This is a genomic window from Aridibaculum aurantiacum, assembly GCF_017355875.1.
Lineage (GTDB): Bacteria > Bacteroidota > Bacteroidia > Chitinophagales > Chitinophagaceae > Segetibacter > Segetibacter aurantiacus.
In genome coordinates this window covers 2,767,612-2,824,832 of the sequence record NZ_JAFEWC010000001.1, presented here as the reverse complement: position 1 = coordinate 2,824,832, position 57,221 = coordinate 2,767,612, and the positions used below count along the sequence as shown (strand labels likewise).

Here is a 57,221-nt window from a genome sequence, read left to right as displayed (position 1 = left end):
CTTCAATCTCCTGGACAACCATTAGCTTAAAGCTATTACTGTACCGGATGACTGTTCTCTCTACTTTTTGTGACATATTGATTGAGTTTAATTACTTCAATATGTCAACCAGTTTCAGGACGTGACACTACCTTTCAACATCCAACATCCAACTTCCAACATCCAGCATCTAGCATCTACCATCTAGCATCCATCATCTAGCTTCCAGCTCCTCTCTCCTCACGCCTCATACCTCATGCCTTATGCCTCGAGCCTTGCATCTACCATCTAGCATCCAGCATCAGCTTCCAGCTCCTCCCTCCTCACACCCCATTCCCCATACCTCATACCCAACCTCCCTTCTTGCATTTTCAAAACCTGTTGTTTAGATTCACAGTCCCCCGCCAATGTTTATGAAGTACTCAAGGTAAGTTTTCATCAAAACGACTATACATGGAAAAATTTAATGGTAACAACGGAGGCCGCAGGAAGTACAACAAATCGCGCAGGAGCCAGCGCCACGAACCCTCCAACAGCATGTACTGGCTTGACCCGGCTGATGTAGAGCGGGAGCTGAACATCAGCAGGAGTACCCTCAGGAAGTGGGAGGGTGCCGATTTGATCAAGTCGGCGAAGCTTGGCAGAAAACGCTGGTACAGGCGCATTGACATTGATAAGATGCTGGAAGATCATATGTCATAATCTGCAATGAGCCAAGGCTGAAAATAGTAACAGAACAGTCACTGTAGTATGACTGGCTGCGCCCTGCTGCCCTATTGTTTCTTCATTTTCAAATTGGTCAGCAATTATCAATTGGCTTTCTATTTTCATTGCCTCATTTTCAAATTTTCAAATTATCTTACAGCCCTCTTCCCGTCTACATCCCCCACCCGGTAGCTAAGGAAGTTTTACACAGTAATACACTGTGAGAGAAACTTGTTGATATAACTAACGTGCTAAACCCTTTCTATGTCCAAACTGCTGCATGATGCTATTTCTGATGTACTTGTTACGTACGCAAAGCCTCTTTCAACACGGGAAATCACCCAGATTATCAAAGAAAAAAAATTGTGGGTGCGCCCTAAAGACGGTAAACATCCTGCGCAAAGTCAAATAAATGCAAGGGTTAACAACTATGGTCACCTCTTCACGCTTGAAGATGGACTCGTTAGGTTGAATAACGACCAGGTCATTGATAGTTTCAGAATAGCAAGGCTATGTTGGAACAATAAAGGATGGCAATTGCCTTCTGGGCGTACAGGAAAAAGCACACATAAAGATTCTCATGAAGCCGTTCATGGTTATGGACATGAAGAATGGCTGTTTGACATATCTAAAACAGTTGGCGGTTATCATTATGCATTCCTTGAACCTGTACGAAAGCAACAACAAGCATATGAAGGAAAAGCTTTTAGTGTTTGGTTATACAGTGTAGATGGGAATTCAAAGCTTCGCTACTTCAATGGGATTATCCACAATCTTATTGCTATAGGGGAAGATGAAGCAAACGAAGTAACAGAAATTTATGAGGCTAATGGCTGGCTTGCTGAAATGAAAGATCAGCTGGGATTAGTAGAGATTGAAGACTTCTCGGGGTTCAAAGGCGTAAACATGTTTAATGTAAAGTTCAAGCCAGAGGACATGGATTACCAGGACTACATCGAACTTGATCCGGAGCATTCAGCTTATAGGATTAACCGCTATTCTTTTGCTCATTATGATGAGAGTTTTGCTATTAGCGAACAGAAGCAAGAGTTTTCCTTTGATGCAGCAAGCACTCAAAAACATGCTCCTACTAAAACGGCAGTTGCCATATCACGCTTTTGGCGGAAACCACAGGCCATTGAAATTGAGCTTCATCACCAATTGTTATCTACTAAATTATTAGAGTATCTACGCAAGGAGCATGGTAACAAAAATGTAGTAGGAGAGCATAAAGTAAACGGGAACAGCCGTATCGATATAGTTGTGAAGAAAGGTTCAGGTTATACTTTTTATGAGATAAAAACCTATGCGGATGTTCGGGTTTCAATACGTGAAGCAATAGGGCAGATAATGGAATATTGCTTCTATACAAAAGCAAATCGCGCAGACGAATTGATCATTGTGACACCTAAGCCTGCCAGAACAGAAGATGCTATTGCTTACATGTGTCATTTACGCCAGGTTACTAAACTGAACCTGTATTACCAGTACTTTGATCTTTCGACCAATACTTTATCAGATCAATTTTAAAAACAACAGCCCCATGCCCAAAGTACAAAAGAAACAATGAAAACATCTATTTGTATAAACGATACCCTTTTAAATGTGAACACATGAAGCGGCAGATTTAACAGAAAGCCGCTTGAAGATATCCAAGACCCAATAACTTTAGGAAAACCCAGAACCTGCGAATGAAGTCGATCGCTTTTTTTGATCTTGAAACGGGAGAGAATACGCAAGCCATCAATGATATAGGGTGCGTCAGGAGTGACGGCGCAGTATATCATGGTAAATCTGTTCACGAGCTTGAAAAATTCTTATCTGCAGTTGATTTTATTGCCGGTCATAATATTATTCAGCACGATTTACCTGTTCTTCAAAAACAAACCACAGCAAGCTTCTTAAAGCAGCCAAAAGCAATAGACACTTTATTTCTGTCGCCGCTGTTATTTCCCCAAAGGCCTTACCATAATTTGTTGAAAGACGACAAGCTGCAGGTAGACGAACTGAATAATCCTGTTAACGATGCAATTAAATCCAGGAACTTATTCTACGATGAAATCAATGCTTTCAAAAACCTTCACCCTGCTTTACAAGTTATACTGTTCAATCTTACAAAGGGAAAGCGTGCATTCAAATACTTCTACGAATATGTAGAATACAACGAAAGCTTAGGACCAGGTGAATTGGCTGATCAAATACTTGCAAGGTTTGATGGTAAGATTTGTACATCTATAGATCTTCAACCACTCATCCAGGCTAATCCAGTTGCTATAGCATATGCATTGGCTTTAATCAATGTCAACGACAAGTATTCGATCACTCCACCTTGGGTGGCGCACACTATTCCTGCCACTGAGCAAATGCTTTATGTACTCCGAGGCAGGCAATGTGTAGAAGGATGCAATTATTGCAAAGAAGCACTCAATCCATACAAGGCATTGTACAGGCACTTCGGTTACGAACAATTCAGATCGTATGGTGGTGAACCGCTGCAGGAAAATGCAGTCAAAGCAGCCATTTCAGGGAAATCTTTACTAGCTATCTTTCCCACCGGGGGTGGTAAATCCATCACCTTCCAGGTGCCTGCATTGATGGATGGCGAGAACACGAAAGGATTAACCGTTGTCATTTCACCGCTGCAGTCGCTGATGAAAGACCAGGTAGATAACCTGGAGAAGCGAGGTATAACAGATGCTGTTGCTATCAATGGTTTATTGGATCCCATTGAAAAAAGCAAAGCAATTGAAAGGGTGCAGGAGGGTAGTGCACATCTGCTGTATATTTCGCCTGAGTCATTAAGATCTGTTGTTATTGAACGCTTATTATTAGGTAGGAAAATCGCAAGATTTGTAATAGATGAAGCCCACTGCTTTTCATCATGGGGGCAAGACTTTAGGGTTGACTATTTATACATTGGCGACTTCATCAAAAACCTGCAGGAGAAAAAAGGCTTAACAGAAAAAATTCAGGTTTCTTGTTTTACGGCTACAGCCAAGCAAAAGGTGATAGAGGATATCCTCACGTATTTTAAAGAAAAGCTTAATCTACATCTTGAAGTATTTAGGTCAGATGCTTCCAGGACTAATCTTCATTATAAAGTATACAATCAGGATGATGATGAAGGGAAGTATGGTGAACTACGGAGATTACTGGAAACAAAGCCATGTCCTACAATTGTATATGTATCCAGGACGAGGCGTGCCAACAAACTAGCAGACCGATTAGTAAAAGATGGCTTTAATGCCCTGGCTTATCACGGTAAAATGGATAAGGATGATAAAACGCAACATCAGAATGCTTTTATTTCAGGCGACGTCAGCATCATGGTGGCCACCTCCGCATTTGGTATGGGTGTAGATAAAGATGATGTGGGAATGGTCATCCATTACGATATCTCTGATTCTTTGGAAAATTATGTGCAGGAGGCAGGCCGTGCCGGCAGAAACGAAAGTCTTACTGCCGATTGTTATGTCCTGTTCAACGAAGAAGACCTGAACAAGCACTTCGTATTGCTCAACCAAACAAAGCTCGATCTGAAAGAGATCAACCAGGTTTGGAGAGCCATAAAGGATCTGACCAAAACCAAATTGTCCGTATCTCATTCTGCATTAGAAATTGCTCGCAAAGCTGGATGGGATGAAAATATAAACGATATAGAAACCCGGGTAACAGCTGCCATTGCTGCCCTGGAAGATGCTAGATATCTAAAGCGAGGCCAAAACAATCCACAGGTTTTCGCAAGTAGCATCTTATCTAAAACAGCCCAGGAGGCGATAGACAAAATTAATGGTTCACCTAAGTTCAATGAACGGCAGCGTGGCCATGCAGTACGCATTATCAAAAAACTATTTTCCAGCAAGAGTAAGAGATTGGCTACTGAGGAAGATGCAGAATCAAGAGTGGATTATATAGCCGATCATCTTGGTATTGTAAAAAATGAAGTGCTGCAGGTTATTCAATTACTACGAGACGAAAAAATACTGGCGCAGACGAAAGACCTTACTGCATTTATCAAGAAAGGAGATAATAGCAACAGGTCATTGCAGATCGTTTTTAAATATCGTCAGTTAGAGGCATTTCTCCTATCTGCACTATCGCAGGAAGAGAAAGTGTACAACATAAAGGAGCTGAATGAACATGCTGTAGAAGCAGGCTGCAACGATGCCACACCCAATAAACTGACTACCATCCTCAATTTTTGGAAGATCAGGAACTGGGTTCGAAAGCAGAATGCTGATCTATCTAAAAATCACAGTAAGCTGGTTTTATTGCAGCCACAACACGAGCTGGAGAATAAGATGACCCGACGGCACCAGCTTTGCCAGCTTATAGTAGAATACCTGTATAATAAAGCGGTTGAAGGCTCCTCCGACACAGCCAATGAAGTATTGATAGAGTTTTCGATTGGAGAGCTAAAAGAGGAGATAGAACGATCGGTAGGCATGTTCGCTATGAATGCGGATAATGAAGAGATAGAAGACACCCTATTTTACCTGTCGAGGATAGAAGCCATCAAAATAGAAGGTGGCTTTATGGTATTGTACAATCGTCTTCGAATTGAGCGACTGGAAGCAAACAACAAAATCAAATACAAGCAGGAAGATTATCAAAAGCTGGCGTCCTTTTACCAAAATAAAATACAGCAGATACACATAGTAGGGGAGTATGCCAATAAGATGGTGCGGAATTATAAAGAAGCCTTATTGTTTGTGGACGATTACTTCAGGCTCAACTACGATTCCTTCCTGCGTAAATATTTCCCGGGCAGCCGGCAGGACGAGATAAAGCGAACACTTACCCCGACCAAGTTTGCACAACTGTTTGGCGCACTTTCACCGGCTCAGCTCGAAATCATTAAAGACTCCGCCAACCAGCACATCGTAGTAGCAGCAGGGCCGGGTAGTGGCAAAACAAGGGTGTTGGTGCACAAACTCGCTTCTTTGCTGCTGGCCGAAGATGTAAAGCACGAGCAGTTGCTGATGCTAACGTTCTCAAGGGCTGCCGCTACCGAGTTTAAGAAGCGTTTGCTGGAACTGATCGGCAATGCTGCCAATTTTATAGAGATCAGAACCTTTCACTCTTACTGCTTTGATTTGCTGGGTAAAGTGGGCAGCCTATCGCATTCAGAAACTATACTGGAGATGGCTGTCAGCAAGATTAAGGCGGGTGATGTGGAACCGGGCAGGATTACAAAAGCAGTATTGGTAGTAGATGAGGCACAGGACATGAATGCCAATGAGTGTGCCCTGGTAAAGGCATTGATGGAGCACAACGACGGCATGCGGGTGTTACTGGTAGGAGATGATGATCAGAATATTTATGAGTTTAGGGGTGCAGATTCACAATACATGGCTTCGTTGGTTACTACGCATCGTGCTAAGTTGTACGAGCTGGTAGCCAACTACCGCAGCAAGGCCAATATCGTTGCACTGGCTAATCAATGGTCAGGTAAAATAACCAACAGGCTAAAACAAACGCCGATTATGCCCGAAGCTGCAGCCAATGGCCAGGTAACTATAACAAGGTATGATACAAACAACCTGGTAGTACCACTGGTAAATAGTTTGCAGCAAACCGACCTGTCTGGCTCTACCTGTATATTGACAAAAACGAATGACGAGGCAGTACAAGTGGCGGGGTTGCTCAACAGGAATGGTTTTAAAACGAAATTGATACAAACCAATGATGGATTTAACTTGTACGACCTAAAGGAGCTCCGGTACTTTAGTGAGCTTGTTCAGCAGAATGATTCTGCTACAGTAGAAGACGAGATTTGGGAAAGTGCCAAGCGATCTTTAAAACAGGAATTTGCCGGCAGCAGTAAGTTAGACTGGTGCCAAGTTATCATTGCCGATTTTGAAGCAGTAAACCCATACCGGAAGTATAAGAGTGATTGGAAAACATTCTTATGTGAATCAAAGTTTGAAGACTTCATCCGCATAACCAGCGAAACCATCTTTGTTTCTACCATTCATAAAGCTAAGGGCCGAGAGTTCGACAACGTTTTCCTCCTATTGAGTAATACCGATGTAACAACAGACGAAGCCAAACGGCAGGTATATGTTGCTATGACCAGGGCCAAAAACAACCTGCATATACATTATAACGGAACTTACCTGGAGGGTATAGTGGAAGACGCAGTTGTGCATCAACAGGATAACAACAACTATCTGCCCCCGGACAGGATTGCACTGCTTCTTAATCACAGGGATGTATACCTTGGATATTTTGAATATGTGCAGCATCGTCTGCAACATGTTCAAAGTGGTAACCGTTTGTTGGTGGCAGAAGAAGGTTTAACGAAAGAAAACGGTGAGCTTGTCTTAAGATTCTCTAAAGACTGTGAACAAAAGCTGGCTCGTTTAAAGAGTAAGGGGTATTATATTGAAGAAGCAAGGACAAACTTTGTAGTGATTTGGAAGAATCAGGATAGTGGAAAAGAGTTGCAGATTATCTTGCCGGAAATAACATTTAAAACTGGGATGTATAAGTGACAAGACAAGTAAAATCGAAGCAACGAGTGGCCGACCATGGAGAAGTATTCACTTCTGAGCGGGAGGTTAATGCTCTGTTGGATTTGGTAAAGCAAGAAACAGAAAGAATTGAATCAAGATTTTTGGAGCCTGCGTGTGGTGATGGTAACTTTTTAGCAGAGGTACTTCGAAGAAAGCTAGCGGTGGTGGATAGGCGCTACATGAAAATGCAAAATGAATGGGAGCGGAATGCTTTCATTGCGGCGGGGAGCATATATGGGGTGGATATTTTACAGGATAATGCCATAGAATGTCAAGACCGGTTGTTTTCAATACTTTCAAAGGTCTATATCAAGAATTTTGGTGCTGCGGGGAAATTGGCATTTTTAGAGACCATAAAGTTTGTACTGGAACGAAACGTTCTATGGTGCGATGCCCTGGATTTTACCAACCCGGTATCAAAAAAGCCCATTGTGTTTTCTGAATGGAGCATCGCCGTAGGTAATATGGTGAAACGAAGAGATTACATATTCAGGTTCTTGGTGGAAAAGACACACCAGTTTGTACTCCCATTTAACGATGAAGGTATGCCAGCGGCTATAGATGAACCTGTAAAAGAACATCCCTTAACCGACATGTACAAAATAGCTGAATGATAGAAACCCAATACAACCCTGACGTACTATCGTGCTTGGCCAACCTTAGCAATGATGAAGTGTTTACGCCACCATCGTTGGTCAACGAGATTTTAGATTTGTTGCCGCCAGAACTTTGGAAAAGCCCAAATGCAAAGTTTTTAGACCCCGGTTGTAAAAGCGGGGTATTTCTAAGAGAAATGGCAAAGCGGCTGATGAAAGGCTTAGAGAAGAAGATTCCGAACAAACAGGAGCGTATCAACCACATTTTTAGTAAACAACTTTACGGAATTGCGATAACAGAATTAACCGCTCTGCTTTGCCGGCGAAGCGTGTATTGCTCTAAAACTGCCAATGGCAAATACTCCATTTGTGAAGATTTTAAAAGTGAGCAAGGCAACATTTATTTTAAAAGAATATATCACACATGGAATGATGGCAAATGCATTTACTGTGGTGCAAGTCAGGAAGCGTATGACAGAGAGGATGCGCTTGAAACCCATGCTTATAATTTCATCCATACAGAAGAACCTGAAAAAATATTCGATATGAAGTTCGATGTGATAGTAGGAAACCCACCTTATCAATTAGGCTCAGATGGAGGTACACGAGATATTCCTATCTACAACAAGTTTGTTGAGCAAGCTAAAAAATTAAACCCACGGTTTCTTTGTATGATTATCCCATCTCGGTGGATGGCGAGTGGTCTTGGTCTTTCAGAGTTTCGTAAAAATATGCTTGAAGACAAAAGGATAAGGAAACTTGTAGATTACCCTGTCGCTAATGAGGTTTTCGCAGGAGTGGAAATCAAGGGTGGAGTGTGCTACTTTCTATGGAGTAGAGACAGTAAAGGAACTTGCGAAGTCATCAGTATTCGAGGTGGCGAAGTCTTTGGTCCTGTTGAAAGAAACCTGAATGAGTTTGATGTATTTGTAAGAGATAGTCGTGCTGTTGAGATTTTAAGAAAGATTCTTTCTTTTAATGAAACGTCGATTACGGAAATACTTTCTGTTGATAAAGAATTTGGATGGACTTCAAACTTTTCTGGTTTCCATCAAAAAGAGAAGAAAGGCGATGTTCCCTTGTACTACATCAAGAAAGGTAAACGAGATATAGGGTGGATTGGACGTAGTGAAGTGACAAAAAGCATTGAACTTATTGATAAATGGAAAGTGATGATTCCACAAGCAGGTTCCGATGGAGGAAAGAAAATCCCAGATTCTGTTTTAGGCAAACCTCTAATTGCACCTTCGCCTTCAGTTTGCACCCAATCTTACTTATTTTTCTTTGTTGACACAGAAAGTCAAGCGAAAAGCATCGAAAGTTACTTGCGTACCCGATTTTTCCGTTTTTTAGTTTCTCTTCGGAAAATAACACAACACGCTACACGGTCAACGTATACTTGGGTGCCCAAACAGAAATGGTCAGGTACTTGGACAGATGAAAAACTCTATAAGAAATACGAATTGACTCAGGAGGAAATCACCTTTATTGAAAAAATGATTACTCCGATGAGCTTTTCATTGAAAGAAAATAACAATGAGTAAAAAAGAATTCTTTCCACCACGACCTGCAGTCAATCCAATTATTTATGCTTATGAGTTGATTGGGGTTGAAACACACAAAGGACTACTCAAAATCGGGTTTACTGACCGTGCTGCACAGGTTCGTATTAAAGAACAATTAGGCACAGCAGCAATTCAACACAAGATTGTTTTTGAAGAATCTGCCATGAAGCGGGATGGCAGTTCCTTTACCGACCGTGACGTTCACCGACTTTTAAGAAAAAAGAAAATTCCAAACCCTGAAGGCGAATGGTTTAAGTGCACATTGAATGAATTGCGGCATACAATTCACGAGATAAAGACAGGTGAGAAAACAGAAGAAAACAGAGTGTTTACGTTCGGTATGCGACCCGAACAAGAAGAAGCTGTAAACAAAACAATAGCGTACTTCAAAAGTTTTAAAAAGGAAAACCGGGACAAAACGCCTCATTTTTTATGGAACGCAAAAATGCGTTTCGGGAAAACGTTTGCCAGCTATCAGTTAGCAAAAAAAATGGGATGGAAAAAAGTGCTTGTGCTGACATTTAAGCCAGCCGTGGAAGATGCATGGAAAGAAGATTTGGAGTCGCATGTTGATTTTAAAGGCTGGCAATTCATTTCTCAGAATGCTGCAGAATTAACCGGCGAAGATGTCGATACTAAAAAGCCGTTGGTGTGTTTCGGCTCTTTCCAGGACTTTTTAGGAAGAAACAGCACTACCGGTGGCATCAAAGCTAAGAACGAATGGGTGCATGCGATGCATTGGGACTGTATCATTTTCGACGAGTATCATTTTGGAGCCTGGCGGGAAACTGCAAAAGATTTGTTTGGCAAAGACATCGAGGCTGAAAAAGAAGTGGAGGAATATAAAAAAGTCGAGAAAGAGGGACTTAAAGAAGAAGACACTGTAGAGCACTTGGAAAACATAATACCAATTACCACCAGTCACTACCTGTATTTATCGGGTACACCGTTTAGAGCTATTAGTTCTGGAGAGTTTATTGAGGAGCAGATATTCAACTGGACTTATTCTGATGAGCAAAGGGCAAAGGAAAACTGGAAAGGGAAGAACAACCCTTATGCTTCTTTGCCGAGGATGGTTATGCTAACCTACCAACTCCCGGAGTCTATTCGGCAAATAGCTTTGCAGGGAGAGTTTGATGGTTTCGATTTGAATATCTTTTTTAAGGCAGAGGGCGAAGGCCATAAAGCACACTTTAAGTATGAAGATGAAGTACAAAAATGGCTCGACCTGATAAGAGGTTCTTTTACCGAGACTACAGTTGACAATCTTAAGATAGGTACAAAGAAGCCACCTTTACCTTTTTCACATGCGCCTTTGTTAAAAGTATTAAACCACACGTTTTGGTTTTTGCCTTCAGTGGCTTCCTGCTATGCCATGTCAAATCTTCTGAAACAGCGTCAGAATAAATTCTATCATGATTACGCAGTTGTAGTGGCAGCAGGTACGCAGGCAGGGATAGGCGTTCAAGCACTACAACCGGTTTTGAATGCGATGACCGACAATCCACTTGAGTCTAAAACTATAACCTTATCGTGCGGCAAGCTAACTACCGGTGTTTCGGTGAAGCCATGGACAGGCATTTTTATGCTTCGAAATTCTTCGAGTCCTGAAACTTATTTCCAGGCAGCTTTTCGTGTACAGACGCCTTGGGTTATCACAAATCCGGACAATAAGTCGCCCAATAGAGAAGAGATACTAAAAGAAGAATGTTACGTTTTTGATTTTGCGCCTGATCGTGCACTAAGACAAATAGCAGATTATAGTTGCAGGCTTAATGTAGACGAATCAAATCCAGAAACGAAAGTTGCCGAATTTATCAACTTCTTACCAGTTTTAGCTTATGATGGCAGTTATATGGAACAAATTAATGCTGCCAAAGTTCTGGATATGGCGATGAGTGGTACAACTGCTACGCTTTTGGCGAGGCGCTGGGAAAGTGCACTGTTAGTAAACGTTGACAATAATACACTTGCTCGGCTAATGGCTAATACCGAGGCGATGCAGGCGCTGGAGAGCATTGAAGGCTTTAGAAATCTGAACCAGGATATAGAAACCATTATCAATAAGTCTGAAGCGGTAAAGAAAGCAAAGAAAGAAGCTAATGACGGAGAACTGACTAAGAAACAAAAACAAGAATTGACAGAAGCGGAGAAAGAATACAAAAGCCTGCGAAAGAAAATACAGGATAAACTAATCAAGTTTGCCACACGCATCCCAGTGTTTATGTACCTCACTGATTTTAGAGAGCAGCGATTGAAGGATGTAATTACTCAACTGGAGCCCGGATTGTTTAAGAAGGTAACGGGCTTAACGGTAAAAGACTTTGAGTTGCTGGTAAGTCTTGATGTATTTAATTCGGCCCATATGAATCAAGCGGTTTTCGGATTTAAGCGGTATGAAGATGCCAGTTTGGAATACACGGGAATTAATAAGCATAAGGGAGAAGATGTGGGGGGCTATGACACCGTTGTAACTCGAAAGGAATTCAATGAAATATTCGAAAATCTTTCGCCATGGAAAAGTAAAACATCACAAATAGTATCTGATCAATTCGGAGTGGTTAATAAGTGGCAAGCAATGAATGCAACTTTATGTAAGATAGTTGAGGAAAAAAATCTCTCTTACTTGAATCTGCAGGATCTACAGGATGTAGCCGAGATGTCTAGTGGCGAAATAGGAGATGTTTTTTCTTTGATTGGATTATTATCTGCCCCAGAAAAAGAGATGCTAAGAATTGAATTTTCTCTTGGGAACAAAGTTTTAAGCGAGAAAACTGTTTATGAAAGGCTAAGGCAATATTGGAGAGAAAAAAAGGTTTCAAAGCAGGAGTGGGATAAGTGGTCAAAAAAGGTTCAAGTAAAATGGGAAATTCTTAATTGATTAACTATGCACGAAAGCAGTCTAAAAAAGTACGCCGAGTTGTTGGGGAAGGAAACTATTGATCTTATCACTTCAAAAGACGATCAAGAGTTTGATATAGCATTTGATCACTGGCTAGTAGAAGGAATTAAAAAGCTAGAGAGTGATAAGATTAAATTTCGAAAACTTGATGAAGATACGCTTTCAAGTATTTTGGCTGCAGCGCTTACCACTCCTGAGCTATTGGTGACAAGGGAACAGAATTCTAATGGACATGTTGACCTAACTGCAACTTTGATCCGTTCATCTCCTAAGAAAGTAAAGCTGGGAGAAGCCAAAATATGGAACGGAAACAAGTATCATGTAAAGGGCCTAGGACAGCTTTTAACCCGTTATACAACCGGAAGAGAATGCCGCGGGTTTGTCATTTCCTATGTGAAGGCGAAGAATATAAAAGACCTTTTTGAGTCTTTACGTGAATACATTGATAAGGAGAAACCTTTTGACCTTGATGGAATTTGCAAAAAACACGATATAAAATGGTCTTTTCTATCTACGCACAGACATTCCAGCGGTGAGTCTGTTTCAGTTTGTCATGTTGGCTGTAATTTATTTTGATTATGTTGCTACCTTTTTGAAGGAGAAAATTTGTTAATTTGCATATAGGAATGAGGTAGTATAGGGAAACGATGAATAGTTCGTTTTATACCGGACTGCCTAGCACGACAGATGGTGTTAGTGGATGGTAATTTCTGAAACAACCAAACGCCCTCAATAAACGAGGTACTGTTCAGGTTGAACTGAGATGCTATTCTGAAAGTTTGTTGCATGATAATAAATATTGTGTACAAAGATAAGATGAATTTGTCCCAAAGAGAATGGGGGCGACACTTGTAAGAGTGTAGTAAGATGCATGAACTATTCAAATATCCTGCCCCGTCCTATACCCTCATTCCTTTATGAAGCAAAAAAGAAAGTTCAAGAAAAAAGACTGGTTTAGAGTAAAGGGCTACAATCACATTGGTTTAAGCCTTACCAATAAAGAAAGGAATTGGGTATCATGCTATGTCAGTGATAAACAAAAGGTAGCTTCACATGCTTTTTTGCCTTTTATTCACCGTTCATCAAAGGTTAGAAAGTTTAGGAGAGAGCAATGCCATGATGGTACCAGGTCGCAGTTAAGAGTACCAGATAAGAAAATCAGAGAACTTTATTATTGCAGTCATTTAGACGCATTGGTTTACGGGTATTATTCTGCTTTAATATCAAAAGAATACGAGACAAAGCTAAGGTGTCTTCGTTTGGAAGATTGTATAACTGCTTATCGACATATACCAGTCGAGTCTGGCAATCCGCGCAGTCGAAATAAATGTAATGTTGACTTTGCTAATGATGTTTTTAACTATATAAAAAACAGTCCAAGTAATCATCTTGTTGCTATTACCTTCGACATCCGAAGTTTCTTCGATGAGCTTGATCATAAGATATTAAAACAAGCTTGGAAACACGTAATTAATTCTGGTCCAAATTTACCACCTGACCATTATAATGTTTTCCAAAACATAACAAAGTTCTCATACATCGAAGAGCGTGAAATATTCAAAGAATTTCAGAATGAAATCATTGTGGAAAGAAACCCTTCAATACGAAAACCAAAACGTATTGCACGTCGGCAGTTCCTTCGGAATCAACGAGCAGTATCTTTCTGCTATAATTCAAAATTTAATTTGGAAAGGCTTCGGTCGGGCGGCTACGTAAAATCTAATAAAAGGGTCAAATGTGAACAAGGAAAGTTCCATATGCGAGAAAAGGGAATTCCTCAAGGCTCACCAATAAGCTCTCTTTTGGCCAATATCTATATGCTCGAGTTCGATACCGATGCAAATATTTTCCTGCGGAATAGAAAAGGGATTTACCGCAGGTATTCAGACGATATGGTTGTCATTTGTCCTCCAGAATATGCTGATGAAGTGTGCGAGTTCTTTGGTAACAAAATAGAAGAGTATAAATTAACAATCCAAGAGAAAAAGACGCAGCTTTTTCACTTTTATCGAAACTGTGGCTCTAGATTATATTGTAAAGAGGAAAACTTAAATACTGGAAAGTTTAATAGCAATTCAAACTTTCAATATTTGGGTTTTCAGTTTGATGGCTTTCACACCTATCTTAAATCCTCAAGTATTGCTTCTTACTATCGAAAAATGAAACGCTCTATACGTCGGAGGAAGTATTATGCAATTTTTAATAAAACTATCCATAGAGGAAAGTTGTTCAAGGGAAGTTTATTCAAAAGGTTTACTCATATAGGAGCACATCGAAGAAGAATATATAAAAGGCACCCTAAAATCAAGTCTAAATTTATAATAACCGAAAAGTTTGATTGGGGAAATTATTTGTCCTATGCCTATATGGCTGCTAAAGTAATTCCTGATAACAAGATCAGAAAGCAACTTAGACGACATTGGACTAAATTCCATGCGTTATTAAATGATGCGGAGGTAAAAATTGCAAAAGCACTTTTCAACATAAAATGAGTTGATATGAAAAGACAGTTATAGCAGTTTATGGAACTGCAAATGTTGGCAAATTAATGACATTAGCTAGATTAGGTCGACAGTTAGGTGATGCTGGAGCTAGTACATTAGATGATATTACAAGAGGCGAGTATCGTGCAGTATTTAACTATCAGGGAAGAAGAATTGGTATTCAAACATTCGGAGATACTGAAAATGTTGTTAATGCAGGATTGAATCACTTTTTAGATAATAGCTGTCAGATAATTGCTATAGCATCTAAACGATATGGACAAACTATTGCTAGATTAGATGCATTTGCAAATGTAAATAATTTCAGAATTATCTGGGTTGCACCTTATGAAGTTAGAGATGATAGTATTTCAACAAATACAATCAAGGAGTATTGTGCAAGTCACCTTCTTTTGATGATTGATGATGTAATAAGTAATAGATTATAATTTACTTATTCTATGTTTTTAGGTGGAACAGTTGCATGCAAAAAAAAAACTCCGTTCTACCTGCATGTTCTCAGGTTCAGGTGTTTTAAGTTTAGCGACATCTTTCGCTCTAGTTGGTCTTCTTTCGGAGCCGCCTGTGTTGGTGTTCTTTATCAATACACTCCGGTTTGTACCAGAGTTTGAGCCGGACGATATCTGGAAGGTAGAGCACAGGAATTAACATTAAAAAAACTTATAACTTACTACCATAGAAATGAATTGGCAAGACGTAAAAAATAATCTAAAAGAAGTTTCTTCAGCTTCTGAGGTAATTTATAAAGCATCTAGAGACAACGATCTTCTGTTTGATTACATTGATATGTTGCCTGCTTCAATCAAAAAGGAGTTATATCCGAAATACGTAACATCTACCGGTCCCATATTAGGTATACGCAAACAGGTTGTTGAAGAATTTTTATCTGGCCCTGTGAAAAGGGCAGATATTATCGCTAGATTTTCAAAAGAGAAGGAACGTAATCCTAAGCAGTTTACTCAATATAAAAACCTTTTTTCCGTTCTTTATCCTTTTTTTACATTTACTTTAAATAATATCGTCTATAGCACTCTGGACACACTTGCAAAAAAGCTACAAGCAGACTTGAACCTAACGTCTGAAACAGATATCAAAGTTATAGGTTTTGATGGGGGAAGAAACACTGGTAGTGAGCACGTTTGGTTTGCAATATATAATAATTCGTATCCAAATCAGAAGACTGCGAAACAATTGTTCTTTTCAATTCACAACACGAAAGTAGCGTATGCCCTTTATGATCGTTCCAATGATTATTTTGTTGAAAAGATTGAAACCGATGTTGATGCGCTAGAATATTCTGGCTTACTTAAATACTACTCGCAACATTCTAACACTATTCTGTCTGACAATTATCGTGCAAATTTGTTTCAAAAGTACCCACTGGATCGACTCGTATCATCATTACAGGCAGGAAAAATAAAGTCATGGTTGATAAAGCCAGGTGAGAAAGGATCAATGTGGAGAAAAGCGTTAAAAGAGCAAAATATTAGGATTGGATGGGGGTATGTCGTACAAGACATGTATGAGGAGAACAAATTTGAAGAGGCCTTTATTCTGGCCAAATTAGATGAACACTACAAAAAAGAGGGTGTTAGGCAAACTAACAACAAGATGAGTATTAAATCCTTTCTTGTTGATGTTTCAGAAAATGACCTGGTGTTTTCGGTATCTGGAACATCAGATATCATTGGGGTTGGAGTTATTACTTCTGGAACGCAACTCGATGAAAAAGATGAAGAGTTTAAAGCTTTCCATTCTGTTGATTGGCTTTTTGATTTATCTAAGTCACCTTATAAACCAAGCTACGGTTTACCAATCAAAACCGTTACTGCCTTGGAGGCTAAATATGCAATTCCGATAATATCATCAATATTTAACCAGTCTTCCAACACGTATTCAAAAGAAACCAAGATGGAATTACCTTTTATCAACACTATACTATATGGTCCCCCAGGTACCGGAAAGACTTACAGGCTAAATGCATTTAAAGAAATATTATTTACTGACGAAATTGTAATCGCTACAAGAGAAGATATATTAATTATAAAAGTGAAAGAACACTCCTTGTGGGAGATAGTAGCGGCGGTTTTACTTGCTAAAGATAAACCTGTTCCGGTCCCTGAGATCTGCGAATCTGAGTTAGTCGTTAAGAAAAAAGATCCAACGAAGCCTACCCGATCATATTATCTCGTAAGGAACAGTCTTATAGCTTATAGCGACGATCAATCTAGTGACTTCAAAAGAAAACGTAAAGATCGATTCTTTCGAAAAAACCAGAATGCGGAATGGTCTATAATACCTGAAGTCAAGGAGGAATTAATAGAAATTATCGGTGAGGAGTTAATAAAGTTAGCAAAAGGTGAAGAAATAACTTATGCGCCGCAAGAAATTAAGAAGCTAACGAGCCGTTACAATTTTATAACCTTCCATCAAAAGTATAGCTACGAAGATTTTATAGAAGGAATCAGGCCGGTACTGTATGAAAATAAAGAAATTGAAGATGAACAGCTGTCGGATTTGCAGTTCCAAAAGAAGTATGGAATTTTTTATGATAGCTGCTTATCAGCCTTAAAGCTGGCTGGATACTCATCATTTTCTGAAGCGTTTAGCGATTCTTTAGAGGTGCGTAAGACGAAGTTTCAATCAATTAAGAATATACCAGAAAAGCAGTTTGCCCTATTTATAGATGAAATTAATAGAGCAAATATTTCAGCAGTATTTGGTGAACTCATTACACTTCTGGAGGATGATAAGCGTATGGGAGCTGACCATGAAATGTGGTTGGAACTTCCATACTCAAATGAAAAGTTTTGTGTACCAGGTAATCTTTTTGTTATTGGGACAATGAACACTGCGGACCGTTCGATTGCCTTACTGGATATTGCTCTAAGAAGAAGATTCGAATTCAAGGCTCTCTATCCTGAGTACATTGAAACTGAGTGGTGGGCATCATTGCTACAGGCCTTGAACCAGGCGATCTACGATTGGAAAAAAAACCCTGATTTTTTCATAGGTCATGCTTTTTTTATAAATAGGCCGGAAACTGACAAGACACAGATATTGAATACCAAGATCATCCCCTTGCTATATGAATATTGTCAAAGCAATTCGGCAACCGTAAAGAATATTTTAACAGAAGCAGGTGTTGCTTTAAAACAAACAGGTATTAAAGAAAACTTTCAAATTGTAGCCGAGTGAGACTGTTTGAGTGGCATAGTGATTCCTTTATCTGTTATCAATCCAAGTTGCCTGAATTTGTCAATTACCTTTCGGGTGTTTGGCAGAACAGAAATCGCTTTATAGAATCCACGGATCTTTCATCAGAAGAAGAAGAACAAGAGGAGAGAATCCAAAGACAGCGTTTTTTTGATTTCACGATTGATGGCAAGATATCAGCTAGAAATTATGTTGGAGTGGTTCAACATGATGGTATTCGTGTTGAAGTGTACCCCAAGATATTTGCAGGTGATAAAGCCGAAAACCCAAAGCAGTGGCAGCTAAATATGTTGTATTGGTTATCATATTGCCGTAAAATTAAATTCCCTTTTTCTTTTGCTGATGTATCCAAACTACAATTCGATGATTTTCTTGAAGTGCTCATATATATATATGCCAATTACACAGAAGAGGTTATTTCCAACCAGCCTTTTCAATCGTACCAGTCAGTAACAGAAGAAACTCCCTATTTAAAGGGGCGCATTTCATTTGAAGATTACACTAAGAACAACTTGATAACTGGAAAATGGCAGAACTTCTATTGCACCCATGAGCCGTTTTTATACGACAATATTTTCAATCGCATCGTTAAATACGTCACTAAGCGTTTGGTTGTTATTAGTAATAACTACTTAAATCAGGAAAAGCTGAATGAAATTCTCTTTATACTGGATGATGTTTCAGATGTTCCATGTTCAGCCATCGAATGTGATAAAGTCAAACTAAATCCCTTGTTTGCAGACCATAAGCATATTCTGGATTTGTGCAGATTATACCTGTCCAATCAAGTAATTGATTTGGAGGATGAGGAAAGCAATAACTTTTGCTTTCTGCTTCCGATGGAATATATTTTTGAAGACTTCATTTATGGCTTTATCTCAGATAAGTGGCCGTCTTTAAATATCCGTAGTCAGAGTACTGATCACCTTGCTTTTAATAACGGCAGTTCAGTTTTTCAGATCCGCAATGACATTTATATACCTGGTCAATTGATTTTAGACACCAAGTATAAAATCCGTTCAGATAAAGATGGCTTAAAATGTGGCGTGGTACAATCGGATCTATATCAGATGATTGGTTATGCAATAAGAAGGAATTGTAAATCTGTTATGCTGCTTTATCCTGAGGCTATAAATAGTTTAGCTACACCAGCAACGTTTATTGTTCCATCACTAATGTTTTTAGAAGACATAGAAATTCAAGCTAAAGTGATTAATATTCGCATTCTTGATATGGATAGTGCTGACACAATTATGAAAAATAGATTTAAAATGTTATCTCCAATGTTCAATTTTTAGAAGAGCATTCCGTGCAAACTGAGAGAGTTTTTCTTGTATTGCTGGGGTCTCCTGCAAGGGACCCCTGCGGTTGTGAAACGCAGGGGCTCATACTAACACACAATAGCTCGGCAATGAAGACCCTGCTTGAACAAAATACCTTCATCACGGGTTAAAAAAGTAGAAGAAGCATGAAAGAGATTTTAAAAGACTATGGGACCTTAGTTGGTTCTTTTTTAGGTTTTACATTTGCAGTACTTGCCATGTATATTAAGTACATATTTGATTGGAAAACAAGTAAATGGACAACAGATCGAAAACTTATAGAACTTAGGAGATTAATCAAGCACTCTGGATTCACAACAACTCCTATTTATGTTCATAATAACAAATCAACTTCACACATGCTTCAGTTTCCCAACGTTCCTATAGTGACTGTCAATCCCACACCAATCAAATATTATATCAGAAAGGTGGATAAGGTTCTGAGCTTTATGGGTAAGATTGAAGATGACGTTTTGAAATTTCCATCACATAAAACAATAGATTACTTCTATGACTTGAAACTTTTAGGAACACATGTGAGAAACGGCCTTTCGCAATTATTAAAGGATAAAGAAATGATTGAATCGTCGAATGAACAGATTCAAAGACTTGATGCTGAAGAAATTTTTGAAACGTACTATCGTAGTGCAACTGAATTATATTTCAGTTGTACTGATTTTATGGCAAACGTTGATAATCGAGCTTAATCCCAGTTCTCTTTTTCACCCCTTCGCCCCTGTTGGTCTTGTCGGTAGCCGCCTGTGTTGGTGTTCTTCACCAACACATTTTTTGTTTTGCGGCTTAGTCCCGACAGGTTCTCCTCCTATAACCTCTGCAGAATTGCCGGGAACTTGGCAAACAGAGCAGGCGCATTTATAAGGCGGGTTACCTTATCGAACACACATTGCTATCAAAGAAAATTGTACCAAGGCTAAGGGGTTAAGTTTCATTGCACCTAGCTGGCTGAACGTGATTAGTCGCTATAGGATTCGGTGTACAAGTGCAATAGACCTTAATATATGAGCTTTCAATATTTTTATTAGATTAGAGTAATTAATATTGTATGTATTTGCTGAAATGACCTGGAACCTTAATGAGAAACCAAAATGGACGGTAATAGAGTAATACAAATACTTGAATCATTGGCGTCAGGTTGTTCACCATCAACTGGTGAATTACTTGCAGGCGAAAGTGTTCTGAATGATCGGGATGTAATTCGAGCATTACAAATCGCTATTGATCAAATGAGAATGAAAATACATTCGGTGAAAGACAATGTTGACATCGATCAAGCAGATATCGCTTGTGCTATTGAACTTTTCAATGTACAGGAAAGAAATCCTACGCCTAATAATTTGACCGGATTTTTTCTAGCAACGAGGCAATTCAAAAATAGCAACTTGCTTACTGATAAGTTATATGGGAAGTACAGAGGTACCTATACAAGTGGACAATTGTTGGACTTCTTTACTGAATACTTTTCAGAAAATGAAAGCCTAGCCAAAACCAGTATTAAAGACTCACCTTACAAGAATATTGATTTTTTCCAAAAGGAAAGATACAACAAGTTATCACCAGCAGCAATCAATCAATTGAAGGAAAAGATAAACGAATTGGGGATTTTGAAAACTGAAAACCTGGCTGACTATATTCTAGAAGCAAGAAAAAAACATAAGAGAGCATATGAGCATTGGTCACACAAGGAGCTGGAATTGCTGAGCAAGGCCATAAAGTATACCAATGACCTTAACTTGCTTTCAGAGTGTTTTCAGCGAGGAAAAGGTTCTATTGAGTCTGTGGGACAGAAGATAATATTTAAGTCAGAACGCGCAAAAAGCACCATTTAAATACCAAAAAGCCCTGTGTTGTTCCAGTTGTTCCGGATGGTCCTAATGGTGCAAGTGTCCCCAGTTGTTTGAAGTCTTCTGAAGGGCGAGTTCGATCTTTAGGATGATTATTGTCTGAACAGCCTGCTTTGCAAAAGCAGAGAAAGAGTAAGGTTGAGGAATGGAACCCTTCGACTAGCTTAGGTTGACAAAAAGTCGTTGGTTCGCTGCTGCCTGCACTGCCGTACAAGAGTGCGACGCAACGACGATCCATCGGAGTTAATCAGCTTGTACCATAATTTTTACCCTCATTTGGTCGACGAGTTCCGAAGTGCCACTTCAATCTTCTATAATAGCAGGATCCCCGCAAGCTGACAGGGTAAATGCAAAGAGCCATGAGTGATATGAAAAAGGTGCAGAGTTATATTGAACAGTAAAATACTAACGCCGGTCACCTAGTCTGTTAGTACAGGTGTTCAGCATGATAGCTTACTTACTGCTGCCGTTGTTGGTCGCCTGGCCAACAATCATAGACTAAACCTTGCAACTTGACACATCCTTGCTACCAGTAAGCATTTGCGACTATCAGGATCTGCTGTTGTTTCGTCCCTGGTGCTCACCGTTTAGTTTTACAACCTTAGTTTATTTATATCAAGCGCAATGGCTGCGGGAGTGTAGCCTCTTACTCTAAACACCTGTTTGTTGGGAGGGAAGTAATTGGACTCGCCGCCGCGGCGGGTATATACAGCTATGGCGCCACCACCACCAGGAGCACCCATAAAAGGTGGCGGATAGACTTTTACAATGGCAATATCGGCCATGGGAATATTGGCAATCACCTGGCCGGATACCCTTACTTCATCCAGGAAAAACGTAACAGGTTGACCGCGCCATATTGCTGCTCCTCCGTTAAAGCCAGCCTGCATGATTTGCAAGCCTGCCACCCTGCCTTGCAGGTAGGCTAAAACGTTGAAAAAACCCAATGCACTGGGTTCGTCCATAATGCTAATGACCCGCTCATTCATAGATCTAAATAATGCGCTTACATTTTCTTCATTAAACTGCTGCGCCGGGGTTCTGGCAGTAGTCTTAACCACCACTGCCGGTAATATGGTACCGCGGTCTGCAAAGATTGATTCGGTGGCTTCAATAGGTTGGTTGAGCATAGACCGTACCGCTGAAGAAGGATTGCCGATATAAAAGGCTTTACCTGCCACGGCAAGAGGTGTGTGACTTGAGTCCAGTTGCGTGCTAATGCTAATATTCAGCAACTGGTTATTATTGTTTGTTCGTGAAAATGCCAGCAAGGCATTGTTTTCGAACAACCAGTTGCGGATGGTAAATGTGCCATCTGCGCTTACAGGAACTTCCTGCTCATCCCAGTCACCTGTTTTGGTAAGGATCATAGCTTGTATACTGCTCGTCCTCCTGGCATCCTGTATTTTTCCTTTCACTTCAAAAAAGCGTTGCTGCAATCCAGCCAGCAGTGTGTACTTGCCACGCGGCAGAGAGTCAGGGAGGTAGAGGGTACCGGTTGCTTGCCCGTTGATCATGGGCCAGCGGAGGCGGGTACGCATCCCATCTTCATTTTCTACTATCAGCTCCAGCGTAGCCAGTAACCCATTTGTTGCCTGGCTACTGCTATCTACATAGTTCACCGTTACTAATAAGGAATCTCCAGGTAGTAAAATGTTCTTGTTAAAGTATATATCCAACCGCCGTGTTGCCTGTTGTGCCTGTACGGAGACCGCCAGCATCAAGCAGGTAAAGAGGGAAAATAGCATCCTTTTCATGCAACATTGAAATCAATATTGAAGCCAGCAGTCATTATGAAAATGGAAAAAAACTATAAAGTACAAAGGCGACTTTATATTTTGTAAAGCAACAGGATGATGCTAAACCAAAACAACAACCATATGAGTACGCTTAACCAAATTGATGACAGCCAGTACAAGGCAGACTTCGACATCGCTAAAGGATACATTGATTTTTCGTCTGAGCTGCTGCGGTTATCGCTGCTGGCAATGGGCGGATTTGGAACCCTGGCACTGGTGCGCTTTCAAGGAGATGGCAACACACCGCATTTTTTGCAAAATCCTAAAATGTTCTTGGTTTCAATGGCTTTCTTCGCACTTTGCGCCGGCGCTACACTCTCTCACCGCTACTTTGCTTCTGACTTCATGGCCTGGTATATTGCCTGGTTGAGAGCCGATGCAGCAGGAAACATGGAAAAAGCGGAAAAAGAAAAAGCAGGGGTTGAAAGATGCCTGGAATTGGCAAATGGTCGCTGATCGTAGCTGAAGTGTTATTTGGTATAGCTGTATTGGTATTCATGTTTGCCATTATCCTGTTGTTTTTTCCAGATAAAGCTTCAGTGACTATGCAGTAAATGAAAAAGCTTGACCGCTATTGCACTTTGGCAGGTTCTTCCATATCTTTTGGATTACATTACTACAAACTAATGACTACCAAAACGGCTAACATCACCTACTGGGTAACAACTATCATCTTCGCCGGGCTAATGATATTTTCATCTGTAGGTGGATTACAACCCAGTCAACAGGCAATCGACCTGATGCATCATTACCTTGGCTATCCTATCTATTTTATCCAGTTCATCAGCGTGGCTAAGCTGCTGGGTGCGGTGGTTATATTGGTTCCTACCCGTAGCTTTATCAAAAGCTGGGCTTATGCAGGTTTGTTCTTCGACCTGTCCGGGGCGATCTACTCTACCGTTGCAACTGCAGGCAAGATTGACCCTATGATGCTCACACTGCTGCTATGGATCGTTCCAGGTGTGGTTTCCTTTTACCTATGGAACCGGCAGCAAATCCTGGTTGATAATAAACAAACGGGTGGGTGACACGTATATGGCTTTGTGATATCAGTGGGGAGGATAAGGAAAAGAGGAGAGATGTGCTGATGCCTTTGTCTTCTATAATCTGCAAGGCAGGTAGTAGCAAATTGAGCAATGATTTTTAATTGCAGCATCTTACTTTAATTTTTTCAACCTTAAAATGCTTTAATCAAGTTGCCTGTAATCCGCTCTATTATATCTTTCCTCAAAATCAAAACATGAAAAAACTGTACACATTTCTATTGATGTGTTTACTTGTGAGCGCTGGCTATGCGCAGAAGGTCGACTTCAAAAATGGCATCATCAAAGTAGACGGAAACGACTGGGCGAAGATGACCGTGTTGAAAACCAACTTCGGTCTCACCAAGACATTTGAAGTCTTTTCGTTATCGGGTGAAAAGCTGATCATAGCTGCACCTGCAACAGAGTTTGAAGCAGACAAGAGCGACAACTCTATGATGTATTACCGCCTTACATTCTTAACCTCAAACCAGGTAGGCATATTCAGGCTGGCTGCGCTGAGCCAGGAAAAGTCTTTCCTGAAGCTTATAACCAGCGACAACATACTGGAAGGAAACGTTACCAGCGACAGCAAGGTAAAAGAGTTGATAGCAATGCGTGGTGCCAGCCCTACCATTGCTGTTGATTATACTTTAGTGCGCCGTGATAAGATCTGGCCGGTAGACCTGAAGCAGGATCGTACGATTGAGCAGGAAGGAAAGATCATTGGCAACTTTGTACCCAAAGGTGGCAACGACCAGGTGTCCTATTACGAGTTCAAAATTCCATCTGGAGTACTGGTAGCACGTGTATCATTTACCGGCGGTAACAACGCGCAGAACTTCGAGCTCTTTACTGCGAAAGACAACCTTAAGAGGGTGATCCCTCTTCCTCAGAATCAGAAAATACTTGCTGCGAGTGCAGATATAGATCAATACCAATTCACCGTAAAGCGGATAGCAAAATGGCTGGTAGATAATAGCTACTTGTAGATATAGATATTATACAAATTGGAGAGCCATGCGTGGACCAGTGCCTTGCATGGCTCTTCATTTTTTAGGCTGATGTAGCCAGTTTATAAGTGACTAGTTGATTAGTAATTGCGGATGGTTGAAAAGGGAAGGACCGGGAAGAGGATACATAATTTACTTATTTTCTATTTTCCTATTGTTGTATTCTGTCAGGTATTTCGCTTTGGTTGCTTTGTTATGTCTTGCTTCTTTTTCATATGCTTCTAAAAGTTCCGGGTATTCTTTTAAATATCGTTTTACCCTGCTATTGGTAGCCATCAGGACTGGCTTCATGTAGTTTGTCTCTTCTCTTACTATGCTAAGGGTAACAAAAGGGGGCAGCGCAGCCGAAGTAGCGGCAACGGTGGCCGCCACGGCAAGTCCAAGGCCTCCTGGAACGAATACGGGATTTTCAACAAGATAGATATAGGGTACAGGGCCGTTGCACTGCAGCCTGAAATAGTGGTTCTGGAAAAAGTTGCCCAATATTACTCTTACATACACATTTTCACCATCAGAAATCCCCCATATCTTTTTTGGGCGTTTACCAATAAAGCTGACATCGGCCTCAGCAACCAATGGATTGTTGCGGCTTATATACAATGGTTTAACGGTGAATTCAGCTTCTATTGACGGTGAATTGTCCCGGTACTCTTCATAGGTTTTATAGACACCTTTTTTTCGGGGTGTTATAGTATTTATTTGCACGAGCTGTGCAGTAGTGTCTTTGTCGTCATCCGCTTCGCTATTATAGGTAGATGCCTGGCTGTAAGCACTGATTGATACAACTGCGAAGAAACAGATAAGCAGGATTCCTTTGAGGTATTTCATGGCGTCCAAGATAACCGGTTTGTACCATACGATTGAAAGTTATTGGTTGTTCAAGGTGTTTAAGCGTACCGGCACCTTGAACTTAAAGATAGATGGAGGTCTCTGACCTCCTGGTTTTCATTATGGCTAGACTTCTGCCGTTGTTGGTCGCCTGACCAACAACCAGCTTTGATCTTATAAGTGCTTGGTCATTTGCCTTCCTATGTCCTTTTTTGCTTGTCCAAAAAAGGACCAACCTGCCGCGGTTGTTCAAGGTGTTTAAGCGTAGCGGCACCTTGAACTTAGGGATAGATGGAGGTCTCTGACCTCCTGCCTTTGGGAAAAGGCACCGACCGGAGTTGCAAATGCCAAAGCAACGGACTATATTATCATCAAAGGAATTCAGAATGGCCTATGCTTACAAAATAGCTGATGGAGGTGCTGTTTACTTCCTTACAATTACAGTAAACAAGTGGGTAGATGTCTTCACACGAAAAACATATTGCGATATAATTACTGAAAGCCTAAACTTCTGTGTTGAAAAGAAAGGGCTGATAATTTTTGGCTATGTTTTGATGAGCAATCATCTTCACCTGCTTGTACAGGCAAGGAATGAAGACCTGTCAGATGTGTTACGCGACTTTAAGAAGTTTACATCCGGAACGATTGTGAAAGCCATTGAAGAGAACAAGCAGGAGAGTAGAAGAGATTGGATGCTTTGGCTTTTTAAAGAAACAGGTGCAGAAGGTAAAGTGAGCTTTCAATTTTGGAAGCCTGACAACAATCCTGAAGTTTGCTACCAGTTAACATTCATGTGGCAGAAGCTGAATTACATTCATAATAATCCAGTACGTGCGGGTATTGTTCAAAAAGCTGAGGAGTATGTTTATAGTAGTGCGCAAGAATATGTTTTTGGAAAGCAGGTGGGTAGGGTAAAAGTGGCTTTGTTGGACAGTGTGCAGACAACGTACATTTGAAGTTTGGTCAGCTTTCCTCGGCTCTTAGCAGAGCCGGCTGTTCGGAGAACAGTTTTAATCCTTAAGTACAAGATGTCCTTGCAGAACATCTTGCACAACCCACGACTGCTTGGTTATGCCTCGCATTTGCTGTTTATTGTTGTCTTGAAAAATGTGATCTTTTTACTTCACCAAACAGTAAGCGGGCACGATAGTTTTTAGTACCTCCTTTGGATTTTGGAACATGTGGAGAGAAAGGATCTTTTTGCTGAAGTTCGCACCTGCTAAGCGCAGTAGAACCAGGTGTACTATATGCTTTATAAATGAAAGTGTATTTACATTGGAAATATGCTGGTGATCGCTGAAAAAGCTGCTGCAAAATCCAGCTTGTAATGCGGATTGTGTACTTTAGTTGAAGTCTCGCTAATATTGTATCCATCTTCCATGAACAACCAGGCTGCAACCGTCAAAGTGCTGCTGATTAATAAACCCAGGAACGAGTATGGAAACGTCAATGAGAAAGATTTTGATTGCAGATGATGATTTGGACGATGCAGCTTTGCTGGCCGAAGCAATTGGAACGATTTTGCCCGATGCTTATATAGATTTTGCCCGAGATGGCATTGCAGCATTAAGACACCTGAAAACTGCAACACAGCCCGACATCGTATTCCTTGATCTGAACATGCCACTGAAAAACGGCCTCCAGTGTTTGAGAGACATCCACAACCATGAATTACTCCAGGGTAAGCCCGTGATTATTTATTCTACTTCCAACAATCTAAGGGATATCGACGAGGCCTATAACTATGACGCGGCCTACTATCTTATCAAGCCGTCGTCGTACCGGCAGCTTTGTAAAATGGTACAGTATATTGTGTCAACAGTGTTGCAGGCGCCCGCTAACAAGACTGCCAAAGCAGATTTTGTATTAACAGAAGCAAAACTAGCCGCCAATCCTCTCGGCATTCCACCCCTGTAAGTAGTATTTACATTAGATTAGTTTTCTTTTTAAGATGTACATTGTTAGCGAGATTAACAGGTGCAATAGAGAATTAATGCAGAACTACCTGCCGAAGATTGAGAATTAAAAAATATAGACACGAGGTAATCCACCGCCCGGTCACGAGAATTTGAAAAAGAAAAAAGCGTACATGCCAGGTTCCACTAACGATGACAAAATGCATCAAACAACAGATTCTCCTGCTCCTGGACAAGAGCGGTCGCAGGTTGAGGTACAGGATCGCACCGCAGAGCTGGCGGCCAGCCAGCAGCTGCTGCAGGCTACCATTGATTCTTCCATGCACATGATAGAGGTGTTCAAAGCCGTACGAAACAGTGAAGGCGAGATTGTAGATTTTATTTGGGTGTTAAACAACCAGGCATCTAGACGTATCTACGGTGATGTAATCGGGAAAAGCCTTTTGCAGCTACAGCCAGGTGTGATACAGGAAAACATTTTTGATTCCTTCAAACAGGTGATTGAAACCGGTGAGCCTCAACAATATGAGAAGCACTATGTACACGAGCAATTCAATGGCTGGTACCATATTTCAGTGGTGAAATTGGATGATGGTGTGGCAACGACAACCACCGACATCACTGACCGCAAGAGGGCCGAGCTGGAATTGCAGCAAAGCAAAACACTGCTGCAGAATGTTATCAATGCACCTCACATCGGCATGGCGGTATACAAAGCCCTCCGCAACGAAAGGGGCGAGATTATTGACTTTGTGCACGAGTATATCAACCGCGCCAGCATCAGTATGCTGGGCAATCAGGATTTTACCGGCAAATTGTTTTCTGAACATGGTGAGAATGCCATTGAGCAGATGCCGCAACTCATAGAAGTATTGGAGACCGGCAAGCGTAACAGCTATACCCGGCAGGCCGAACTAAATGGCCAGAACTTTTGGTTTGCCATCACCAATACAAGGCTGGACAGTGAACGGCTGGTACATACCTGGGAAGATGTAACCGAACAGCAACGGGCAAAAGACGCACTTGGCAAAGCAAAGGAACGGCTTGAGCTGGCGCTGGAAGGTGCGCATGCCGGTAGCGGCTGGTGGGACCTGAAAACCGGGGCGGCTGAATGGGATGAGAGAGGCAAGCGGTTGATTGGAATGACTGATGAGGAAAGTAAGACGGCTGCCGGATGGCTCAACAGGATATACGGAGAAGACCGCCAACGAGTGATCGATTATTCAGCAGAATGTGCCAAAGAAGGCAGGGACTTTAACATGGAGTACCGGGTGGTCATGCCTAATGGAGAAATAAAACATTTCGTGGGTACCGGCCATTTTAGAAAAGATGAAAAAGGTGAGCCGTTTGAAGCGTACGGTTTGATAATTGACTTCACCGAACGCAAAAAGGCAGAAGAACAGATCCTTCAACTAAAAGATGAAGTAGCACAAAAAGCGACTGATAAATATTATACGCTCTTCAACTCAATGGACCAGGGTTTTGGCATAGGCAAGGTGCTGGCTGCCAGCGAAGCAACCAGCGGTAAGGTGGACTGGCAGTGGCTGGAAGTAAACCCGAATTTTGAGCGTCTCACCGGCTTGCCTCGTGATGCTGTGTTGAGCCAAACAATGCGGGAGCTGGTGCCCGGGCTGGAGGATACCTGGTTTACGCAATATGCAAAGGTGGCGGCTACCGGCGAAACGATTGCCTTTGAAGATTATTCACCCGTGCTCAACCGTTGGTTCGATGTGTATGTATATGCGTTGGGCACACCGGCAGATCGCCTGGTGGCTGTGCTGTTCACCAACACTACCGAACGAAAACAACGGGAGCAACAACAGGAATATCTTGTAAGGCTTAACGATGCTTTGCGTCCCTTATCAAACCCGATGGAAGTTCAACGGGTCGCCATGCGAATACTGGGAGAGCACTTAAATGTTGACCGGGCAATTTATGCTGAGATAAACATTGATGAAGACTGGTTTGAATCCACAGATAACTACACAAGCCAGTCCGTTCAAAAAGTAATTGGTCGTTTTCCCTTTACTGCATTTGGACCTCCCGGCGAAAAACTCAAAAAAGGTGAAAGCCTCATCATCCATGATGTGGCTGCTGAGGTGAACGATGATTCAAAAGCGGCGTTTTATTCCATTGATGTACATGCTGTTGTTGCCTTACCGCTTATTAAGCAGGGGAAGTTAGTAGCAGATCTGTCTGTTCACCAAACAAGTCCCCGTCGTTGGCTCCACCACGAAATTGCCCTCATACAGGAAACTGCCGAACGCACCTGGGCAGCTGTGGAAAGAGCCAAGGCAGAAGAAGCATTGAGGAAAAGTGAATCACGCCTTGCACAAGACCTTGCTGATGCAAAACTGTTGCAACAATTCAGTAATGACGTCATTCATCTTAATGAGGTAAATGACATTTACGAAATGCTGCTGCAGACAGCAACGGCTCTGATGCAAAGTGATATTGCCAGTCTTCAATTGTATTCAGAAAAAACAGAATCACTTACCCTTGTTGCACACAAAAACTTTCACCTGGAATCAGCAGCATTTTGGAGTACTGTTTCTGCAGAATCGGGTTCTGTTTGCGGTGAAGCATTACGACGTCAGTCACGCATAACGGTTACCGATGTACAAACCGAAGATTTTGCAAAAAGTGAGCTGAGCATATTCCGGCTATCAGGTATCAGGGCAGTAAATTCAACCCCAATAATTTCAAGCAATGGAAAGCTAATTGGTATGCTCAATACACAATGGAAGCAGCCAAGGAGTTTTTCAGAGGAGGATTTTCGATTCTTTGATGTTCTGGTGCGACAGGCAGCAGACTTAATTGAGAGAAAACAGGCAGAAGAAACCTTGCGCCAAAATGAAGAGCGACTGCAAAAAGCGCTTTCCATCGAAACCGTTGGCGTCATTTACTTTGACCTGGAGGGCGGCATCCATGACTGCAACGCAGCTTTTGAGCGCATGAGCGGGTTTGCCAAAGAAGATTTTGCGGCAGGTAGTGTACGTTGGACAGAACTGACACCACCGGAATTCATGGAAGTGACGCTTAAGTCAAAAGAAGAACTTTCTACAGCCGGTCAGAATACTCCTTACGAGAAGCAGTACATCCGTCCTGATGGTTCACGATGGTGGGGATTGTTTGCGGGTAAGCGTTTATGTGAAAAGGAATGTGTTGAATTTGTAGTCGATATCACCGAACGGAAAAATACTGAAGAAGCACTGAAGCTGTCCGAAGACCGATTTCGCACCCTTGCCGACGCAGTTCCCCAGGTTATCTGGACAAATACTGCAGAAGGCGAAGCGAATTACTTCAACCAGCGCTGGTACGAATACACTGGATTAAGTTACGAAGAGGCAGCGGGTCCTGGCTGGCAGTTACTTGTTCATCCCGATGATGCCGCTGCTTCTAAAGAAAAATGGATGAAGGCCTTGGCTGCAGGCGAAATATTTGATACAGAGTACCGCCTAAAAAACCAGCATAATGAGTATTGCTGGTTCATAGGCCGTAATGTGCCTTTAAAAGATGAAGCAGGAAAAGTTACAGGTTGGTTTGGCTCGGCCACTGATATTGAAGACCTCAAAAAAACATCAGAAGCCCTAAGCCAGAGCGAAGAACGGCTGCGCATTACGATGGAGAGTGCCACCGACTATGCCATCATCACCATGGATACGGACCGACGAGTAGAACGGTGGAGCAAGGGAGCCGAAGAAATTTTGGGTTACAGAGAAGAAGAGATGATAGGACAGTCGGCGGACATCATTTTTACCGAAGAAGACATGGCAACCGACCAGCCGCAAAAAGAAATGGAAACAGCAAGAGATACCGGTCGTGCCGCTGACGAACGTTGGCACAAACGCAAAGACGGCAGCCGCTTTTTTGCAAGTGGTGTTATGCGACCCATCCAAAATGACGAGCTGACCGGTTATGTAAAGGTGCTTCGTGATACAACACAACAGCAATTGTTTACACAAGAGCTGCACCGCCTGGTAGCGGAAAGAACAAAAGAGCTGCAACGCTCCAATGAAGACCTTCAACAGTTTGCCCATGTTGCCAGCCACGACCTGAAAGAGCCGGTGCGGAAAATACAGACGTTCAACAACCGCATACTGGAAGAATATGCTGATGAACTTCCGGAGAAAGTAAAATTTTACGCCAATAAAATAGGAACCTCTGCCGACAGGATGGTTGCTATGATTGAAGGCGTACTGCTATACTCAAAGGCGGGTAAAACAGAACAGGAATTGGAAGAAGTGGAATTGGGGTCAGTCATGCAGCAAATACATACCGACCTGGAAGTGTACATAGATAAACGCGACGCTGTTATTGTAACAACTGACCTGCCGACAATATCAGCCAACCGTATATTGGTATACCAGCTTTTTTACAACCTCGTTCTCAACGCACTGAAATTTGCTAAGGACGGTGTGCCACCCCGCGTTGAAATAAAGTGCGTTTTGATAAAAGAGGAGGGAAGGGAGCTAGCAAAGATTACGGTTTCAGATAATGGTATTGGATTTGACCAGGAGTATGCCGGGGATATATTCAAAACATTTACCCGCCTGCACCCATATGACGATTACGAGGGAACCGGGCTGGGGCTGGCACTATGTAAAAAAATAGTAGAGCGACACGGCGGATCCATATCAGCAAGCGGGCAGCCGGGAGTCGGAGCCACATTTACCATACTGTTGCCTATACCTGCTAAAGATTAGTTTGTAGAAGTATTGGAGAATGGTATCCTCAGCTCTCCGCGATGTATGGAAGGGCAACTACGGAGGCAACCTGCCATGTACAGCCAGTTCTCGAAGTCTTGCTATTGATCTTTTGTGCTACCCTGCCTGCCGGCAGGCAGGTTTGGTTACTTTCTTTGTTTCAAGACAAAGAAAGTGACAGATGTAGAGTGCAGTACATCTGGTTATGCTTCGGACTGACTGCGTGGTCATGATCTTCTCCTATGTCCTTTTTCGCTTGTCCAAAAAAGAACGAACCTGCCTGCCGGCAGCCAGGTGTAGTTAAGGGCAGTGGGGCTTTGGTGCCTTGACTAATAGGCGACTGCTTAAACTTTTTAGATTTTAATTTTTCATTTGTCCCGCAGAGGACTCTGGAAGGGAACCCTGCGGGAGAGCAAGGCAGGGTTCTCATGCTACTTCACAAAGCCATGCTATGAAGACCCCGCTTCGACAAAAGGATTGAGCTGCCTTAATTTATTCCCGAATCAAATCACTACAGACCTTTCAGCACATACTGCTGTCCCGCCCTTGTGGGCATGTCATATTCCTTTACCGGCTTTAGCTTTACTTCATTCAGTTTAGATTTTCCTGAGATCAGTGGCTGCTTTATTTCCGGTATGGCGAAGAAGGGATTGGCATTTGATCCGGTTGCTTTTACCAGTTTTGTTTTACCGCTTGCCTGTAGATCATCATGTATTCTTATCCGGCAGTTCCCTCCAAGCTTTGATGTTATCACCAGGGTTTCAACCTTCCTGTTTTTCCAGGTGATGTCGACAACAAAACCGCCTCGTGTTACCAGTCCTTTTACACTGCCGGCGGGCCATGCATCGGGTATAGCCGGAAGGATATGAATGGCGCCATCATGTGATTGAACAAGCATTTCAGCAATGCCGGCAGTGCATCCGAAGTTGCCGTCGATCTGGAACGGCGGATGCGCATCCAGTAAGTTGGGATACGTGCCGCCACTTTCACCCTTGTCATCAATGGGTGCCGGTGTCAGCTGGTCTGATATCAGTTTATACGCCCTGTTGCCATCCTGTAATCTTGCCCACCAGTTTACTTTCCAGCCCATCGACCACCCGGTAGATTTATCACCGCGATTGATCAATGATGTTCTTGCTGCATCGAACAATTGTGGGTTGCGGTAAGGAGAGATCTGGTTGGCAGGATATAGTCCATACAAGTGAGAGATATGGCGGTGTTTGTCGTTCGGCCGGTCCCAGTCCTGCAGCCACTCCTGCAGTTGTCCGTGCTGGCCTACCTGCATAGGAGGCAGTCTTTTTATCATCATCTTCAATGTATCAGCAAAAGCTTTATCCGTGTTGAGAATGGAAGCGGCTGTTATGGCATTGGAGAATACATCAAACACCAGTTGATTGTCGATGGTTGTACCAGCCGAAACACCTACACCACTCTGGTAACTGTTTTCGGGCGACATGGATGGCGCAACAACCAGCCACTTGTTGGTTGGTTCTTCCTGCAATACATCCACATAAAATGTTGCAGCACCTTTCAGTACAGGATATACTTCTTTCAGAAAGCTTTTATTGCCTGTGTACATATAGTGGTACCACATGTGTTGCGTCAGCCATGCTCCACCCATTGGCCACATACCGTAAAAGCCACCGTCAACAATCCCTGTTATCCTCCACAGGTCGGTATTGTGATGTGTGTTCCATCCGCGTGCACGGTACATTTTCGCAGCGCTTTCTTTACCGGTAACAGACAGGTCTCTGATCATATCAAATAGAGGCTGATGCAGTTCAGAGAGATTGGTATTTTCTGCAGGCCAGTAGTTCATTTCTGTATTGATGTTGATCGTGTACTTGCTGTCCCACGGCGGGCTTAGCCGCTCATTCCACTTGCCCTGGAGATTGGTGGGCTGCGTACCGGGCTGCGAGCCGGATATCATTAAGTAGCGGCCAAACTGAAAATACAAAGACACCAACTGCGGATCGGGATGATTACTGAATTCTGCTACGCGTACATCGGTTGGCTTCTTCACCTGGTCTGTACTTCCAAGATCAAGTGTTGCACGATCGAAATACTTCCGGTAGCTTTTGATATGTGCTGCTTTTGCAACAGCATAATTTTTGGCTATAGCTGCCGTAAGAAATTTGGATGCTTTAGAAGCAGGATCTCCGCTGATGTCTTTGTAACTGACAACATTGCTCGCCATAGAAATATATACAGTAGCGGCATTTGCACCCGAAATGGTGATGCTTGTATCACTCACCAAAATATTACCGCCTTCAACCATTGGCCTGATCTGCGCCTCAAAATTTACCCTTCCAGTCTTATTGTCTACACTGCTGGTTGTTCCTGTCAATACCAGGTTATTGTTTTGTGTCTTCACATTACGCACCTTATGCAGGGTGTTGGTGCTCAGCACACAGTTGATGCTGTTTGGCTTATCTGCCGTCAGTCTTACAATGATTACTCCGTCAGCAAGAGAAGCAAACATTTCCCGCCTGAATGAAATACCATTTACTGTATAAGAGACCGTAGAAACAGCGTTTTGAATATCGAGGTCGCGGTAGTAGTAGGAATGTTTTTCATGCCCCGGAAAATGGATATATAAATTACCTACAGGCTGATACTGCATGCCATAGTTATTATCCTTTGCAGCCTGCCTCGGGAATGTTCTGTTCGATAAGTCCTGTGCATCCTTGTACCTGCCTTCAAATAACAGCTTGCGCATCTTCACTATGCTATCGTAAGTGCCGCCAGGAACATTATTGCCCGGTTCGCCTGCCCATACGGTTTCTTCATTCAGTTGCAATCTCTCGGTGCCTGCTGTACCAAACACCATGGCTGCCACCCTGCCGTTGCCAATTGGCAGCGCTTCATTCCAATTGGTAGCAGGCTTATCGTACCACAGCCTGAGGTCTTGATTGCGCTGACCATAGACACGATCAATAAACACAAGAAGCAGTAACAGGCAGGATATTATCCTCATTTTTCTTTTTGTGCAATATAAGTGTAGAAAAGGAGGGAGGTGGAAGAAAGTACGAGGTACGATTTACGAAGTACGATTCACGAAGTCCGATATACGAAGTACGATTTATGAAGTACGATTGGAATTTCTGATTTGGTGATATCAGATTTGCATTGTATAGGGCTGGTCCTCTTTTTGACTTTTGACTTTTGAATTTGACTTCTACCTTTTTCATTTCTATCTGCTCACCGCTAATCGCTGAATGCTGACCGCTGTTAGCTGATTTCCTCCTTTATAAAAATCCTTTAATCATTTTTTGAACTTCTTTAAGCTCTCCTTAATTTCGCGGCCAACCGGATAAACCGGGTGAAGCCAATGCAGCAGAGGTTTACTTTATTCATACTTTTCTTGTTCGTATGCCTGGCCTCTACCAGCTTGCAGCCTGCTTTTGCTTCCACTTTTGACGCTTCTTCAGATATTTTTGACCCCAGCTTCTTCAGTGAGCCTGTTGCCAAACCTCCTGTTATCACGCTACACGCTTCATTTGATGAAGAGTTGATAGAAGATCTTGCAGAGGAAGAGGAAGGCTTCAAGGTCAGCAAAAAAGTAAGCAAGTTCAAAAAGAAAATCAAGAGAGCTTCCTCAGCATTTTCGGGCTTCAGGCAACCTGTAAGGGACGTTGAAAGCATCTATGTGCTTACCCGATCAACGATCAATTACACCAAGCCGCATTTCCTTTCTCATTTACACCACTTCCTTTTCCGTCTCACCCCGTTCTGAGCTGGTACATCTCCTGTAACTAGTGCCGCAACCTTCTTGTTGCCGCTTCAATGATTGTGTCGCCACAAACTACTTGTGTTGACCTGCGCCTCTTTGCGGTCAACCAATCTGCCAGTTCATAAAAATATATACATGAAAATTTACCTGATGGGAGCTATTGTATTAGCTGCCCTTAGTACCGGATGTACGTCAAAAAAAGAAACAAAAGAAACAACAACTGTTCATGAAGTGCCGGTGATCCAGCTTCAGCAAGTGGATACTGCGCTGCACCAGGATTATGTAGCCGATATACAAGCATTGAAAAATGTGGAGATCAGGTCGAGGGTGAATGGTTTCCTGGAGCAGGTGTATGTAGACGAGGGACGGCCTGTAAGAAAGGGTCAACTTCTCTTCAGAATCAGTAACCGCGAATACATCAATGACCTGGATAAGGCAAAGGCAAGTGTAGAAAGTGCACGTGCCGCTGTGCGCATTGCCGAAGTAGAAATGGAGCGGGTAAAAGTGCTGGTTGAAAAGAAGGTGATTGCTAAATCGGAGCTTGACCTGGCGCAGGCACGGGTGGCCGATGCAAAGGCACGTGTATCAGAAGCACGGTCAATGGTAGCAGCTGCTGAGACCAAGATCAGTTATATGTCTGTCAGGTCACCATTTAATGGAGTGATTGACAGGTTACCAATGAAAATAGGCAGCGTGATAGATGAGGGCAGCTTACTCACTACCATCTCTGACAACCAGGAGATGTATGCATACTTTGATGTTTCGGAGAATGAATACCTGCAACACGTGAAGTTGCTGGAGGGCAAGTTTAAGCAAGATGGAGCAGCTGCGCTCATACTGTCTGATGGTAGCCGGTACCCGCACACCGGAAAGATAGAGACACAGGAATCACAGTTCTCTGATAACACAGGATCGCTGGCATTTCGTGCAAAATTTCCTAATCCTAACTACATGCTGAAGCACGGCGCTTCTGGTAAAATACAATTAGCCACCATCCTGGATGATAAGGTATTGGTGCCACAAAAGGCGGTGCTTGAGATACAGGATAAAAGCTTCGTGTTTGTAGTTGGTCCCAATAACAAAGTGAAGATGCAAAGCTTTACACCGCAACTACGCATTTCAGAATATATAGTGGTAAAAGATGGATTGAACCATGGTGATAAGATAGTGTACGAAGGCGTGCAAAATATTCGCGATGGCGCAGAGATCAAACCACGATTGCATACTACCAGAGAAGACGTAGTAGCCAGCCGATAAACAAATGCTATAACTGTTGCTGTTCGTTTTGTACGACGAACAGTACAGGTTAATCTTAGAACGGGTGCACCCTTGAAGCTGTTATTAAACAAGGGTGGCAGCCTGTGCTATGGTCATGCACCTGGTCTTGCACCTGTTGTACTGGCCTCTTTCCCAAATGGCCTGCCTCATGGCAGCAAAAAATGAATTCCAATGATTGAAACTTTCATCAGGAGACCCGTATTGTCTCTTGTGATTTCCCTGATAATAACACTGCTGGGCGTGCTTGCATTGTTCGGGCTCCCGATAACACAGTTCCCGGATATAGTGCCGCCGTCGGTTGTAGTAACGGCCAGCTACAATGGCGCCAATGCAGAAGTATGTGCCAAGGCTGTAGCCACTCCACTGGAACGCGCCATTAATGGTGTGCCTGGTATGACGTATATGAACTCTGTAAGTAGTAACAATGGCGTTACGCTCATACAAGTGTTTTTTGATGTAGGTACCGATCCTGACCAGGCTGCAGTAAACGTGCAGAACCGCGTTACCACCGTGCTTGACGAGCTGCCTGAAGAGGTGATAAAAGCAGGTGTTACTACAGAAAAAGAAGTGAACAGTATGCTGCTTTACCTGAATGTCATGAGTAAGGACACCAGCATGAACGAAGAGTTCATTTACAACTTCGCCGACATAAATGTTTTGCAGGAACTAAAGCGGATCGATGGAGTAGGATTTGTTACGATCATGGGCTCGAGAGACTATTCTATGCGGGTATGGCTGAAGCCGGACCGGATGCTGGCGTACAATATTTCGAGCGAGGAAGTGATAGCTGCACTGCGTCGGCAAAATATAGAAGCGGCGCCGGGAGTGGCAGGAGAGAACTCCGGCAAGAGCAGCGAGGTAAAACAATACGTACTTAAATATACAGGTAAGTTCAATAAACCGGAGGACTATGAACAGGTAGTGCTAAAGGCAGAAGATAATGGTGGCCTGGTACGATTGAAAGATATAGCCGATATCGAGTTTGGAACTGTTAGTTATGATATGGCTTCCAAAACAGACGGGCGTCCATCAGCCTCCATCATGGTAAAGCAGCGGCCGGGTTCTAATGCGCGTGACGTTATCAACAACATCAAAGAAAAGATGCAGGAGCTAAAGGCTACCACGTTTCCTCCTGGTATGGAATACAACTATGCGTATGATGTATCGAGGTTCCTTGATGCAAGTATCAACGAGGTAATGCACACGCTGATCGAGGCATTTATTCTCGTGTTCATCGTGGTATTCATCTTCCTGCAAGACATTCGTTCTACCATAATTCCTGCACTGGCTGTACCGGTAGCACTGGTGGGAACACTGGCATTCCTGCAACTGCTTGGTTTCTCTATCAACATTTTAACGCTCTTTGCACTGGTACTTGCTATTGGTATAGTGGTAGATAATGCTATCGTGGTAGTAGAGGCTGTCCATGTGAAAATGGAGCAGGATCATCTGAATGCGATGGACGCTACCATAGCTGCAATGAAAGAGATAACGGCAGCTGTAATTGCCATCACCTTGGTGATGTCTGCTGTATTCATTCCTGTTGCTTTCCTTTCAGGACCTGTAGGTGTGTTTTACCGGCAGTTCTCTCTTACGCTGGCTATCGCTATTGTTATCTCGGGTATAAACGCGCTGACACTTACTCCTGCACTGTGTGCTCTTATGCTTAAGCACAATACCGGTAGAAAGAAGAAAAACCTGCTGGACAAGTTCTTTTCGCGCTTCAACAAGTTGTACAACAAGACAGAGAACAAGTATGGCAGTCTCGTTACGCGCCTGGCTGTAAGGAAGCCGGTAACGATCGTACTGTTGTTGTTTTTTGTTGCTGCTACATGGGGAGCGAGTGCTATACTTCCTTCCGGTTTCATTCCTACCGAAGACCAGGGAATGATATACGTGAATGTGACCACTCCTGCAGGTTCTACCGTGGAGCGTACAGAGAAGGTGCTTGACGAACTGGAACGCATAACAAAGAAAGTGGAGTCGGTAGAGAACGTGAGTACGCTGGCGGGTTATAGCCTAATGAGTGAGATCAGTGGCGCATCGTATGGTATGGCGATGATCAACCTTGCGCCGTGGGAAGCACGTGATGCCTCGGTAGATGACATCATACAACAGCTGGAGAAAAATACAAAACACATCAGCGATGCATCGATAGAATTTTTCTCGCCGCCTACTGTTCCTGGGTTTGGTAACGCAAGTGGTTTTGAAATGCGTTTGCTGGATAAGAACAAGGCGAATACGTTGGATGAAACCTCGGAGGTAACACAGAAATTTCTTTCGGCATTGCAGCAAAACAAAGTGATCAATGGGGCCTTTACCAGCTTCGATCCCAACTTTCCGCAGTACCTCATTCACGTAGACCAGGATGTGGCTGCACAAAAAGGAATTAGTATAGATAATGCTATGAGTACGCTGCAAACCCTGGTGGGTAGCTACTATGCCACCAACTTCATACGCTTTGGGCAGATGTACAAGGTAATGCTGCAGGCGTACCCGCAATACAGGGCAAAACCTGAAGACATACTTCGTTTGCATGTAAAGAATGAGCAGGGGCTGATGGTGCCGTATTCCACCTTCATCAGGATGGAAAGGATATTCGGCCCTGAACAAATTACGCGGTACAATATGTACACAGCAGCCATGATAAATGGCGAAGCAGCAAAGGGCTTTAGCAGCAGCGAAGCAATTGAAGCTGTGGAAGCAACAGCAGCGCAGGTATTGCCGCGTGGCTACATGATCGAGTGGTCGGGTATGACGAGGGAACAGATACTTTCCGGCAACCAGGCTGTATATATCTTTATTCTCTGCCTCGTGTTTGTATACCTTCTACTGGCTGCGCAATACGAAAGCTTTATGCTGCCACTGCCGGTGATATTGTCTTTACCTACGGGAATATTCGGAGCCTTCATTGCGCTAAAACTTGCGGGTCTTGAAAACAATATTTATGCGCAGGTAGCGCTGGTAATGTTGATCGGCCTGCTGGGTAAGAATGCCATCTTGATAGTAGAATTTGCGGAACTACGGCGCAAGGAGGGACTATCCATACTGGCAGCAGCCAAAGAAGGAGCGAAGGCAAGACTACGACCTATTCTTATGACGTCTTTTGCTTTCATTGCAGGCTTGATACCATTGTGTATCGCATCGGGAGCAGGCGCTTTGGGCAATCGTTCCATAGGTACTGCCGCTGCCGGCGGCATGTTCTTCGGAACCGTGTTTGGCATAATCATTATCCCCGGCCTCTATGTCATTTTCGCTTCTATCGGCAATAAAAACAAGCACAGGAAGATGAAAGTGCAAGTGGCTCCCCAGCCACAGCATGTGAATGGTCATCATTCCATAAATCAACCCCAGGCATAACAGCAGAAAGCAGATAATATTCTATCATGTTCAACAAGATCAAACCTTATATTGTAATAGCAGCAGTTACCATAACTGGTTGCACAACTATAAAACAGGCAGAACTACCTGAGGGTGTACAACTGCCATCCAGCTTTGGCTCTACTGCAGATACTGCTGGTGGGCGGCTGGTACTGAAAGACTTCTTCACTGACCTAAACCTGCAACGGTTGATAGATACTGCACTGGCTACCAATTTTGATCTGCAGGTAGCAGTACAACGTATTGAAGTAGCGCGGCTGAATACCCGTATTGCTAACGCAGCAAGGCTACCACAGGTAAATGCTGTTGCGGGTTTATCGCTGGATAAATATGGCAGGTATACTTTGAATGGTGTAGGAAACTTCGATACCAATCTATCGCCCAATATTGATGAAAAGCGGCAGATACCAGACCCTACTCCAGAGTATTTCCTCGGCTTTAGAAGTTCGTGGGAAGCAGATATCTGGGGACGGCTGAAAGACAGGTCACGTGCAGCCTATACCCGCTACCTGGCCAGCCAGAAAGGAAGGCAATGGGTGGCAACCCAATTGGTGGCAGAGGTAGCAAGCAATTACTACGAGCTGATGGCGCTCGATCATCAATTGAAGATCATAAAGACAAATATTGCGCTACAGCAGCGCGGACTGGAAATAGTGGAAGCGCAGATGGCTGGTGGAAGAGCTACAGCGCTCGCCGTGCGGCAGTTTAAGGCGCAGGTGCTAAATACGCAGGCAACAGAACTTGACATTAGGCAGGCGATCGTACGCACAGAGAATAACCTGAACTACCTGCTGGGACGCTTACCGTCGAAGATCGTTCGAGATACTTCTATTATTGCGAAGCAGGTGCCTGCACGTATACAGGCAGGTATACCTGCAGATATATTGCTTCGGCGCCCGGATGTGCAGCAGGCAGAACTTGAGCTTATAGCTGCCAGGGCAGACATCAGTGCTGCGCGTAAAGCCATGTTACCTTCGCTGTCTATCAATCCTTATATCGGGCTGAATGCTTTCAAGGCGCCACTATTGCTGTCGGGTGCAAGTGTGGCTGCAGGTGTTGCAAGCTCACTGGCAGCTCCCATCATCAACAGGCGGGCAATTATTGCCGGGGTACATATTGCAAATGCAGAGCAGGCCACAGCATTCTACAACTACCAGCGCAACATTGTGCAAGGCTACCAGGAAGTAGTGACGCATCTGCAGGCAGTTGACAACCTAAAGCAGGCATATGACCTGAAGGTGGAAGAAGTGGAAACCTTAACTGAAGGTGTAGCCAATGCCAATGATCTTTACCTGGCAGGTTATGCGAACTATTTGGAAGTGATAGTAGCACAAGCGAGTGTATTACGGGCCCAGATAGAACAAACAAACATGAAGAAAGAGATATTTCAATCCATCATCAACCTTTACAGGTCTGTAGGTGGTGGGGCTTGAGCAGGTGAGTAAAGTTTTAAAAATGTTGATATCCAATACAGTGAGTGATGAGTGAGTTGTGAATGGTGAGTTGTGAATAATGAGTTGTGAATAGTGAATTGTGAATGGTGAATAATTTATGCTTCTTGGTATTGACGATCATTTCATCAATCCTAATTCATCATTCATCATTCATCGTTCATAGTTAATTTGATAACCTCTTTTGCCGTTGTTGGTTGCCTGATTAATAATCAGCCTGCGGAGCTTTAATACCTTGAGTAGTAGGCGAATGCTTGAACTTTTTTGGATTTTACATTTTTCATTTTGCATTTTACCTGCTATGTGCGGCGGCGTTTTGATTATGCGTTTATACGTTATTCCTGCGGGTAAGACGTGCTGTTGATCACCAGGTATCTCTTGCCTCCCTTCATATCCCAGATCAAAATATTGGCTACCTGCTTTTGACCATTATCGAAGATTAGTCGCAAGGTGTTGCCTGTAATGGTGTAAGTTCCTTTGTTGGTGTCTTGCGACAACCCGGTTATATCGGCAGTATGCACTGCGCCAGATCTTTTAAGGGTAAATGTTCCGTCTTTGCTAAAGATAAATGTGCTGATGGAAGATACATTAGGTAATACAGCACCACCTGCATACTGGCCACTAATTCTATAATTGGCCGGTAGCGCGTTTGGCCGTGTAACAATTCCTCCATCAATTGCTACGTATTCACCGTTCCTGGTTTCAAGACTCCATTCGGCTGTTTTTCCATCACTCCATGTAATGTTCATTTTATTACCAGCTATTTTATACTTGCCGGTATTGCTTGCATTGTTTGCGAGTTCAGCTTTGAAATCAACGGGGTTTACACCATTGATAGGATTACGTACAATACTCCCATTATTTCCCAGGTATAGCCATGAGATGTCGAGACTGGTTCCATACATGCCGGTCCATGTAAGGGTGCGAAAGTATAACTTACCATTGGTGTCTTTGTAATCTGCAGCCCTTACAGTTGACCTGATTTGTGTGGTAGTTGCATTACCCCTTGTAGTTGCGGCTGCATTTACGGAAGTATTACTTGCAGTTCTTATCTTATCGGCTGTTACCCATGTGTCCCAGGAGTCGCTGTAGCCGTCATAATGAATTTTGTACTTGTCACCATTCACTTCCAATACCGATCCTTTGTACCACGTACCGTTATAGTCTATTTCTATTTTACTTCCCGGCGAGAAACGAGATGCGCCAGCAGGAGCAGCCTTAATTGCATTGTTCGTTGGTAAGGGCCGAAGTTTATCTTTTGACACCCATTGATCGTAAGCATCACCATAGTCGTCTAAATGTACCTTGAACTGGTTGTCGCTTACATCAATTACTGTTGCTTTGTACCACGTGCCCGGGCTCCAGTTTACTTCCACTTTTGTTCCTTTTACATAGGTCTGGGCGGTAGCCACTATAGCAAATAGTGTACACAAGACAAGGGTGATGATTGATTTCATATAAGCAGTTTTGATTGGCTGAATTGCGAACTATAAGATAGGAAAGATTAACTATGAACTATCAACTATGAACTATGAACTATGAATGATGAACTAGCGATTATGAAATCTAAATGATCTCGGGTGCCTATTCACTACTTTCTACTTACCACTTAATACTTATTACTCACTACTCACCACTCACCAATTTATACTTCATCATTCATTATTTATAGTTCCCTAAATAACCTCTGCAGGTTGTTTCACCGGTAGTGTGATGATAAAGGTGGCGCCGTGGTCTAAGGAGCCTGTGGCCTCAATAGTTCCGTGATGCCGCTCTACGATGCGCTTGCATAGCGCCAGGCCAAGGCCGGTGCCTTCATATTTGTCTTTTGAATGCAGCCTTACAAAGCTGTTGAATATCTTTCTTGCTTCACCCTGGCTAAAGCCAATACCGTTATCAATAATCTTTATTTCAACGGTTTCAGTGGTACCTGTTTTCCTCACCTGCGAATCAATATGGATGTAAGGTTTTACGACAGGCTTTGAAAACTTCAGTGAGTTATTGACGAGGTTGTACAATAGCTGGTGCAACAGCGCGCTGCTTCCTTCTATAGCAGGCAACGGTTGATAAGAGATCTCTGCCTGCTTTTCGGCAATCACCAGTTCCAGGTCTTCCGCAACGTTCTGTATGATGATATTCAGATCGACCACCTCTATCTTTTTTGACTCGTAATTGATGGTTGAAAACATCAGGATGCTTTCAATCATTTGGTTGAGTCTGCTAGCTGCTTTGGATAATTTATCAAGTAAGGAAACACCTTCACCCAGCGAGTTTTGGTATTTCGCCTGGATCTGTCCAACGGTGATCAGCATCCTGCGAACCGGTTCTTTCAGATCGTGGCTGGTAACATGGGCAAAGCTTTCCAGGTCTTCATTTGACCGTTGCAGCGCCGCCGTACGTTGCTGTACCGTCTTTTCCAGTTCTTCCTTAAAACGTCTTTGTGCGTCTTCCACCTGCTTACGCTCGGTAATGTTGTCCATTGAACCAATCATACTTACAGGGTTCCCGCTTGTATCATGAATGATCTGCCCGCGGGCCAGCATATTCACGACAGTTCCGTCTGCTTTCACCAACCTGAATTCATCGGACCAGTACAGGTTGTCAGAATTAAGCAGCGCCGTCATTTTATCCATTATCCTGTCTTTATCGCCAGGATGGATGTAGCTGATCCATGCATCAAAAGGCAGTTCGGAAACAGCTTTCTGCAAGCCTATCAGTGTAGGAAATATCTTATTGAAGCTAACGGTGTTCGTTGGTAGTTTCCACTCCCAAATAATCTCATGGGTTATCTCGGATACAATCTCGTACCTGTCTTTCTCTGATTTGTAACTCTCAGCCAGTTCCATGTTTCGCTTGCTCAGTCGATTGATCTTAACCAGTATGAGCAGTAAAAGCAGGTTGACTAATACCCCAGCAACGGCAATTATATTAGGTTGATTGGCTTCAAAAGATGAAAGGAACGCCTCCCTGGTAGTTAGCACCAGTGTCCAGTCATTGCCTGCTATATTGATGTTGCGGCCAACAGAAAAATCAGCCTTGCTCTTCTGATTATTGTAACCATGACTAGTGTAAATCAATTGCGCAGTATCTATATGGCGGCCATCATACAATTCAATTTCTATCTCTCCAGCCACTGTGCCCAGGATACCTTGCATCAGGTCATTCATTCTAAACGGGCTGTACACAAAACCTTGCAGGGCCGCTTGTCTTTCCTCTACCGTATTAATAGGCATATTCTCATCATAAACAGGAAGGTAGAGTAGACAGCCTTTTTGCACATCCTTGTTTATTTCCTGCACCAGCGTTACCATTTTTGATAAAGCAGGTTCGCCGGTTTGCCAGGCGCGCAGCATGGCCTCCTTACGATTTTTCTGCGTAAACATATCGAATCCAAAAGCCCTAAGATTTCTTCCTTCAAAAGGTTCTAAATAGATGATTGAAAAATAGTCATCCCTGGCCGTTTGTGGCCATACAGTAAAATCGGGAAAGCCTTCAGCGCGCACTCTATTTGTAAAACGGTCAAGCTCGTTGGGTTTGATCCTGGCGGTATAGCCCAAGCCAAGGATGCCGGGGTAAAATTTGTCTAATTGAAGTGTTTGAACATAGTTCTTCCATGATGACCTGTCAACTGTGTCGGAAGCATAGAACAATCCTACCGCACTTCTCAATACTTGCTCGTATGCGGTCATTCTTACAATAATAGCCGAACGAATAGTGTTAACCTGGTAGTCAAACCTGTCCTTCGTCTTGTCGTTGAAATGGTGCCGGGAAATGTACCAGGCTGTTAGAGTCAATCCAATAGAACATAACAACAGGATAGCTGGTAACAGCGGCTTGCTGAAGTTGCGGGTGGCACTACTAGATCTAAACTTGAGAGGCAAGAGGCTATATCAGGTTGAGGTTATGCGAATATTATGTTTATAAAAATGGAGAGGAAGATATGTATTTTAAATTGTGTATTGCCCGGTTGATTGAAGAATTGCTTTAAGATTATTGCCATCTTATTTTGCAGCAGTATCCAATATATAATTGGAAAATTCTCTAAGACATTTGTGATGGGTAAATAACTACTTTTTGAAAACCTAATTCAGAATACATTATCACCACTGGAAGATGTGGGAAATACATGAATGGAGAAGCGAGATAAATATCATAAAGCTCATAAAGCTAATAGATCAAGCTTACAGTTGTTAATCGTATGGCAAACAATATTTGCCTCTGATACCAACTAACTCATATTGCTAAAACATCAACAGCGGACTAAACAGGAAGTAAAACATGAAAAGTAGAACCTGCGCCAGGAGCAGTTTCAACCCTTATCATTCCATCATGGTTTTCTACCACCTTTTTCACAATAGATAACCCTACACCTGTACCACTATATTCAGACTTGCCGTGCAGGCGGGTAAACATTTTGAAGATTACATCAGAGTATTCCGGTGAAAAGCCAATGCCATTATCACGAACTGCAATTGAATAATAGGCTTTGCCCATTTCTGTTACCTGTCCTGCAACAACATTTATTTGTGGTACAACACCCGGTGAGCTATACTTGAGTGCGTTGCTCAGCAGGTTTTGAAACACTTGTTGCAGTTGTCGTGGATAGCCTTTTACTACAGGTAGCGTATCAATTTCTATAATAGCAGCTTTCTCTTCAATATCCAGTTCAAGGTCTTCCAGTACCCGCTGCACTTTTAAGTTTAGATCAACAGTTTCCTTTTCGTGCGGCCGTTGGCTTACGTGGGAGTAAAGCAATAGATCATCTATCAAACTAGCCATCCGCTCAGTTGCATTTTCTATCCTATTGAATGCCCTTTCTTCCTTTTCCTGGAAATGAGAACCAAGTTGTTGTTTTAGCTGGTTGGTAAAGAAATGAATTTTGCGTACCGGCTCTTTCAGGTCATGAGAAGCAGCATGGGCAAACTCTTCTAAATTGGCATTGGAGCGTAATAGTTCTGTATTTACGCGTTGTAACTCCTCTGTTCGTTGAGCAACCAGTTCCTCCAGGTTTTCCTTCGCCAGCTTTTGTTCATGCACATCAAAGCCAACACCTATATAACCATTAAATTCGCCATTAGCATCAAAGCGTGGATGTCCTTTGAATGCATGCCAGCGGTAAACTCCATCATGCCGCTTTATTCTAACTGCTGGAATAAAGTAAGGTGTCCTGGCCTGGAAAGCATCGGTGTAATGTTCCATGACAAAGGGTAGATCATCCGCATGTAAGTAACTAGCCCATGCCTGTCCTGTTGCTTTATCTAAAGTTTGGCCGGTATACTGAAGCCATGTTTTGTTCCAATAATTAACCGGGGCCGTAGGGTCAGCATCAATGATGAAAACAAACATGGGACTTTCATCAGCAAGCGATCGGAAACGTGTTTCACTTTCCTGCATAGCCTTCTCTGCTTCCTTTCGTTTCGTTATGTCTTCCACCGTGGCAACCACAAGGTTGCCTACCTTGTTAACAATAAATCGAAACCAGTGTTGCAGTCCTTCGCCTTTGTACCATTTTTCAAAATCAGCAGGCACACCCGTTTTGGCTACTTCTAAAAAAGCTTCCAATATACCTGCTTGTCTTACATGCGGAAACTCCTCAGCATAGCGTTTTCCCACCAGGTCAGCTGTTCCGGTTGTTTCAACCGTAAAATGGTTAACAATTAAAAATTTCAGATCTTCTATTTCTCCCTCATCGTTTACAACTGGTTCAAATACTGAAAGAGAGTTAGGTGAAGCATCAAAGACGGTCCGAAGCAAAGCCTCGTTTTCTTGTAGTAAAAGCTCAGAAGATTTCCTGCTTGTTATATCGGTAAAAAATACACCGACTTTTCTTTCTTCAGCACCACCTACTCTCATAGCATATACTTCAAACCACCTGTTTAAAGCCTTTGATTCTTCCTCCACCCGGATAGGATTGCCCGTAAGGGCCACGTTGCCATAAATTTGAAACCATTTAGGTTCTATGTTGGGTGCCAGTTCAGTAATGGTTTTGCCGATGGCATTATGCAGTCCTGATTGCCGCTCAAAGGCTGGGTTGGTTTCCAGGTAACGAAAGTCTATACACCTGTTGTCGTCGAATATCAGTTCAATTGTACAATAGCCCTGGTCCATTGACTCGTAAAGGGTCCGGTATTTAGCTTCACTTTCCCGAAGCGCTTCTTCCGACCGTCGACGTTCAGTTATGTTCCTGGCTATTGAAAACATGTATGGTTCACCACCAATTGTAAGTCCGTTCACCTTCACTTCAACAGGATAAACGAATCCGTCCTTTCGTTTATGAATGGTTTCAAATTGTGAGATCGCTTCTGCTTGTGCTTGTTCAAAAAGTTTTGCAAAGCCTTCATCCTTGTATACGGGATCTACATCGGGCACACGAATGTTTTTAGCTTCCTCGTCCGTGTAGTCCCATGCATCTAAAGCTTTTTTATTCAGGTAGGCAAATGTGCCGTCCTGCCGCATCAGGATAAAAGGATCCTGTGCATTGTCGGCCATAAACTTAAAGCGCTTCAATGCCTCTTCGCTTCGCTGAACTATTTGCCTGCTTTTAACCTGCTCCGTCACATCATGAGAGATGGTAAATACCCCGGTAGCTTTTGTCGCATTCTTACTGTAGTATGGTTGATAAACCAGGTTGAAATAATGCTGTTCTTCTTTTCCTCCAGCAAATGAAGTAACCGGCACCTCGTGGGCTATAAAAGGCTCACCTGTACTGCGTACCTGGTCAAAAAGCTCAATGATACCCTGGCCGTTCAATTCAGGCAACGCTTCCAGTATTGGTTTGCCTATTATCTCTTCTCCTTTACCCCATAGTTTGAATGCTTCTTTATTGGCCATTTCCAAAACATAATCATCACCATTTACCAGGCCCACTACAATAGTAGCGTTCATAAATAGCTCATGCACTTTTTCAATACCATCAAGCTGAACTTCTCTTTTTTCAGCATTTATTTGATCGGTAATTTCTGCCACTGAATGTAGTATGTAAGCTACCTCACCACCAGGAGCAAATACAGGCTTGTTGGTTGCCCTCCAGTATCGTTCTATGAATTGTCCATCTTCTCCAATCGTATCATACCGTTGCACCGGAAGTTGGTGCGGCTGTTTGCTTTCTATTACCTTAAGTAAGGATGCCAGCAACTCTTTCGTCCCTGTATTTCCAGGATCATCACTGTCGGGAAAAACTTCGAATATTCCTTTCCCAAACATAGCATCTCTTGATGAGTTGGATTGTTCTATGTACGAAGGGGTGGCTGCAATGATGGTAAAAATTGGGGCATCCGCTTGTAATAAAACATCATTGCCAGCCATGGCTTCAAAAAGCATCGTATAATTCGCCATTGGTATCTGAAGAGAAGTGGAAGATTCTTGCATGGTAATGTGTAGTAGCGAAGATAGCCCAAGCATATTACTAAAACGCATCACGCTTGTTATCTGTTTGCTGGTTATTTCACCTTTGCTTTTACTGGTCGCATGACCAACATTAAATGAACTTGCCAGTGTTCATCTCGGACTTGTTTACCAACTAAAAATTTGTTGGTGCCGAACACCAACAGCGGCTTAGAATTCCATAAATAAAAAGTAGAGGATGACAAATTTGTCATCCTCTACTTGCAAAGCATAATGTGTATGCGTTTCTGCTTAATTTGATTTCAGCAGTTGCATGGTTGTCACTTTATCACCTATCTCCACTCTTAGAGTATATACTCCAGTAGCAAAAGCAGATGGCATAGGTAATGATATCAGCTGGTCACCTGCGCCCAAGCGGTTGCTATAACTACTGCATATTCTTCCATTCATATCAGTAAGTGTGATACTGACATTCGATGCCTGTTCTAGTTTCAACTGAAGGGCTAGAGTGTTACTAAAAGGGTTAACCACTTTTACTATGGTCTTTTGCCCCTGTGGTCGTACAATGGCTGTATTGCTGTAACTGCGATCGCCGCTCTTCTCAATCGTTTCAAGCCTGTAGTAGATCGTTTTATTATTCGAACGCAGTATTGCTGCATCTGTAATACTGTATTCTCTTTTGCCGGCAACAGCAGCCGCTGTAGCAATGGTTTGGAAGTCTCTGCCGTTATACGAGCGCTGTACAACAAATGAATGCTCATCAGCCGGTACTACCTTCCAATTCAGCAATACATCGTTAGCATTAGTAGTTGCATCAAAAGCTAGCAGGTGTACTGGTAAAGGTGCCGCAGCATCAGTGGCCGTAAATTCACTAAACGAAGACTGGTTAGCAATGCTTACTGTCTTTATAGCAGTATTGACAATAGTAGGCGAAATGGCCTGCCATGTGCCCGGTACATTATGTTGCTTTTTGTTTAGGACCATACTCCCTTCATGCTGCACTTTACCCAGCATAGATGAGTCGTAGAATAAGGTGAGCTTATACTGGTATCCTGAACCTCCGCTTACAGCCATGTCTACATAGCTGCTCCAATAGCGTGCTGATGCAGTACTGCCACCATTGGTGGTATCGTTTGGCCATACCCCGCTATACCAGCGAGCACTATCAATGGTGGGCAGGCTACCTGTATTCGACCATTCTATCACTCCAACGATCCTGCCGTTCCAGCTAAGCGTATCAGCTCCACCGGGCTTGTGTCTTCCATAAACCGTAAGCAGGGGAGGAGCCGTAGTAGTATTGAATTCATCTGAACCAATATCTGTAGGGCCGTCTGTTATTGAAGTAGAACGAATGTTCACACTGTCAAAATCAGCAGCATAGTCTGCTTGTGGAACACCCTTTCCATTCAGGTACCAACACAGCGGCGAATGGGTGTTGATGTTTAGGTTCCCTTCTGCAGCATTTACAAACAAAGCACTGGCAGGAAGATCATGCACTTTTGCTGCAAAAGATGTAGTGTCGCCACCTGAACTGGCTCTCCAGTTGAATATGTTTACGACAGCACTTCTCCATTCATTTACCCTGGCAGTATCTGCAGTTACATACAAGTTATTACTTGCACCGGCACCTATCCATGTTACAGGATTGGTAGAAGTAGATACCATGCCTACTGCAAGATTTTTGTTTATCCCGGTTGTTCTTTCGTTGTAAAACAAGTTGTTCTTAACTGCGGTAAGGGAGCCGCCTCCATCTATATACATGGCGTAACTCGGCACCGCAGCTGTACTGTTACCTGCAATACGTACGGTGTTATATCTAACTGATGATCTGTAGGAGTTGCCGGCAGCACCCATGTTGTACAAACCATACAATGGAAGCTTGCCGTTGCCGCTTGCATCGTCCAAACTTACCTGGTTGTTGTAAATATGGTACTCACCATTGCCGGTGCGTATACCTGCGATGTACGAGCCGCTTGCCTCTTTACTGGAAAGACCATGGATCCGGTTGCCGGCAATCCAAAGCTTATTCGGTACCGCCGCTGTTTGAACGACATCGAGGCCTATATTGAAGCTACCCCAATTGGTGTTGATATTCTTTAGCGCGTAAATATGGTTTCCTTCTATTCGCCCGGTATCTAACCAGATCTTCATTCCTGAATAAGTGCCGCCGTATACGGATGTTCCGCGGAAGACACGGTTGTTGAGAATGTAACCTTTTCTTCCCTGGAAGTTGATACCATAAAAGTAGTTGGCTACTGCACCTGCCACTGTATTGTTCTCAATACGGTTTGTTGGGGTGTTATTAGTATACACCGCTACATATCCTCCAATTCCTGTTACTGTATGAATAGCCATAATGCTGGAGTCCCTCGTTGGGTGTCCAATAAGATTGTTCTTTACAGTAGTCATACCATTGGTGAGATTGATGCCTGTTAAACTGCTGGAGAAATCGGTTAATGATATGTTTTGAATGGTATTGTTGGTTATAAAGCTTTCCTGCGCATTAGAAGCATCCAGGTTGATGCCTATTAGTTTGAACTTTCCTGTAAGCCGGTTGCCTCCACAAAACTTTTGCGTTCCACCAATAAAGTTGTTGGTGATCGTTAGCTGGTTGTACGAACTGCTTGCATTGATGGCTATTCTATCGCCTGCCTGTTCGTAGGTAGTAGTATAGTAGAAATGGTTACTGTCCACAAACATCCTTGTCTGGGTGGAAAGTTGATTGTTGTGAGATACGCTGACTCCGTACTGACCAAAGTTGATGAATTCATTTTGCCTGATCACAAAGCTATCCAGGAGGCGTGATCCGCCTGCCGATAACATCGCTTTAGGCAAACCTGTAACACCGTTAGTTGCTTCCCTAAAAAGGTTGTTACTGATCAAAACCTTTCTTGTTGTGTCGGTTGCATTTACTTCAAGAGCAGGAATGTAGTTGTAGTTGCTATTTGATTCGAAAATGCAGGAATTTACTGTTACGTCGCCTAATTTACCAAAGAACCTAATTGCGGTAGAAGTGTATTGCGGGTTCGTATGACTGATGCCAAATAGAAGATACCTGCCTGAGCCATTCACTGATCCATCAAGGTGAACATTAGGAGAGTGATAGATATCGATCATGTTACCCGACAAGTTTGCCTTGCGTACTTGTTTGAGCGTAGGTGTAGGTGTTTTGATCTCAATGCGAGGACCTATTGGTTTTAATAGCTCTAACCTGTGCTTGCCAGTTTCTGCAAGGTCACTTGTAATATATACCACCACTTTAGTCGTGGTTTCTTTGAAGATGTTTTTCCTACAGGCCTGGAAGAAGCCGTCGTCATTGGTGAGCGAGGTGAACATTTCCCCGGTTCCTATATTGATTGTGTCTGGGAGGGTGCCATACAATAAGAGTTGCAATGGAGAAGTAGGAGCACTCAGTTGTGTATTTACAGAAGTATGATTGGTGCCTGGTGTATTGGAATAACCAAGCAGAGGTCGCTTATCCTGCGCAACAAAATAATACTCGAGTGAGTCGCCTGCACTAAAGCTTAATCCTGTTGCAGGCAGGTCAGGTATAAAGTTCCAGTTTCCTTCAAATAAATTACCTGATTCCAGAGTTCCCGCAGTACTAAACCAGTTACTCACCGAAGGGTGCTTTTTACGAAACCACATCCTTGGCTTGTTTCCACCTGTTGTATCAATGCCGCTGCCATTGTCGGTGATCTTCACCGGGTAAACCTGGCTTGAATCCAAATGTTGCCCAATAAAATTTCCATGCGTTAGCACCGGAACATCACCATCTATTAAAACAAAATTACCGGCATCTGCACCTATATCTGCAGGTGAAAATGCAGCACGCTGTTGTTGATCGAAATCAACCAATACACGGCTGTCTATTATGCCTGTGCCTTCTGCGGGTGTTGGATTTGTTAGGTGCAGGTCTACATTATTTACACCTCCTGTTCCGTTCACAAAATTTACAGGTGTGAACATAGAATGCTGATCGCGCCTGGTAGCAGCTCGCCAGTCAGCAATCTGTGAATGTTGCTGGTTGTTCCATATCCCATACGGGATGGAAGCTGTGGTGTGGTAAATGTTGTAATCAAGCTGAAGCCCTGCGGTATCTACATTTGCTCCATAATAAAAAGGTGCATGCTGGCACCATGACCCTGTGGTACAAGGGAGGTGATTTACCAATATGTTATTGATTATCCACTTAGGTTTTGCTGTAGCACTTTCAATTTTCAGGCAATATGATGTATAGGTATTTGCATTTGTAGCATCTATGTACACCGTGTTATTGCTGATAAGCGTGCTGTCAAGAATGGCTTCTATGCCAATTATGTTCATGCCTGGATTAGGATTAGGTGATGACCCTGTGGTATCCCTGCCTAACCTGATCATGTTGTTGACAATCTCTGCCGCAGGAGCCATGGTAAATATGGCTGTTTGACCACCACCATCCCAGGTGGCATTTCTCTGGAAGCTGTGAATGAAATTGCCTTCTACTCTGCAACCGTAAGCTTTTTCGCCAACAAAGATGCCCTCAATGCCATATGAGTAGCCATTGCGTATAGTAAAGCTATGTATCTTATTACCCTTTACCAGTGTGCCGGTAGTAGTAGAGTTCACTCTTATTCCAGTAGCAGAAAGTTCATTATGATCCATGTAGAACTTGCGTAGTGTATTGTTGTAAACCTTTTGTTTTCCGCCCTGGATATCAATCCCTACTATCTTACCCTGGAAGTTGACCAGCTCGTTATCATGTATGTTATTGGTTGCGGCATATCCTGATCCAAAATAATCGCTGTTTGCCGTTTTGGAATATATACCTGTTAGCATGGCATCAATACCCCTGTAGCTATCCATGCCGGGGAAAACAGTTTGGCTACCAATAAGGTTATAACCAATGTCAATGAAGCCGCTTGCCTGCGACTGCACTTTGATGCCGTAAAGAACAGCGCCCATATAATCGGATGTACTGGCGTAACGGGAAACAAACCCGCCGATCTTATTGTTTTGGATGAGGATGGTATCTAACGTACTGGCAGAACCTAGAAAGTCAGTACCTACCCTGATGCCGCAGATCTCAGGGTCCTCGTAAAGCGAGCTGAATATTTTGATTGCACCGCTGGTTGTAGTGCTGCCTATGGTGTTGCCGGTAGTGGTTCCGCAATGGATCTTTCCGCCATCCAGTTCTATACCTACAAAGTATTCGAAGTTGCTGTAATTCTGGTATCGAATGTTGGTGATGGTATTGTTTTGAACACTGGTGGCTACCTGTCGTCCAACGTTCAGCCGGATACCTGCCGGCCGAAATGAATAAGAGGACATATTGCCACCACATTGTGCAGCACTGCCTCCTATAAAATTATCTGTAACAACAAAGCCTCCGGAGGTACTGTCATCTACAAATATTCCTGAACTGATAGTAGAGGATGAACCCGGGCCGCCTCCAGTCGTATGGTAAAAACTGTTGCCTCTGATGGTCCAGTTCGTGTTATTATTCCGTAGCCAAACACCATTCGTTCCATAATTGCGGATGTCGCAATTGCTGATGGTGTTGCTGGTGTTTTTATTTCCTGTACTACCCAAAGCGTAAATACAGTTCTGCCCGTTATTGCTGGTGATGATGCAATTCTGTACAGCATTAAAACTATTACTAATGCTGGTGGTAGTAGTGAAACTAATAATGCCTGCTGTTGCACTGCCTACACCAGTAATGTTTACATGCCGTACAGTATCATACTGGGCTCCGTTGTTGAACATCAAAGACCCTAGGTTACTGCTACTGTTGATGTTCAACTGTGTGGTACCTGTGCCTCCTGCACGTCCATCGATCTTTACGTACCTGGTATTAGCAAAACTGAAAGCTATATTCATTGAACTGTTGATCGAAAGATTGTTAGCACCTGCCTGTGGCCGTACAGTGATGGTGCGTGAAGCATTTACACAAGGAATATTACCGGGATTGATCGGGAAGGTCTCACCAGTGCTTACATAGCCCGGCAGTAGTTCTAGTATAACGGGTCCGCCTACTCCGGTAGTACGCAATGCAGTAAATGCTGAAGTTAGTGTAGTGTAATTTCCTCCTGTACCAATCGTATAGGTGCCTTGCATGGTACAAGGTTGGGAATAGGATAACAGCGACAGTAAGGAGCATATGATTAGCAGGTGGAGTTTTCTCACAGTTGTAGTTTTGGGCTCTAAATATATAGATATACAGTTGTATTTGAATAGCTTAAGGTGAGGTTTTCAAAAGCAGGTTTAAGTTGGTATGAATAAATAAAATGCGGAGCGCATTCTACTGTTACCTGCTGTTGAAGTCTCTTGCCGTTGTTGGTCGCTTGGCCAACAACCAACTTCGTTTGAGCTAACGTTACTTTAAATGTTCCAATAAGAACGCATTACCAACATCCGTCACTGCTTTGGCTGCTTAGCCCTATACTCCTTTATTTTTTCGTTGATGTAGTAGAGGACGTCTTCATTGGTTGGATGCTGGCGAAGCCAGCTATAGGTGGGTGAATAACGATGCATGAAATCGCGGAGAGGTTCGCCTTTCAAACCTGTATAATACGCCACTATGTGTGGAGAGAACCGGTAGTTGATATAAGCCATTTGCTCCAGTGTATTGAACATTCGCTCCCCTGAAGCCTGGTTGCGGTGTTTCTTCTTAAAGAAACGGTCGAGGTTAATGGTGAGGCCGAAACCTTCAGAGCGGCGTGATTCCACGGCTTTATATACCTGCCCCCTGTTCTTTTCAAATTCATTCCTCCTGTTGATGCTGTCAAGCTGGTACTTGGAGTACTGAGTTCGCACCGTTACACCAGGAAGTATATTGCCTGTGGGCGACAAGTAGATCGTTACTGTATCAATGAAGAGATAGTTAAACTGAAGCGTGTCGTATTTATAACCTTCAGCCAATATCTGCAGGTGATCGTTCGGTTGAAGGAGGATGGAAAAGTATCCTTTCAAATCGCTGCGTACCGTTTGTCGGCTCATAAAGCTGGTAATACTTCCTCTTTCCACCGGGAAGTGGGTAATGCTATCACGCAGCCTGCCATGTAGGGTAATGCCTTGAGAATTTCCTTCTGCGGATAAAATAACAAGTAATACCACTGCTGCAAATAACTTTCCGGTATAGCTCATATATTGAAATTAATCATGCTTACGCAAACAATGGCTGTTTCTTTGTTAAGTGATGTTGAAGAGAAAGAAGTTATCATTCTGCAGTTTTCATTCACCTTCCATGATAGCATTAACCAAATGCATGTACTTGTAATGTTTTTATTCCTTAGCACCTCTTGCCTTACACAGGTCAGATTATTGCAAAGAGAATACAAAACCTATTGGATGATTTCGGCCATTGTTTCATTTCTTGTAATGCTAAATCCGTTTGCCCTGTTCCTTTACCTGAAGCCGGTAATGAAGGACCTGTCTGACCAGGATTTTGTAAGAGTTTTCCTGAAGGCGACCATCATCTCGTTCTTCATCTTTCTTGCCTTTCTGTTTTTCGGCGATATATTTTTCCTGCAGGTATTCAGGATCAATTTTGAGTCGTTCCGGATATTTGGCGGCATTGTAATATTCTCATTAGCCTACTTG

General features: G+C 42.9%; 32 protein-coding genes (1 of these 32 running past the window's edge). 24 read left to right on the top strand and 8 right to left on the bottom strand.

Translation table 11 applies throughout. The features are described from left to right. Positions 1–432 precede the first annotated feature (432 nt). The 13 genes from J4N22_RS11750 (at position 433) to J4N22_RS11690 (ending at position 21,154) form a co-directional block, all read left to right on the top strand. Positions 433–681 carry a helix-turn-helix domain-containing protein gene (locus J4N22_RS11750; RefSeq protein WP_207494530.1) on the top strand — a complete coding sequence of 83 codons (249 nt, stop codon included), beginning with the start codon at positions 433–435 and terminating at the stop codon, positions 679–681. A gap of 267 nt (positions 682–948) precedes the next feature. Next, positions 949–2,214, top strand: coding sequence for a hypothetical protein (locus tag J4N22_RS11745; protein ID WP_207494528.1), 1,266 nt, complete (start codon positions 949–951; stop codon positions 2,212–2,214). Between the two features lie 161 nt (positions 2,215–2,375). Continuing rightward, positions 2,376–7,181, top strand: coding sequence for a RecQ family ATP-dependent DNA helicase (locus J4N22_RS11740; protein ID WP_207494525.1), 4,806 nt, complete (start codon positions 2,376–2,378; stop codon positions 7,179–7,181). Beyond that, positions 7,178–7,816: a hypothetical protein gene (locus J4N22_RS11735; protein WP_207494523.1), complete on the top strand. Its 639-nt coding sequence runs from the start codon at positions 7,178–7,180 to the stop codon at positions 7,814–7,816. Before J4N22_RS11740 ends, J4N22_RS11735 begins: the two co-directional genes overlap by 4 nt. Next, positions 7,813–9,342 (top strand): Eco57I restriction-modification methylase domain-containing protein, encoded by a 1,530-nt coding sequence (locus J4N22_RS11730; RefSeq protein ID WP_207494521.1) that lies wholly within the window; start codon positions 7,813–7,815, stop codon positions 9,340–9,342. The genes J4N22_RS11735 and J4N22_RS11730 overlap by 4 nt, the downstream gene beginning before the upstream one ends. Then, on the top strand, positions 9,335–12,244 hold the full coding sequence (locus J4N22_RS11725; protein WP_207494518.1) for a GIY-YIG nuclease family protein: 2,910 nt from the start codon (positions 9,335–9,337) through the stop codon (positions 12,242–12,244). The genes J4N22_RS11730 and J4N22_RS11725 overlap by 8 nt, the downstream gene beginning before the upstream one ends. A gap of 6 nt (positions 12,245–12,250) precedes the next feature. Continuing rightward, positions 12,251–12,841 (top strand): hypothetical protein, encoded by a 591-nt coding sequence (locus J4N22_RS11720; protein WP_207494516.1) that lies wholly within the window; start codon positions 12,251–12,253, stop codon positions 12,839–12,841. A gap of 341 nt (positions 12,842–13,182) precedes the next feature. Further along, positions 13,183–14,757 (top strand): reverse transcriptase domain-containing protein, encoded by a 1,575-nt coding sequence (locus J4N22_RS11715; RefSeq protein WP_207494514.1) that lies wholly within the window; start codon positions 13,183–13,185, stop codon positions 14,755–14,757. Between the two features lie 56 nt (positions 14,758–14,813). Next, positions 14,814–15,197, top strand: coding sequence for a hypothetical protein (locus tag J4N22_RS11710; protein WP_207494512.1), 384 nt, complete (start codon positions 14,814–14,816; stop codon positions 15,195–15,197). A gap of 253 nt (positions 15,198–15,450) precedes the next feature. Next, complete coding sequence (locus J4N22_RS11705; protein ID WP_207494510.1) at positions 15,451–17,967, top strand: AAA family ATPase; 2,517 nt, start codon at positions 15,451–15,453, stop codon at positions 17,965–17,967. Then, positions 17,964–19,283: a 5-methylcytosine restriction system specificity protein McrC gene (locus tag J4N22_RS11700; protein WP_207494507.1), complete on the top strand. Its 1,320-nt coding sequence runs from the start codon at positions 17,964–17,966 to the stop codon at positions 19,281–19,283. The genes J4N22_RS11705 and J4N22_RS11700 overlap by 4 nt, the downstream gene beginning before the upstream one ends. Positions 19,284–19,453: 170 nt before the next feature. Beyond that, the gene (locus tag J4N22_RS11695; RefSeq protein ID WP_207494505.1) at positions 19,454–20,014 is read left to right on the top strand and encodes a hypothetical protein; all 561 of its coding nucleotides are present in this window, start codon (positions 19,454–19,456) and stop codon (positions 20,012–20,014) included. Between the two features lie 399 nt (positions 20,015–20,413). Continuing rightward, positions 20,414–21,154, top strand: a complete 741-nt coding sequence (locus tag J4N22_RS11690; RefSeq protein WP_207494503.1) for a hypothetical protein — start codon at positions 20,414–20,416, stop codon at positions 21,152–21,154. A gap of 608 nt (positions 21,155–21,762) precedes the next feature. Here J4N22_RS11690 and J4N22_RS11685 read toward each other — a convergent pair. Continuing rightward, positions 21,763–22,926: a hypothetical protein gene (locus tag J4N22_RS11685; RefSeq protein WP_207494501.1), complete on the bottom strand. Its 1,164-nt coding sequence runs from the start codon at positions 22,924–22,926 to the stop codon at positions 21,763–21,765. A gap of 123 nt (positions 22,927–23,049) precedes the next feature. On the opposite strand from J4N22_RS11685, the gene J4N22_RS11680 reads away from it, so the two are divergent. From J4N22_RS11680 to J4N22_RS11670, 3 genes are all read left to right on the top strand, one after another. After that, positions 23,050–23,424 (top strand): hypothetical protein, encoded by a 375-nt coding sequence (locus J4N22_RS11680; protein ID WP_207494499.1) that lies wholly within the window; start codon positions 23,050–23,052, stop codon positions 23,422–23,424. A 170-nt stretch (positions 23,425–23,594) separates the two neighbouring features. Next, the gene (locus J4N22_RS11675; protein ID WP_207494497.1) at positions 23,595–23,996 is read left to right on the top strand and encodes a DoxX family protein; all 402 of its coding nucleotides are present in this window, start codon (positions 23,595–23,597) and stop codon (positions 23,994–23,996) included. A 212-nt stretch (positions 23,997–24,208) separates the two neighbouring features. Next, entirely contained in the window at positions 24,209–24,982 is a 774-nt protein-coding gene (locus J4N22_RS11670) for a hypothetical protein (RefSeq protein ID WP_207494495.1), read from the top strand. 153 nt (positions 24,983–25,135) lie between these two features. On the opposite strand, the gene J4N22_RS11665 is transcribed toward J4N22_RS11670, so the two are convergent. Beyond that, positions 25,136–25,831 carry a hypothetical protein gene (locus J4N22_RS11665; protein WP_207494493.1) on the bottom strand — a complete coding sequence of 232 codons (696 nt, stop codon included), beginning with the start codon at positions 25,829–25,831 and terminating at the stop codon, positions 25,136–25,138. A gap of 386 nt (positions 25,832–26,217) precedes the next feature. On the opposite strand from J4N22_RS11665, the gene J4N22_RS11660 reads away from it, so the two are divergent. From J4N22_RS11660 to J4N22_RS11650, 3 genes are all read left to right on the top strand, one after another. After that, positions 26,218–26,787, top strand: coding sequence for an REP-associated tyrosine transposase (locus J4N22_RS11660; RefSeq protein ID WP_207494491.1), 570 nt, complete (start codon positions 26,218–26,220; stop codon positions 26,785–26,787). A 481-nt stretch (positions 26,788–27,268) separates the two neighbouring features. Continuing rightward, on the top strand, positions 27,269–27,748 hold the full coding sequence (locus J4N22_RS11655) for a response regulator (protein ID WP_207494489.1): 480 nt from the start codon (positions 27,269–27,271) through the stop codon (positions 27,746–27,748). 172 nt (positions 27,749–27,920) lie between these two features. Then, positions 27,921–32,453: a PAS domain S-box protein gene (locus J4N22_RS11650; protein WP_207494487.1), complete on the top strand. Its 4,533-nt coding sequence runs from the start codon at positions 27,921–27,923 to the stop codon at positions 32,451–32,453. A gap of 511 nt (positions 32,454–32,964) precedes the next feature. On the opposite strand, the gene J4N22_RS11645 is transcribed toward J4N22_RS11650, so the two are convergent. Beyond that, a complete protein-coding gene (locus tag J4N22_RS11645; protein WP_207494485.1) occupies positions 32,965–35,430 on the bottom strand; it encodes a glycoside hydrolase family 95 protein in 2,466 nt (821 codons plus the stop codon). 354 nt (positions 35,431–35,784) lie between these two features. Here J4N22_RS11645 and J4N22_RS11640 point away from each other — a divergent pair, with 354 nt between their 5' ends. The 4 genes from J4N22_RS11640 (at position 35,785) to J4N22_RS11625 (ending at position 42,278) form a co-directional block, all read left to right on the top strand. Next, the gene (locus tag J4N22_RS11640) at positions 35,785–36,189 is read left to right on the top strand and encodes a hypothetical protein (RefSeq protein ID WP_207494483.1); all 405 of its coding nucleotides are present in this window, start codon (positions 35,785–35,787) and stop codon (positions 36,187–36,189) included. Positions 36,190–36,321: 132 nt separating this feature from the next. After that, positions 36,322–37,443: an efflux RND transporter periplasmic adaptor subunit gene (locus J4N22_RS11635; RefSeq protein WP_207494481.1), complete on the top strand. Its 1,122-nt coding sequence runs from the start codon at positions 36,322–36,324 to the stop codon at positions 37,441–37,443. A 192-nt stretch (positions 37,444–37,635) separates the two neighbouring features. Then, positions 37,636–40,824 carry an efflux RND transporter permease subunit gene (locus J4N22_RS11630; protein WP_207494479.1) on the top strand — a complete coding sequence of 1,063 codons (3,189 nt, stop codon included), beginning with the start codon at positions 37,636–37,638 and terminating at the stop codon, positions 40,822–40,824. Between the two features lie 26 nt (positions 40,825–40,850). Further along, a complete protein-coding gene (locus J4N22_RS11625; RefSeq protein WP_207494477.1) occupies positions 40,851–42,278 on the top strand; it encodes a TolC family protein in 1,428 nt (475 codons plus the stop codon). Between the two features lie 353 nt (positions 42,279–42,631). Here the strand turns inward: J4N22_RS11625 and J4N22_RS11620 are convergent, their stop codons facing one another. The 5 genes from J4N22_RS11620 to J4N22_RS11600 form a co-directional block, all read right to left on the bottom strand. Then, positions 42,632–43,753 carry an agenet domain-containing protein gene (locus J4N22_RS11620; RefSeq protein ID WP_207494476.1) on the bottom strand — a complete coding sequence of 374 codons (1,122 nt, stop codon included), beginning with the start codon at positions 43,751–43,753 and terminating at the stop codon, positions 42,632–42,634. 219 nt (positions 43,754–43,972) lie between these two features. Further along, complete coding sequence (locus J4N22_RS11615) at positions 43,973–46,177, bottom strand: CHASE domain-containing protein (RefSeq protein ID WP_207494475.1); 2,205 nt, start codon at positions 46,175–46,177, stop codon at positions 43,973–43,975. 379 nt (positions 46,178–46,556) lie between these two features. Beyond that, positions 46,557–49,664 carry a PAS domain S-box protein gene (locus J4N22_RS11610; RefSeq protein WP_207494474.1) on the bottom strand — a complete coding sequence of 1,036 codons (3,108 nt, stop codon included), beginning with the start codon at positions 49,662–49,664 and terminating at the stop codon, positions 46,557–46,559. Positions 49,665–49,931: 267 nt separating this feature from the next. Next, positions 49,932–55,736, bottom strand: a complete 5,805-nt coding sequence (locus J4N22_RS11605; protein WP_207494473.1) for a T9SS type A sorting domain-containing protein — start codon at positions 55,734–55,736, stop codon at positions 49,932–49,934. Between the two features lie 300 nt (positions 55,737–56,036). After that, positions 56,037–56,765 (bottom strand): hypothetical protein, encoded by a 729-nt coding sequence (locus tag J4N22_RS11600; RefSeq protein ID WP_207494472.1) that lies wholly within the window; start codon positions 56,763–56,765, stop codon positions 56,037–56,039. 30 nt (positions 56,766–56,795) lie between these two features. On the opposite strand from J4N22_RS11600, the gene J4N22_RS11595 reads away from it, so the two are divergent. Then, positions 56,796–57,221 carry the 5' portion of a MarC family protein gene (locus tag J4N22_RS11595; RefSeq protein WP_207494470.1) on the top strand. 354 nt of this gene lie beyond the right edge of the window, so the window shows 426 of its 780 coding nt (coding positions 1–426); its start codon is at positions 56,796–56,798; its stop codon lies beyond the right edge, outside the window.

Excerpts from the sequence above, each read along its gene's own strand:
- J4N22_RS11750 (WP_207494530.1), top strand. The coding sequence starts at position 433 with ATGGAAAAATTTAATGGTAACAACGGAGGCCGCAGGAAGTACAACAAA.
- J4N22_RS11745 (WP_207494528.1), top strand. The coding sequence starts at position 949 with ATGTCCAAACTGCTGCATGATGCTATTTCTGATGTACTTGTTACGTAC.
- J4N22_RS11740 (WP_207494525.1), top strand. The coding sequence starts at position 2,376 with ATGAAGTCGATCGCTTTTTTTGATCTTGAAACGGGAGAGAATACGCAA.
- J4N22_RS11730 (WP_207494521.1), top strand. The coding sequence starts at position 7,813 with ATGATAGAAACCCAATACAACCCTGACGTACTATCGTGCTTGGCCAAC.
- J4N22_RS11725 (WP_207494518.1), top strand. The coding sequence starts at position 9,335 with ATGAGTAAAAAAGAATTCTTTCCACCACGACCTGCAGTCAATCCAATT.
- J4N22_RS11720 (WP_207494516.1), top strand. The coding sequence starts at position 12,251 with ATGCACGAAAGCAGTCTAAAAAAGTACGCCGAGTTGTTGGGGAAGGAA.
- J4N22_RS11715 (WP_207494514.1), top strand. The coding sequence starts at position 13,183 with ATGAAGCAAAAAAGAAAGTTCAAGAAAAAAGACTGGTTTAGAGTAAAG.
- J4N22_RS11710 (WP_207494512.1), top strand. The coding sequence starts at position 14,814 with ATGACATTAGCTAGATTAGGTCGACAGTTAGGTGATGCTGGAGCTAGT.
- J4N22_RS11705 (WP_207494510.1), top strand. The coding sequence starts at position 15,451 with ATGAATTGGCAAGACGTAAAAAATAATCTAAAAGAAGTTTCTTCAGCT.
- J4N22_RS11695 (WP_207494505.1), top strand. The coding sequence starts at position 19,454 with ATGAAAGAGATTTTAAAAGACTATGGGACCTTAGTTGGTTCTTTTTTA.
- J4N22_RS11690 (WP_207494503.1), top strand. The coding sequence starts at position 20,414 with ATGGACGGTAATAGAGTAATACAAATACTTGAATCATTGGCGTCAGGT.
- J4N22_RS11685 (WP_207494501.1), bottom strand. The coding sequence starts at position 22,926 with ATGAAAAGGATGCTATTTTCCCTCTTTACCTGCTTGATGCTGGCGGTC.
- J4N22_RS11680 (WP_207494499.1), top strand. The coding sequence starts at position 23,050 with ATGAGTACGCTTAACCAAATTGATGACAGCCAGTACAAGGCAGACTTC.
- J4N22_RS11675 (WP_207494497.1), top strand. The coding sequence starts at position 23,595 with ATGACTACCAAAACGGCTAACATCACCTACTGGGTAACAACTATCATC.
- J4N22_RS11670 (WP_207494495.1), top strand. The coding sequence starts at position 24,209 with ATGAAAAAACTGTACACATTTCTATTGATGTGTTTACTTGTGAGCGCT.
- J4N22_RS11665 (WP_207494493.1), bottom strand. The coding sequence starts at position 25,831 with ATGAAATACCTCAAAGGAATCCTGCTTATCTGTTTCTTCGCAGTTGTA.
- J4N22_RS11660 (WP_207494491.1), top strand. The coding sequence starts at position 26,218 with ATGGCCTATGCTTACAAAATAGCTGATGGAGGTGCTGTTTACTTCCTT.
- J4N22_RS11655 (WP_207494489.1), top strand. The coding sequence starts at position 27,269 with ATGGAAACGTCAATGAGAAAGATTTTGATTGCAGATGATGATTTGGAC.
- J4N22_RS11650 (WP_207494487.1), top strand. The coding sequence starts at position 27,921 with ATGCCAGGTTCCACTAACGATGACAAAATGCATCAAACAACAGATTCT.
- J4N22_RS11645 (WP_207494485.1), bottom strand. The coding sequence starts at position 35,430 with ATGAGGATAATATCCTGCCTGTTACTGCTTCTTGTGTTTATTGATCGT.
- J4N22_RS11640 (WP_207494483.1), top strand. The coding sequence starts at position 35,785 with ATGCAGCAGAGGTTTACTTTATTCATACTTTTCTTGTTCGTATGCCTG.
- J4N22_RS11635 (WP_207494481.1), top strand. The coding sequence starts at position 36,322 with ATGAAAATTTACCTGATGGGAGCTATTGTATTAGCTGCCCTTAGTACC.
- J4N22_RS11630 (WP_207494479.1), top strand. The coding sequence starts at position 37,636 with ATGATTGAAACTTTCATCAGGAGACCCGTATTGTCTCTTGTGATTTCC.
- J4N22_RS11625 (WP_207494477.1), top strand. The coding sequence starts at position 40,851 with ATGTTCAACAAGATCAAACCTTATATTGTAATAGCAGCAGTTACCATA.
- J4N22_RS11620 (WP_207494476.1), bottom strand. The coding sequence starts at position 43,753 with ATGAAATCAATCATCACCCTTGTCTTGTGTACACTATTTGCTATAGTG.
- J4N22_RS11610 (WP_207494474.1), bottom strand. The coding sequence starts at position 49,664 with ATGCAAGAATCTTCCACTTCTCTTCAGATACCAATGGCGAATTATACG.
- J4N22_RS11605 (WP_207494473.1), bottom strand. The coding sequence starts at position 55,736 with ATGCAAGGCACCTATACGATTGGTACAGGAGGAAATTACACTACACTA.
- J4N22_RS11600 (WP_207494472.1), bottom strand. The coding sequence starts at position 56,765 with ATGAGCTATACCGGAAAGTTATTTGCAGCAGTGGTATTACTTGTTATT.